The organism is Noviherbaspirillum suwonense (assembly GCF_900182955.1).
Classification (GTDB): domain Bacteria; phylum Pseudomonadota; class Gammaproteobacteria; order Burkholderiales; family Burkholderiaceae_D; genus Noviherbaspirillum_A; species Noviherbaspirillum_A suwonense.
Window position 1 is genome coordinate 56,517 of sequence record NZ_FXUL01000023.1, and the last position, 48,493, is coordinate 105,009.

General features: G+C 66.6%; 41 protein-coding genes and 1 tRNA gene (1 of these 42 running past the window's edge). 25 read left to right on the forward strand and 17 right to left on the reverse strand.

Annotation, left to right across the window (positions count from 1 at the left end; all coding sequences use genetic code 11):
• Positions 1-279, reverse strand: partial view of a hypothetical protein gene (locus tag QOL82_RS23105; RefSeq protein ID WP_283444675.1) — the 5' portion only. It extends 1,059 nt beyond the left edge of the window; only the first 279 of its 1,338 coding nucleotides appear in the window; it begins with the start codon at positions 277-279; its stop codon lies off the left edge, out of view.
• A gap of 102 nt (positions 280-381) precedes the next feature.
• Positions 382-678 (reverse strand): hypothetical protein, encoded by a 297-nt coding sequence (locus QOL82_RS23110; protein WP_283444676.1) that lies wholly within the window; start codon positions 676-678, stop codon positions 382-384.
• A 427-nt stretch (positions 679-1,105) separates the two neighbouring features.
• Here QOL82_RS23110 and QOL82_RS23115 point away from each other — a divergent pair, with 427 nt between their 5' ends.
• The 6 genes from QOL82_RS23115 to QOL82_RS23140 all read left to right on the forward strand — a co-directional run bounded on the left by QOL82_RS23115 (position 1,106) and on the right by QOL82_RS23140 (position 11,755).
• Complete coding sequence (locus QOL82_RS23115) at positions 1,106-1,678, forward strand: hypothetical protein (RefSeq protein ID WP_283444677.1); 573 nt, start codon at positions 1,106-1,108, stop codon at positions 1,676-1,678.
• A gap of 198 nt (positions 1,679-1,876) precedes the next feature.
• Positions 1,877-2,446, forward strand: coding sequence for a dCTP deaminase (gene dcd, locus QOL82_RS23120; RefSeq protein WP_283444678.1), 570 nt, complete (start codon positions 1,877-1,879; stop codon positions 2,444-2,446).
• 17 nt (positions 2,447-2,463) lie between these two features.
• Positions 2,464-4,287, forward strand: coding sequence for a chorismate-binding protein (locus QOL82_RS23125; RefSeq protein WP_283444679.1), 1,824 nt, complete (start codon positions 2,464-2,466; stop codon positions 4,285-4,287).
• A 94-nt stretch (positions 4,288-4,381) separates the two neighbouring features.
• Positions 4,382-6,550 carry a type I secretion system permease/ATPase gene (locus tag QOL82_RS23130; RefSeq protein ID WP_430438529.1) on the forward strand — a complete coding sequence of 723 codons (2,169 nt, stop codon included), beginning with the start codon at positions 4,382-4,384 and terminating at the stop codon, positions 6,548-6,550.
• Positions 6,537-7,928, forward strand: coding sequence for an HlyD family type I secretion periplasmic adaptor subunit (locus QOL82_RS23135; RefSeq protein WP_283444681.1), 1,392 nt, complete (start codon positions 6,537-6,539; stop codon positions 7,926-7,928). Before QOL82_RS23130 ends, QOL82_RS23135 begins: the two co-directional genes overlap by 14 nt.
• A 119-nt stretch (positions 7,929-8,047) precedes the next feature.
• Positions 8,048-11,755 carry a beta strand repeat-containing protein gene (locus QOL82_RS23140; RefSeq protein WP_283444682.1) on the forward strand — a complete coding sequence of 1,236 codons (3,708 nt, stop codon included), beginning with the start codon at positions 8,048-8,050 and terminating at the stop codon, positions 11,753-11,755.
• A gap of 156 nt (positions 11,756-11,911) precedes the next feature.
• Here QOL82_RS23140 and QOL82_RS23145 read toward each other — a convergent pair whose 3' ends face one another.
• The 3 genes from QOL82_RS23145 to QOL82_RS23155 all read right to left on the reverse strand — a co-directional run bounded on the left by QOL82_RS23145 (position 11,912) and on the right by QOL82_RS23155 (position 16,643).
• On the reverse strand, positions 11,912-13,435 hold the full coding sequence (locus tag QOL82_RS23145) for a tyrosinase family protein (protein WP_283444683.1): 1,524 nt from the start codon (positions 13,433-13,435) through the stop codon (positions 11,912-11,914).
• A 149-nt stretch (positions 13,436-13,584) separates the two neighbouring features.
• On the reverse strand, positions 13,585-15,621 hold the full coding sequence (locus QOL82_RS23150; RefSeq protein ID WP_283444684.1) for a sensor histidine kinase: 2,037 nt from the start codon (positions 15,619-15,621) through the stop codon (positions 13,585-13,587).
• A 101-nt stretch (positions 15,622-15,722) separates the two neighbouring features.
• Complete coding sequence (locus QOL82_RS23155) at positions 15,723-16,643, reverse strand: phytanoyl-CoA dioxygenase family protein (protein ID WP_283444685.1); 921 nt, start codon at positions 16,641-16,643, stop codon at positions 15,723-15,725.
• A gap of 231 nt (positions 16,644-16,874) precedes the next feature.
• On the opposite strand from QOL82_RS23155, the gene QOL82_RS23160 reads away from it, so the two are divergent.
• The 7 genes from QOL82_RS23160 (at position 16,875) to ahpF (ending at position 23,953) form a co-directional block, all read left to right on the forward strand.
• Positions 16,875-17,405, forward strand: coding sequence for a hypothetical protein (locus QOL82_RS23160; RefSeq protein ID WP_283444686.1), 531 nt, complete (start codon positions 16,875-16,877; stop codon positions 17,403-17,405).
• Positions 17,402-17,935, forward strand: a complete 534-nt coding sequence (locus QOL82_RS23165; RefSeq protein ID WP_283444687.1) for a hypothetical protein — start codon at positions 17,402-17,404, stop codon at positions 17,933-17,935. Before QOL82_RS23160 ends, QOL82_RS23165 begins: the two co-directional genes overlap by 4 nt.
• A 51-nt stretch (positions 17,936-17,986) precedes the next feature.
• Positions 17,987-19,222 carry an MFS transporter gene (locus QOL82_RS23170; RefSeq protein ID WP_283444688.1) on the forward strand — a complete coding sequence of 412 codons (1,236 nt, stop codon included), beginning with the start codon at positions 17,987-17,989 and terminating at the stop codon, positions 19,220-19,222.
• Positions 19,223-19,335: 113 nt separating this feature from the next.
• Positions 19,336-20,391, forward strand: coding sequence for a hypothetical protein (locus tag QOL82_RS23175; protein WP_283444689.1), 1,056 nt, complete (start codon positions 19,336-19,338; stop codon positions 20,389-20,391).
• Between the two features lie 90 nt (positions 20,392-20,481).
• Positions 20,482-21,354 carry an NAD-dependent protein deacetylase gene (locus tag QOL82_RS23180; RefSeq protein ID WP_283444690.1) on the forward strand — a complete coding sequence of 291 codons (873 nt, stop codon included), beginning with the start codon at positions 20,482-20,484 and terminating at the stop codon, positions 21,352-21,354.
• A 261-nt stretch (positions 21,355-21,615) separates the two neighbouring features.
• Positions 21,616-22,179 (forward strand): alkyl hydroperoxide reductase subunit C, encoded by a 564-nt coding sequence (gene ahpC, locus QOL82_RS23185; RefSeq protein WP_283444691.1) that lies wholly within the window; start codon positions 21,616-21,618, stop codon positions 22,177-22,179.
• Between the two features lie 172 nt (positions 22,180-22,351).
• Complete coding sequence (gene ahpF, locus QOL82_RS23190) at positions 22,352-23,953, forward strand: alkyl hydroperoxide reductase subunit F (protein WP_283444692.1); 1,602 nt, start codon at positions 22,352-22,354, stop codon at positions 23,951-23,953.
• Positions 23,954-23,997: 44 nt separating this feature from the next.
• On the opposite strand, the gene QOL82_RS23195 is transcribed toward ahpF, so the two are convergent.
• From QOL82_RS23195 to QOL82_RS23210, 4 genes are all read right to left on the reverse strand, one after another.
• Positions 23,998-25,095, reverse strand: coding sequence for an ATP-binding protein (locus QOL82_RS23195; RefSeq protein ID WP_283444693.1), 1,098 nt, complete (start codon positions 25,093-25,095; stop codon positions 23,998-24,000).
• A 10-nt stretch (positions 25,096-25,105) separates the two neighbouring features.
• The gene (locus QOL82_RS23200) at positions 25,106-25,825 is read right to left on the reverse strand and encodes a response regulator (RefSeq protein ID WP_283444694.1); all 720 of its coding nucleotides are present in this window, start codon (positions 25,823-25,825) and stop codon (positions 25,106-25,108) included.
• Between the two features lie 129 nt (positions 25,826-25,954).
• On the reverse strand, positions 25,955-26,140 hold the full coding sequence (locus QOL82_RS23205) for a hypothetical protein (protein WP_283444695.1): 186 nt from the start codon (positions 26,138-26,140) through the stop codon (positions 25,955-25,957).
• A gap of 68 nt (positions 26,141-26,208) precedes the next feature.
• Complete coding sequence (locus tag QOL82_RS23210) at positions 26,209-26,520, reverse strand: hypothetical protein (RefSeq protein ID WP_283444696.1); 312 nt, start codon at positions 26,518-26,520, stop codon at positions 26,209-26,211.
• A 189-nt stretch (positions 26,521-26,709) separates the two neighbouring features.
• Between QOL82_RS23210 and QOL82_RS23215 the strand changes: the two genes are divergently transcribed.
• Entirely contained in the window at positions 26,710-28,050 is a 1,341-nt protein-coding gene (locus QOL82_RS23215) for a metal-dependent hydrolase (protein ID WP_283444697.1), read from the forward strand.
• A 44-nt stretch (positions 28,051-28,094) separates the two neighbouring features.
• On the opposite strand, the gene QOL82_RS23220 is transcribed toward QOL82_RS23215, so the two are convergent.
• From QOL82_RS23220 to senB, 3 genes are all read right to left on the reverse strand, one after another.
• Positions 28,095-29,783: a phosphoethanolamine transferase gene (locus QOL82_RS23220; RefSeq protein ID WP_283444698.1), complete on the reverse strand. Its 1,689-nt coding sequence runs from the start codon at positions 29,781-29,783 to the stop codon at positions 28,095-28,097.
• A 120-nt stretch (positions 29,784-29,903) separates the two neighbouring features.
• Entirely contained in the window at positions 29,904-30,962 is a 1,059-nt protein-coding gene (selD, locus tag QOL82_RS23225; RefSeq protein ID WP_283444699.1) for a selenide, water dikinase SelD, read from the reverse strand.
• Positions 30,959-31,933, reverse strand: a complete 975-nt coding sequence (gene senB / locus QOL82_RS23230) for a selenoneine biosynthesis selenosugar synthase SenB (RefSeq protein WP_283444700.1) — start codon at positions 31,931-31,933, stop codon at positions 30,959-30,961. The genes selD and senB overlap by 4 nt, the downstream gene beginning before the upstream one ends.
• A gap of 21 nt (positions 31,934-31,954) precedes the next feature.
• On the opposite strand from senB, the gene senA reads away from it, so the two are divergent.
• A complete protein-coding gene (gene senA, locus QOL82_RS23235) occupies positions 31,955-33,142 on the forward strand; it encodes a selenoneine synthase SenA (RefSeq protein WP_283444701.1) in 1,188 nt (395 codons plus the stop codon).
• A gap of 140 nt (positions 33,143-33,282) precedes the next feature.
• Here the strand turns inward: senA and QOL82_RS23240 are convergent, their stop codons facing one another.
• Positions 33,283-34,680: a DEAD/DEAH box helicase gene (locus QOL82_RS23240; protein WP_283444702.1), complete on the reverse strand. Its 1,398-nt coding sequence runs from the start codon at positions 34,678-34,680 to the stop codon at positions 33,283-33,285.
• A gap of 328 nt (positions 34,681-35,008) precedes the next feature.
• Complete coding sequence (gene fabI, locus QOL82_RS23245; protein ID WP_283444703.1) at positions 35,009-35,791, reverse strand: enoyl-ACP reductase FabI; 783 nt, start codon at positions 35,789-35,791, stop codon at positions 35,009-35,011.
• A gap of 202 nt (positions 35,792-35,993) precedes the next feature.
• Here fabI and QOL82_RS23250 point away from each other — a divergent pair, with 202 nt between their 5' ends.
• From QOL82_RS23250 to QOL82_RS23275, 6 genes are read left to right on the forward strand one after another with little or no spacing between them, the layout of a single operon-like run.
• Positions 35,994-37,793 (forward strand): extracellular solute-binding protein, encoded by a 1,800-nt coding sequence (locus QOL82_RS23250; RefSeq protein WP_283444704.1) that lies wholly within the window; start codon positions 35,994-35,996, stop codon positions 37,791-37,793.
• Between the two features lie 10 nt (positions 37,794-37,803).
• Entirely contained in the window at positions 37,804-38,868 is a 1,065-nt protein-coding gene (locus QOL82_RS23255) for a microcin C ABC transporter permease YejB (protein ID WP_283444705.1), read from the forward strand.
• Positions 38,869-38,882: 14 nt separating this feature from the next.
• Positions 38,883-39,914 carry an ABC transporter permease gene (locus tag QOL82_RS23260; protein WP_430438530.1) on the forward strand — a complete coding sequence of 344 codons (1,032 nt, stop codon included), beginning with the start codon at positions 38,883-38,885 and terminating at the stop codon, positions 39,912-39,914.
• A 25-nt stretch (positions 39,915-39,939) separates the two neighbouring features.
• Positions 39,940-40,206, forward strand: a complete 267-nt coding sequence (locus QOL82_RS23265) for a DUF4160 domain-containing protein (RefSeq protein ID WP_283444707.1) — start codon at positions 39,940-39,942, stop codon at positions 40,204-40,206.
• 8 nt (positions 40,207-40,214) lie between these two features.
• Positions 40,215-40,526: a DUF2442 domain-containing protein gene (locus tag QOL82_RS23270; RefSeq protein WP_283444708.1), complete on the forward strand. Its 312-nt coding sequence runs from the start codon at positions 40,215-40,217 to the stop codon at positions 40,524-40,526.
• A gap of 12 nt (positions 40,527-40,538) precedes the next feature.
• A complete protein-coding gene (locus tag QOL82_RS23275; protein ID WP_283444709.1) occupies positions 40,539-42,143 on the forward strand; it encodes an ABC transporter ATP-binding protein in 1,605 nt (534 codons plus the stop codon).
• Positions 42,144-42,251: 108 nt separating this feature from the next.
• Here QOL82_RS23275 and QOL82_RS23280 read toward each other — a convergent pair whose 3' ends face one another.
• From QOL82_RS23280 to gloB, 3 genes are all read right to left on the reverse strand, one after another.
• A complete protein-coding gene (locus tag QOL82_RS23280; protein ID WP_283444710.1) occupies positions 42,252-43,364 on the reverse strand; it encodes an NADH:flavin oxidoreductase/NADH oxidase in 1,113 nt (370 codons plus the stop codon).
• Positions 43,365-43,528: 164 nt separating this feature from the next.
• Positions 43,529-45,019, reverse strand: a complete 1,491-nt coding sequence (locus QOL82_RS23285; RefSeq protein WP_283444711.1) for a transglycosylase SLT domain-containing protein — start codon at positions 45,017-45,019, stop codon at positions 43,529-43,531.
• A gap of 155 nt (positions 45,020-45,174) precedes the next feature.
• Positions 45,175-45,969 (reverse strand): hydroxyacylglutathione hydrolase, encoded by a 795-nt coding sequence (gene gloB, locus QOL82_RS23290; protein ID WP_283444712.1) that lies wholly within the window; start codon positions 45,967-45,969, stop codon positions 45,175-45,177.
• Between gloB and QOL82_RS23295 the strand changes: the two genes are divergently transcribed.
• The 4 genes from QOL82_RS23295 (at position 45,968) to QOL82_RS23310 (ending at position 48,022) form a co-directional block, all read left to right on the forward strand.
• Positions 45,968-46,744 carry a class I SAM-dependent methyltransferase gene (locus QOL82_RS23295; RefSeq protein ID WP_283444713.1) on the forward strand — a complete coding sequence of 259 codons (777 nt, stop codon included), beginning with the start codon at positions 45,968-45,970 and terminating at the stop codon, positions 46,742-46,744. The genes gloB and QOL82_RS23295 overlap by 2 nt on opposite strands.
• A complete protein-coding gene (rnhA, locus tag QOL82_RS23300) occupies positions 46,737-47,171 on the forward strand; it encodes a ribonuclease HI (RefSeq protein ID WP_283444714.1) in 435 nt (144 codons plus the stop codon). The genes QOL82_RS23295 and rnhA overlap by 8 nt, the downstream gene beginning before the upstream one ends.
• Before the next feature lie 27 nt (positions 47,172-47,198).
• Entirely contained in the window at positions 47,199-47,909 is a 711-nt protein-coding gene (gene dnaQ, locus QOL82_RS23305) for a DNA polymerase III subunit epsilon (protein WP_283444715.1), read from the forward strand.
• Positions 47,910-47,947: 38 nt separating this feature from the next.
• Positions 47,948-48,022, forward strand: a tRNA-Val gene (locus QOL82_RS23310).
• The last annotated feature ends 471 nt before the right edge of the window (positions 48,023-48,493 follow it).

Genomic DNA, 48,493 nt, shown 5'->3' on the forward strand with positions numbered 1-48,493 from the left:
CGTGTGGTCTTTCGGTTCGAAGCTTTCCGAAGAAGTCGTATCCAGGTAATTAAACGATTCTACGGCGCTGTAACCCGCCCCCGACAACGCTTCGTCCACCGAGCCTGAAAGCTTTTCACCCCCAGGTGTCGTATTGCCATAGGCCAGCGCGATCTTGGTGACAATGGCCCGTGCTGCCTGTGCCGGATTAACCATCATCATGCAAAGCAGGACCGCCCCAAGAATAGGCATGCCCGCTGAAAGCGTCCGCGTCTTTCGCGAAAATTTTTTGGAAAACATGTTTATTCCTTCGATGAGTATATGCCTTCGACAAATTTCTCTGTTGAAGAAGGCAATTTTGCGGAAATGAATCTCGACGAAAACGCTGGTATTGCCGGTGCGTCAATTCACCAGCATGACATGCGTGATGATTGCCCGGTCTCCCTGGCAACTGGTGTAATAAAGCCTTACCTGGCGAGAAGCAAGTTTTGCTGCCAGGGCTAGATCAAACACTTCACGAAAATTGGTATTGGATCTTGGTACGTTGTACAAGCTGCCGCCGCATGTCGATGACTTGGTGCCACCGATAATCACGTCATTTGGATCAGCATAAAAATCGGTTACGTTCACCGTTGTATCCGCTGCCATGGCGGCGGACGAGAGAAACAGGGCAAGGATAGGCAGGGTTTTTTTGAACATGATTACTCTCCAATAATTAAATTTAAAATAGCGACTTGGCTTGGTTTTTAATAACGACTTTTGCTAAGCTAAAGTGATCGTTAATCGATCATTCTCATTATATAAATGGCATCACCGTATTGCATCCGGCATTAAGTATTGCCGCCAGCATAAAGTATGCTAGTTATTTAACAAAATATCGCTTATCCATTTATCTATTTAACTCCTATTTCCTGCGTTAAGATAGGATTTGGATAAAATAAATTTGGCGTTCAACGATCTTTTTCCCGTGCCGATTCAAATACCGTCTTATTAATTTACTGATCGCACAAAGTGAAATTGGTGCGTTCGGTTATCACTACGCAATCGATCTAATTGGAGTGATCGAACTTCAAACTGGAAATGGCTAGGGAGTGAAATGAAATGTGTTCGCCTATTGGCTACTGGTATGCTGATTGCCGCAATTTTCGCTTCCGGAAATTACTGGTTCAGCCACTTTTCAAAGCCGGCGTCCTTGCCCTTGGCTGTCATCCCCCGGGAAGCGCAATCATCGCTTGACGTCACTGCTGCCCGGAATCTCTTCGGGAAACGTGTCGAGATGCTGACGCGCCGCGACTACAAGCTGACCGGGGTGATTTTTTCGGGCGCGATTACCGATCGCATGGCCATTATTTCCGTCAATAGGGAGCCTGCGGCTGTGGTGAGACTTGGTGGGCAACTACAAGCGGGTGTCACGCTGAAAGAAGTACATCGATTCAATATCATCCTGTCCATCGAACATGGCGACCTGCGTGTCGACTTCCCGCGAACGGCCCAGGCGCCGGCAGATAATTACGCCCTTGTCGAGAATCCGGAGCCCGTCCAGGTAACGGAAGCAGGACTGGCAGTGAACCAGGCAGAGGAAGCGGGCAGGGCGGAGTCGCCGGCGGCGGCGACACGTCCGGCGCCATGGGGGCTCTCCCGGCCAGATCCCGTTCCGGGCATCCCGGCCGTCATCCGGGCAGCGCCGCCGATGCGTTAGGCCTGCCGCGGATCGGATCCGCGCGGATACCCGCAATGCCATGCCTGCCTGTTAAACACCGTTTGGCCTGGACGATTACCTCCCGCTGCCACCATGCCTGGCGCCAGCGATGAATGCCTGCCAGGAATCGTTGATCCGAAGCCGTCCGCATTCGCGTAAAATTCCGCGCTATTCCTTCACCCACCCGACAGCACGCACATGACCATCAAATCCGACAAGTGGATACGCCGCATGGCCGAACAGACCGGCATGATCGAACCGTTCGAGCCGGGCCAGGTGCGCACCAACGCCAGCGGCCAGAAGATCGTCTCCTACGGCACCTCGTCCTACGGCTACGACATCCGCTGCGCGGACGAATTCAAGATCTTCACCAATATCAACAGCACCATCGTCGACCCGAAGAACTTCGATGAAAACTCCTTCGTCGACATCAAGAGCGACGTCTGCATCATTCCGCCGAACTCGTTCGCGCTGGCCCGCACCATCGAATATTTCCGCATACCGCGCAGCGTGCTGACCATCTGCCTGGGCAAGTCGACCTACGCGCGCTGCGGCATCATCGTCAACGTGACGCCGTTCGAGCCGGAATGGGAAGGCTACGTGACGCTGGAGTTTTCCAATACCACGCCGCTGCCGGCCAAGATCTATGCCGGCGAAGGCTGCGCCCAGGTGCTTTTCTTCGAGAGCGATGAAATCTGCGAAACCTCCTATCGCGACCGCGGCGGCAAGTACCAGGGCCAGACCGGCGTGACCCTGCCCAAGACCTGACGCCAGGCGACGCCACGGTGGACCAGGCATCCCCGCAGCACGACTGCTGCGTCCTGCTCGACGACTGTCATGCCAGCCCGGAGGCGCCGACCTCCCGGCTCTACACCGGGCATGTCCAGACCCTGGTCTCCGCCGATGCGGCTGGCCTGGACGCGCTGCTGCAGCACGCGCAGCAGGCGCTGGCGCGCGGTTTGCACGCGGTGCTGCTGTGCGACTACGAACTCGGGAAAGGCCTGCATCGCATCGCGCCGCGGCCACCGTCCGGGACGGGTGCGCAAGTGCTGCTTTTTTCGGCATGCCGCATGCTGAGCGCCGACCAGGCGGACGCCTGGCTGGCGCAGAGGGCCGGCGACGCGCCGGCCGGCATCGCGGGACTGCGCGCCGGCGAGGACGCGGCACACTTTTCCCGCGCCATCGCGCGCATCCATGCCTGGCTGGAAGCCGGCGACGCCTACCAGATCAATTACACCTGGCGCTATCATTTCGACGCCTGGGGCGAGCCGGCGGCGCTGTACCGCCGGCTGCGCGCGCGCCAGCCGGTGCCCTACGGCGCGCTGGTGCTGCTGCCGGACGGCAGGGCGGTCCTGTCGCTGTCGCCCGAGCTGTTCATGCGGCAGACCGGCCGCAGGCTGACGGCGCAGCCGATGAAGGGCACGGCCGCGGCCAGCGGCGACGCCGCGCGCGACGCGCAGGCCGCGGCGCACATGCAGCAGGACCCCAAGTCCCGCGCCGAGAACCTGATGATCGTCGACCTGCTGCGCAATGACTTCGGCCGGGTCGCCGAAACCGGCTCGGTGGGGGTGCCGGCCCTGTTTCAGGTGCAGCGGTTCGGCGCGGTATTGCAGATGACGTCGACCGTGACGGCGACGCGGCGGGCCGACGTGGACACGGGCCAGGTGCTGGCAGCGCTCTTTCCCTGCGGCTCCGTGACCGGCGCGCCGAAGCGCCGCGCCATGCAGATCATCCGCGAGCTGGAAGACGCGCCGCGCGGCATCTATACCGGCGCCATAGGCTGGCTGGAGGCGTCCGGCGACTTTTGCCTGTCGGTGCCGATCCGCACGCTGGCGCTGGCGCCGCCCCGGGGCGGCCTGCGCAGCGGCGTGCTGGGCGTGGGCGCCGGCATCGTGCACGACAGCCGCGCCGCCGACGAATATGCGGAGTGCCTGCAGAAGGCGCGTTTCCTGACGGGGCTGGCGCAACCGTTCACCCTGTTCGAAACCATGCGCGCAAGCCGCGACGGCGGCTGCGCACATCTGCGGCGCCACCTTGCCCGGCTGGCGGCGTCGGCCCAGTACTTCGGCTTCGGCTATGACGAAGCGGGAGTGCAGGCCGCGCTTGACGCGGCCTGCGCCGCACTGCCCGATGGCGCGCATGCTCTGAAGCTGGTGCTGGCCTTCGACGGCAGCGCCAGCATCGCGGCCAGCCCTCTGGCGCCCTGGCCGCGGCCGGCCACGGTGCTGCTCGCGCCGCAGCCGACCTGCTCCGACGAGTTGTTCCTGAGGCACAAGACCAGCCTGCGCGAACGCTACGACAGCGCCTGGCGCGCGGCCCAGGCCGAAGGTGCATTCGACATGCTGTTCCATAACGAGCGGGGCGAGCTGACCGAGGGCGGGCGCAGCAATGTGTTCCTGCTGCTGGACGGCGCCTGGCTCACGCCGCCGCTGGGCGCGGGCGTGCTTCCCGGCGTGATGCGCAGCGTGCTGCTGGACGATCCGGCATGGGCCGCACGGGAGGCTAGGCTGACGCTGGATGATCTGAAGCGCGCGGAAGGGCTGGTCGTATGCAATGCGCTGCGCGGCCCGATGCCCGTGTCATTGCAGCACGACAAGCAGGCGCAATGAACTGAACAGTGGCGAAGCGCCGAGCTTGTCCGATCTCAAGACTGCCGCAGCGACAGCTATTAGGGTTGAGTTGCTCTGACTCTTCCTTTTTTCCATGTTGCAAGCCGACACCTTGAACCAGGCGACGTCCGGCTGGCCCCTGCCGCCGCGCGCCGAAGAACTGCCCGACCCGCTGCTTGCGTGCCTGCTGGACCTGGCGCGCCTGCATGGCCGGGCAGCCAGCCGCGCCGCGCTGTTAGGCGGGCTGCCGCTCGAAGACGGGCTGTTGACGCCTGAGCTGTTCCTGCGCGCGGCGCGCCGCATCGGCCTGGACAGCGCGCTGTCGCGGCGTGAACTCGACGACATCGGCCAGGCGATGCTGCCGGTGGTGCTGCTGCTGCACGCGCGCAGCGCCTGCGTGCTGGTGGGCAGGGACGACGAGGGCGCGCACCTGCTGATGCCGCAACAGGGCGCCACCGTGATGCCGGTCGAGCAGCTGCGGCTGCGCTACGCCGGGGCCGTGCTGCTGGCCCGGCCCGTGGTCAACTGCGACGAGCGCAGCGCAGCCAGCGCGCCGCCGGCGGCCGCGCACTGGCTGCGCGACGCGCTGCTGCCCTTGTGGCCGCTGTATGGCGAAGTCGTGCTGGCGTCGCTGATGATCAACCTGTTCGCGCTGTGCATGCCGCTGTTCTCGATGAATGTCTATGACCGCGTGGTGCCCAACCATGCGATGGCGACGCTGTGGGCGCTGGCGATCGGCATGGGCGCGGTGACGCTGTTCGACTTCGGCATGCGGATGCTGCGCGGCTACTTCATCGACATCGCCGGCAAGCGCATCGACCTGCAGCTGTCGGCCCAGGTGTTCCAGCGCGTGCTCGACCTGCGAATGGCGGCGCGGCCGGCCTCGGCCGGCGCATTTGCCAGCAATCTGCAGGAGTTCGAAAGCGTGCGCGACTTCGCGACCTCGGCCACGATGGCGGTGCTGGTCGACCTGCCGTTCGTCATCCTGTTCATCGGCGCGATGTTCTGGGTCGGCGGCGGCGTCGCCTGGGTGCCGGTGCTGACGATCCCGGTGATACTCGGCGCCAGCCTGCTGCTGCAGATGCCGCTGTCCCGGCTCGTGGCGCAGACCAGCCGGCTGGGCGCGCAGCGACAGGCCACGCTGGTCGAAAGCCTGGTCGGGCTGGAAGCGGTCAAGGCGGCGGGCGCGCAGCGCATGCTGCAGCGGCGCTGGGAAGAACTGGCAGCGCAGATCGCCCGGCTGGGCATGAATGCGCGGCTGCTGTCGGCCTGCGCGATCAACTTCGCGCAGTTCGCGCAGCAGGCGGCCTACGTGCTGGTCATCGTGGTCGGCGTGCTGGCGATCGCGGAAGACAGGATGACGCTCGGCGCACTGATCGCCTGCACCATCCTGGCCGGGCGGGCGCTGGCGCCGTGGTCGCAGATCGCGTCCCTGCTCGCGCGCTACCACCAGGCGCGCAATGCGCTGCATGTCACCGCGCAGGTGATGCAGCTGCCGGTGGAGCATGCGCCCGGGCAGCGCTTCCTCGACCGCGGCCCGCTGCGCGGCGAGATCGAGTTCCGGGACGTGCGCTTCCGCTACCCGGGACAGCAGGCCGAGGCGCTGCACGGGATCTCGCTCCGCATCGCCGCCGGCGAGCGGGTCGCCATCATTGGCCGCATCGGCTCGGGCAAGACGACCGTGGAAAAGCTGGTGATGTCGCTCTATGCGCCGGATGCCGGCGCGGTGCTGGTCGACGGCACCGACGTGCGGCAGCTCGACCCGTCGCTGCTGCGCCGGCAGATCGGCCATGTGCCGCAGGACGTGACCCTGTTCTACGGCAGCATCCGCGACAATATCGTGCTCGGGGAAAGCGGCATCGACGACGAGGCGATGCTGCGGGCCGCTGCCATCGGCGGCGTCGCCGACTTCGTCGCCGCGTCGGCCGAAGGCTATGACATGCAGGTCGGCGAACGCGGCTGCTGCCTGTCCGGCGGCCAGCGGCAGTCGATCGCGATCGCGCGGGCCGAACTGCTGGCGCCGCCCATCCTGCTGCTCGACGAGCCGAGCAGCGCAATGGACGCGCGTTCGGAACAGCTGTTCAAGGAAAGGCTGGCGGCGCAGATCGAAGGCCGCACGCTGGTGCTGGTGTCCCATCGCGGCTCGCTGCTGTCGCTGGTGGAGCGGGTGCTGGTGCTGGACCAGGGCAGGCTGGTGGCCGACGGCCCGCGCGAGGCCGTGCTGGCCGCGCTGGCCGCGGGCAAGCTCCATGTCGCGCGCTGAATCCCGGATGCGCGCGCCGCCGGCCTGGCAGGCGCCGGGCGCGGCGCTGCCCGAGCCGGTCAACGACGCCGACTACCTTCAGGGCGTCGGCGGCATGCTGCTGCACGGGCCGCGCCGGGCGACCCGTTGGGCGTTCTGGCTGACCCTGCTGTTCTGGCTCGCGGCAGTGGCCTGGGCGGCGCTGGCGCAGGTCGACGAGTACGCGGTGGCCGAGGGCAAGGTGGTGCCGTCGTCGCGGCTGCAGCTGGTGCAGAACCTGGAGGGCGGCATCGTCGCCGAAGTGCTGGTGAAGACCGGCGACCGGGTGGAGAAGGACCAGCCCCTGCTGCGGATGGACCCGGTGCGCTTCGCGTCGGCGTCGCAGGAAGGTCAGGCCAAGGATCGCGCGCTGCTGGCGCGCATCGCCCGGCTGTCCGCCGAAGCGGCCGGACTGCCGTTCACGCCGCCGCCGGCGCTGGCCGGCAGCGCGCCGGCGCTGGTGCAGCAGGAGGCCGCGCTGCATGCCGGACGCCAGCAGGCGCTGCGGGCCAACCTGGCGGTGCTGCGGCAGCAGGCCGACCAGCGCGAACAGGAGCTGGCGGAAAAGCAGGCCAGGCAGGCGCAGCTCCAGCAAAGCCACGCGCTGGTGACCCGCGAGCTGGAGATGGTGCAGCCGATGGCGAACCAGGGCTACATCACCAGGCTGGACGCGGTGCGGCTGGAGCGCCAGGCCAACGACCTGCGCGGCGAACTCGACGCCGCCCGGCTGGCGCTGCCCCGGCTGCAGGCGGCGCTGCGCGAGGCGCGCGAACGGGTCGACGAGGCGACGGCCCGCTTCCGCGCCGACGCTATGAAGGAACTGAGCCTGGCCCGGGCCGAGCAGGCCGCGCTGGCCGCGGCCAACACCGAGCTGGAAGACCGGCTGCGGCGCACCGAAGTGCGGGCGCCGGTGGCGGGCGTGGTCAAGCAGCTCAAGGTCAATACGGTGGGCGGCGTGATACAGCCCGGCATGGAGCTGATGGAAATCGTTCCGCATGAAGACACGCTGCTGGTCGAGGCCAGGGTCAGGCCGGCCGACATCGCCTTCCTGCATGCCGGACAGGACGCGCTGGTCAAGCTCTCCGCCTATGACTTCGCGATCTACGGCGGCTTCCCGGCGACGCTCGAACAGATCGGCGCCGATACGCTGACGCCCGACAGGCCGGGCGAGCGCGCCGAAAGCTACTACCTGGTCCAGGTCCGCACGCGCGGCAGCACGCCGACCGGCGCTGCCCGGCCCCTGTCCATCATGCCGGGCATGGTGGCGACCGTCGACATCCACACCGGGAGGAAGAGCGTGCTGCACTACCTCCTCAAGCCCATCGTCCGCGCAAGGGACGCAATGCTGCGCGAACGCTGAACAGGCCCGCACGGGCATTGATCCAGATTGACCCGGACGGGCGGTGATGGACTAGCCTGCATCATTGCACCTGCCGGCCGGCCCACGCCGCGCCGTTCTCAACCAGCGGAAGACACATCATGGCGACGGTTAATGGCACCAGCTTCGCGGACAACCTGGTCGGCACGTCCGGCGCGGACACGATGAACGGGCGCGCGGGCAATGACGTCATCCGCGGCGGCGGCGGGCGCGACACCATCACGCTGGGCAGCGGCCGCGACACCGCGGTGTATACGGCGACGACCGATTCCCCTTTCGGCGCCAACGGCGACGTGATCACCGACTTTGCCAAGGGCGACGACCGTATCGACCTGACCGCGCTGCTGGGCGCCACCGACCTGACCTGGGGCGGCCTGACCGCCACGGCCAACGGCGTCTGGTACAGCAGGAGCGGCACCACGGTGTCTATCCTGGTCGACACCAATGGCTTGCCGGGCACGCCGGAGATGCGCATCGACCTGCTGAACATCAGCACCACGACGGTGCTGGCGGCAAGCGACTTCACAGGCGTCGTGGTGCGGACCAATGCCGCGCCAATCTTCACATCGCAGGCAAACTGGACCATGCCGGAAAACGGCACGGCGATCGGCACTGTCGCCGCCACCGACGCCGACAGCCCGGCGCTGACGTACAGCGTGGTGGCCGGCGTGGATGCGTCGCGCGTCAGCATCAACCCGACTACCGGCGTCCTCAGCTTCGTGATCGCGCCCAACTTCGAAGTGCCGGCCGACGTCGGGGCCAACAATGTCTACAACTTCACCGTGCAGGCCAGCGACGGCGCGTTGAACACGACGCAGGCGGTGACTGTCACGGTAAGCAATGTCAACGAGGCAGCGCCGGTGTTTGCCTCGCCCGCGACCTTCTCCGTGCCGGAGAATGGCACGGCGGTGGGCACGGTCGCCGCCACCGACAGCGATAACCAGGCACTGACCTACAGCCTGGTCGCTGGCGGGGACGCGTCTGCCTTCACGATCAATGCCGCGACCGGCGCGCTGGCCTTCGCCTCCGCGCCCAACTTCGAAGTACCCACCGATGCGGGCGCGAACAATGTCTATAACCTGACCGTGCAGGCCAGCGACGGCACGCTCAACACAACCCAGGCCGTGGCCGTGACCGTCACCGATGTCAACGAAACGCCTACGGGCGCAGCACCCGTGTTCACATCGCCGGCAGCCTTCAGCATCGCGGAAAACAGCACGGCGGTGGGCGCGGTCGTCGCCACCGACGCCGACAGTCCCACGGTGACCTACAGCCTGGTAGCCGGCGGCGACGCGGGCGCTTTCACGGTCAATGCCGCGACCGGCGCACTGTCCTTCGCCGCCGCGCCGAACTTCGAGGCACCCACCGATGCCGGCGCGAATAACGTCTACAACCTGACCGTGCAGGCCAGCGACGGCACGCTCAACACCACCCAGGCCGTGGCCGTGACGGTCACCGACGTGCTCAATGAAACCCTGACCGGCAACGCGGCGGACAACACGCTGGCCGGCGCGGCGGGCAATGACACCTTCACGGGCAACGGCGGCGCCGACACGCTCACCGGCAATGGCGGCGGCGACACCTTCGTCGTCGCCAGCGCGCAGGATTCGCCGGCCAACACGAACTGGCAGACGCCGCCGGACGGGAGCGTGACCCGGGTATGGGATGTCATCACCGACTTCACGCTCGGCAGCGACAAGATCGACCTGAGCGCGTTGCTGGGCGCAACCGACCTGGCCTGGGCCGGGACTACGCCGACGGGCAACGCGGTCTGGTATGTCAATTCCGGCACGCAGGCTTTCATCTATGCCGACATCGACAACAATCCGCCGCCGGACGTGATGATCGCGCTGCAGAATGCGGGTTCGATGGCACTGACGGCAAGCGACTTCATCGGCGTGGTTGGCGGCTTCACCGGCGGTATCGGCGCGGCGCCTGTCTTCACATCGCCAGCGACTTTTTCGGCGCCGGAGAACGGCGCGGCGGCGGGCACGGTCGCCGCCACCGACGCCGACAGTCCGACGCTGACCTACAGCCTGGCGGGCGGCGCGGATGCGGCACGCTTCGGCATCAATTCGGCCACCGGCGCGCTCAGCTTCGTGGCCGCACCCAACTTCGAGGCGCCGGCCGACGTCGGCGCCAACAATGTCTACAACGTCACCGTGCAGGCCAGCGACGGCACGCTGAACACGACGCAGGCGATTGCGGTGACGGTCACCAATGTCAACGATGTCGCACCGGCCTTCACGTCGCCGGCCACCTTCACGCTGCCGGAGAACGGCACGGCGGTGGGCACGGTCGCCGCGACCGATGCCGACAGCCCCTCGGTCACCTACAGCCTGGTGGCGGGCGGCGATGCGGCCGCATTCACGATCAATGCCGCGACCGGCGCGCTGGCCTTCGCCGCCGCGCCGAACTTCGAGGCGCCGACCGACGCAGGCGCGAACAATGTCTACAACCTCACCGTGCAGACCAGCGACGGCACGCTGAACACGACGCAGGCCGTGGCCGTCACGGTGACCGATGTGGTGACCGAGGCGATCGCCGGCACCGCGGGCAATGACACCCTGGCCGGCACCGTGGGCGACGACCTGATCGATATCGGCGCTGGCGGCAATGACACGGTCGCCGCAGGCAGCGGCACCGACACGATACTGGCCGGCGCGGCATTCAACGCGGCCGACCGCATCGACGGCGGCACCGAGGTCGATGACACCATCGAGCCGGACGTGCTGGTCCTGGACGGCAACTATGCGGCCGGCGTGAGCTTCGCCGCCGCCACGCTGGTGAATGTGGAAGAGATCCTCCTCACCGCGGGGAACAGCTACAGCCTGACCACCAGCGACGGCACCGTCGTCGCCAGCTCGATCAGCATAGACGGCTCCGCGCTCCTGGCCGGCAACACGCTGACCGTCAATGCGGCCGCCGAGACCGAGGCCGGCGCGAGCTACACGATGACCGGCGGCGCCGGCAATGACATCCTGACCGGCGGCGCCGGCCCTGACTATTTCGACATCAGCTTCGGCGGCAACGATGCCGTCAGCGGCGGCGCCGGCCGCGACACCATCTATGCCGGCAGCGCGCTGACCGCGGCCGACCAGGTCAATGGCGGCGCCGGCGTCGACCTGCTTTACCTGAACGGCGATTACGGCGCCGGCCTCGCGCTGGGCGCGGCCACGCTGACCGGCATCGAAGGCATCGCGGTGCAGGCCGGCAGCAACTACAGCCTGACCATGAACAACGCGATGCTGACCGGGATCCAGACCGCATCGGTCGACGGCTTTGCGCTGGGCAGCGGCAACACGCTGGCCGTCAATGCGGCAGCGGAGACCGACAGCGGCGTCGTGTACACGCTGAGCGGCGGCGCCGGCAATGACAGCCTGACCGGCGGCGCCGGCAACGACCTGTTGAACGGGAATGCCGGCAACGACATCCTGGTGGGCGGCGCAGGCAACGACATACTGACCGGCGGCGCGGGCAACGACGCGCTGACAGGCGGCCTCGGCAACGACGTGTTCGACTTCAACGCGATTGCGGACCGCGGAACCGCGGGAGACACGATCGCCGACTTCAGCCGGTCCGGCGCAAACGGGACCGACGTGCTGAACCTGCATGACCTGCTGCTGACCTTCACCGGCTTCAACGGCAGCAATGCGTTCAGCGGCGGCTACCTGCAGTTCGACATGTCGTCCGGCACATCGACGACGGTGCGCGTGGACAGCAACGGCGGCGCGAACGGCTATGTGGCGCTGGCCACGTTGACGGGAACGCTGCTGCAGCAGGCGGACACGGCCAATTACGTGCTTTGACGGCGGGCGCTCCGGCAACTGCCGGAACTGCCAGCGCAGGCAGGGCGGGCCGGCGCATCGAACCGGCTTGCGCCGACCGCTGCTTCCTTCCTCTCCCTCTGCGGCATGGCCGCGCCGGGTCAGCCGCAGACGGCGCTGCCCGCTTCTGCGGAGCGATTACACCGGCGCATCCCTGGACAGTTCCAGCCGCGCCTCGCCAACCTGTATCACCGGGCCACCCGGCGACGTGTCGCCGCTGACGCGCACGAAGGACACGGTCAGGCGGCGCGGGTCCTGCACCAGCAGGTCCGCCAGCTGCAGCGTCACCGGGAACGCCAGGCGCACCGTGCCCGGCTCGCTGCCGCCGGCCTCGATGTTCATGTGCACCCTGTGCATCGCGCCGGCGATCTCGAACGGTCCGATGCTGCCCAGCAGGTAGGCGCCGCTGGCGCTGGCGACGTCGGTGGTCGACGGCAGGTTCAGGTACAGGTAATAGAAATAGCCGCCGGTGCGTCCGGGGTCGCTGATGCTGACGTTGTCCAGTACGACCCGGGCCGAACGATAGGCCGTACCCCGGCCACGGGGAGCGCCGGTCAGCACCCGCTGCAGCAGGTCGGCGGACGCGTCGTCGATGGCCACCTGCGCGCTTACGGAAAATTCATCGAGCGGAATGCGCGACACGCCGCCCAGCGACAGCCGGTCCGGGCCGACGAGCCCGGCGGCGGTCGGGCTGAAGCCGCGCAGCGCCGGCCGGGCCAGCAGCCGCGGCGTGGCGCTGCCGGTGCGCGGCGTCAGCTGCGCGAGCTGCGGGGCGGCGCTGTCGAAGGCCGCGAGCCGGAAGCCATTGTCGCTGTCGCTGTCGATATCGGCGCCGTTTCTGGCCACCGGCAGCGAGGCCGGCATGGTCTCGTTCTGGTAGCTGTACCGCAGCGCGCTGCGCGTGTCGAATGTCCAGTTGCGCTGCATCGTCAAGCGGCTTGCATAGGTGAAGTTGCCGTTCCAGTAGCTGTTGGTGAGGGGCGGCGTCGTGCGTCCGCCGCCGCCTTGCTGCCAGGCCGACCACAGCCGGTCGACATTCGCATGGTGCAGCCAGAAGATCGGATCGGCCGGCGACTGCATGTCGGCCATGACATTGCCGATGATGTTATGCACCGGGTTGTGCGGCATGCCCTCGAACGACGTCTCGAACGCATTCGCCAGGCCGCGCTGCATGTTGATGACGGTGCCGGCGAAGGGGGCCAGCGTCAGCGCATCGATCACGTTGGTATTGACGCGGGCTACGTAGAGCGGATTCAGCGGCGACGGGTTGGTGAATTCGGCCGGCATCTGCGGCGTGGTGTAGTAGTCCCAGTACGGCAGCACCAGCGCCTTGTTGCCCGACACCGCGCGCAGCTGCTGCTCGAAGTAGTACAGGTAGCCGCGATGCCAGGCCAGGAAGTAGGGCACGCCATGCGGGCAGAAATTGACATGCGCATTCACCCAGTAGGTCCAGCTGCGCTTGTCGCCGGGATTGGTGTTCTCCTTCATCGTGGCGATCGCGTTGACCAGCGACGCATAATGCCTGGTCGTCCTGAAGGTGTTCCATTCCAGGCGCTGCACCGCGCCGGTCTGGGCCAGTAGCGGGCGGCTGAACAACGAGGGCGCCATCAGCGCGCTTGCCCCCTTGATGAAGTCGCGCCGGCTATAGCCTTGCCTCGTCATGATGAGCTCCACAGTAGTCTGCTTCGATGGTATGCGGGGTGGGGGTCACTTCATTGACAAAGCTCAACCAGTCCGGCAAGCGCACAGATTCGTCGCGCGGCCTGGCGCAGCGCAAGGTTCAGGCTTGCCATTCGGATGATTCAGGCGATTCAGGCAGTCCGGGCGCGGGCGCGGCGGTCGGTGGCGGAACGGCGGTCGAAGCCGGGCTGCACCATCTGCAGGCCGGGCTTGATCGGGATGACCGCGGTGACGGTGACGCCCTGGTCGGGCGCGGCCGTGACGGTCAGCCGGCCGCCGAGCGAGCCGATGCGCTCGCGCATGCCGCGCAGGCCGAACGCGTCGGGCTTGTCCTGCTGGCCGAGCCGGCCGATGCCGTCGTCCGACACGCGCATGAGCAGGCTTTCGTCGGTCGCATAGAGCTGCACGTCGACATGGCTTGCGCAGGCATGGCGGCTGACGTTGGTCAGCGACTCCTGCAGGGTGCGGAAGAGGGCGGTCGCGCAGGCGTCGGACAGCACGATGTCTTCGCCGTCCGACATCAGCACGCATGAAATGCCGGTCTTGCGCTGGAACTCCCTGGTCTGCCATTCCACTGCCGCATGCAGCCCGAGGTCGAGCACCGCGGGCCGCAGGTCGTTGATGATCGCGCGCATGCTCTGCATCAGGCTGCTCATGCTGCGCAACATGCCTTCGAGCTGCGCCGACGCTTCGGGCACGTGCGACAGCTGGCCCTGCAGGATGGAGACGTCGATCTTCAGCGCCAGCAGCTGCTGCCCGAGTTCGTCGTGGATCTCGCGCGCGATGCGCTTGCGTTCCTCTTCCCGCACCGACTCCTGGTGCTCGGCCAGCTCTCGCATCGACAGCGCCGATTCCCGCAGCGCCGACTCGGTGGCCTTGTGCTGCGTGATGTTTTCATGGACCACCACGATATGGTCGGCCGCGCTTTCGCGCATGCGGCTCACGGTCGCCCGCGACCAGAAGAAATCGTCATTGCCCTGGCAGACGTATTCCATCGAAAACGTCGACGCGTCGCCGCGCATGACCGCGCGGATGCCGGCGGCGATGCGGGCCGCCTCGGGCACGCCGCGTGCGGCGGACGCGTCGCACACGGCCAGGTAGCTGACGCCGCTGCGGTCCACGCCGCTGGACTCGATGGCCGGCTGGTTGATGGCGACGATCACGCCTTCCTGGTCCAGCAGGAAGACCTGCGACGGCTGCACCGGCTCGTAGCTGGCGCCGACGCTGGCGTCGGGCAGCCGCAGCGCCGGCAGCGACTCCGGCGGGGCCGCGATGCCCTGCAGGCCGGCATACTGGCTGGGCAGCGCGCAATCGATGTAGATGGCGAAGGCGCCGGCCACCTTGTGCATCGCGTCCCGCAGCGGCATGGCGGTGACGACCAGGCGCTGGCTGGCGCCGTCCTGGGCGACGATGTCCACCGCCTCGCGTCCGCGGCTGTAGCCCGATTGCAGCGCCTGGTAGAGCGCGCGGTTCTCGGACCGCATTTCGAGGTCGGCCCGGCGCCATTCCCGCACCTGCTCGTGCTGGTCATGCCACAGTTCGCGCGCGGCTGCGTTGACCATCACCGGCTGGCCGCCCCGGTCCACGATCGACATCGGGAACGGCAGGCTTTCGAGCGCCTGCTGCAGCAGGCCGGCATGCAGCGCTTCGCTGCTTGCGCGGCGCCTGCCGCCGTTCCAGGCGGACGCCAATGCGCCCAGCAGCAGGCAGGCGAGCGCGGCGGCGGCCAGGCTGCCATACATCCGGCCGGACAATGCCGCGCGCCGGTCGGCGGCGCGGCGGGCGGCTTCGGCCTGTATCGCCGCGACCAGCACCGAGATGCGCAGGCTGTGCTCGGCGCGCGCGCCGGGACCGGCGCCGCGATAGGCCAGCACCTGGTCCTCGAGTTCATGCACCCGCGCCAGCATCGCGGGTTCGGCGCTGGCGTCGCGTTCGAGGCTGGACAGCGCCGGGTCGGAATGGGTGGGGGCGTCGGCAGGGGTCTGGCCGGCGTTCAGCAGGGTCAGGGTGACGTCGTTCAGGTTGTGCTGGGTGCGCACCTGCAGCAGCGCGGCTTCATGCATCGATGTGACGGAGCGCAGCGCATCCCTGCCCGCAAGCGCCGCTGCCAGGACCAGGGCCACGCAGCCGCAGCCCTTGATCAGTGTCGATACAGTGCGCTTATCCATTTGCTTTCCATGAACGGCGCCAGGCGCCTTGCCCGGCGCGTGAAAATAGCTTTCTGGATGTTACGACAACTGATGCAGGACTGTCATTGTTTGCCGCAGGGTCATATTTTGGACTGGCGGACGAACAGCCGGTTGATATAGGCGTCGAGCTGGCCCTGCGCGGTGCGCCGCGGCGCGTCGTAGCGGTACATGTAGACGGGCAGCAGCGAGTACTGGATCTGCAGCAGCAGCCGGGGCGTCTGCGTGGGCACCATGCCCTTGTGGATGCCGTGCGTGTCCACCGCGAAGCCGGCGCCGGCCTGGCCGGTGATGCTGGCGATGCGGGACGCGCCGTAGCGCCTGCCGATGTCGTCGTCGCTGTAAGGCTGCAGGCGCACGCTGCAATGCTCCTGGTGGCTGCCGCGGACGTAGACATGCGGGCCGGCGGCCTCGTCGACATCGGTCAGGTAGACGAACACCTTGATGAAGCGCCAGTCGTCGCAGTCGCGGTGGAAGCCCTGCAGCCCGCTGCCGGCGCCGCTGCCGTCCTGCGGGTACGACCAGCGCAGGCCGATCGCCGAGATGGTCGGCTTGCAGCCGATGTAGCGCGCGGCCAGCCGCACCAGCGGCGCGCTGTTGGCCAGCGCCAGCAGGTGCGGGCAGCCCAGCGTGTCGGCGAGGCTGTATTCGGCCATGCGCAGTCCCGGCGGCGGCGCCTGTGCCGGGAAGGTCGGCTGCGTGCGGCCATGCGGCGCGAGCAGCCTGTCGGCCAGGTAGGCGCGGATGTCGCCCAGCTGCTGCGGCGACAGCAGGGGGCCGAGCAGCGTATAGCCGTCCGCATGCATGGCCGCCAGCGTCTTCTCGTGCTCCCAGCCGGCGAACGCCTTCTGATCCGGCATGCCGTGCCGCACGCGCAGGTAACCGGCCAGGCCCCGGACCACTGCCCGGCGAAGCGGGCGCGGGGTCATGACGCGCTGGGTGTAATACAGAAGGCTGTGCAATGGCTTGAATGCACGTCCCGGCATCAGTTGCGTGTAGTCCATGCGCTCTCCTGGTGGATTGCCATCTGCGGGATGGCAGGGCTGGCCTGGCTGGCTTGACGACAGCATGATGCTACTACCTTGCCCGGTGTAAAGGTTGTTTTTACAAAACATTTCACAATTGCAAAGCAGCTGGATTTACGGTAATCGTGGTCGGTGACCGGATGGGGGAACGCCGGCAAAGCTGCCCCGTTATAATTTTGTTCGTGATCAACTATGGCGGGACGGCGGCAGATGGATCGATATCAGGCGAAAAGAACGGTCTTCGCGACCATTGCAGGCATGGCGCTGCTGGCGGCTAGCGGCTGCAGCTCCTTCCTGCAGCAGGGCACCGGGGCGGTGGCCGGCGTCGGCGGCGCGGCCGTTGCGTCCAGCGTCACGTCCGACGCGGCGGTCGCGACCGGCATCGGCGTCGGCGTGCAGTCGCTGGCCCAGGCCGGCGTGCAGCGCTGGCAGCGCTCCGTGCATACGGCCGAGCAGGACCAGATCGCCGCGATTGCCGGCACGCTGGGACCGGGGCAGGTGGCGTCCTGGAATGTCGCGCATCAGGTTCCGATCGAGCCATCGAGCCGCGGCGAGGTCACCGTCAGCCGGGTGGTCGGCGCCAAGGCGCTCGATTGCCGGGAAATCGTGTTTTCGGTGGAGCAGCCGCCCAAGGCGCAAAGCCCGAAGGCGTTTTACGTGGCGATGATCTGCCGTGACGGCGCACGCTGGAAATGGGCGTCGGCCGAACCGGCCACCGAACGCTGGGGATCGCTGCAGTGAGCGCGCGCAGCGTCAACCCTGCGCAGCGCCGCATCGGCGCGATGCTGCTGGCCGCCGCGGTCATGCTGCTGGCCGGCTGTTCCACCGTCGGTGGACTGGCCGGCACGGTGGCCGGCATCGCCACCGGTTCGTTTACCAGCAACCCGGCTATCGGCATCGCGGTATCGGTCAGCGTGAAGGCGGCCACCGACGCCGAGGTCAAGAACGTGCTGCGTTCGCTGCAGCAGGACGAGCAGGATGAAATCGCCGCGCTGGCCGGCAGCATGGCGCCCGGCGAGATCCGCCAGTGGCAGGTCCGGCATTTCATTCCGTATGGAAACAACCAGGGCGAAATCCAGGTCACCCGGGTGATCGACACGCCGCTTGCCAGCTGCAAGGAAGTGATGTTCAGCGTGGTCGAGCGCAAGGCGGCGCCCCGGCCCGACGATGCCGCGCGCGGCTGGTTTTCGACCAACGTCTGCCGGCAGGAAAGCCGCTGGAAATGGGCGATCGCCGAACCCGCCGTGGAACGCTGGGGTTCGCTGCATTAAGGTTGCAGGCAGCGGCTCACCGTCGCTGCAATAACAATAAGAGGAAGAGACATGTCCGTCCAATCCGGGGGCGCCAGCCGCGCGCCGTCCTCGCCGCGTCCCGCATGGCTGATGCTGGCCGCGCTATGCAGCGCCTTCATGCTCAGCCACGCCTACCGCACCGCGGCCGCGATGATGGCCGGGCGCATGCAGGCCGAGTTTGCGCTGTCGCCGCAGCAGCTGGGAAGCTATGCCGGCGCCTTCCATTTCGCCTTTGGCGCGATGCAGCTCTTCGTCGGCCTCGCGATCGACCTGCATGGCGTGCGCCGGACCATGCTGGCGACCTTCCCGCTGGCGGTGGCCGGCGCGCTGCTGTCGGCGCTGGCGCACAGCTACAGCATGGTGGTCCTCGGGCAGGTGCTGATCGGCGTCGGCTGCAGCGCGGCGTTCCTGGTCTGCACGGTCTTCATCACCCGTTACTTCGCGCCCGAGCGCTTTGCGTCGGTGTCCGGCATGGTGCTGGGCATCGGCGGGGGCGGCATGCTGCTGACCGCCACGCCGCTGGCCTGGGTGGTGCAGGAAGTATCCTGGCGCGTCGGCTTCCTGGTGCTGGCCGGCCTGTCGGCGCTGGCCTGGCTGCTCATCTTCATCGTGGTGCGCGAATCGCCGCAGCAGCAGCCGCGCCACCGCGAATCGCTGGGCGCCGCGGTGCGCGGCATGGCCGGGCTGATGACGCTGCCGCACACCATAGGCATCATGGCGCTGGGCGCGGTCACCTACGCCGCGTTCATGTCGCTGCGCGGCTTGTGGCTGGGACCGCTGCTGGTCGAGCGCTATGGCTACACGCTGGTGCAAAGCGGCAACGTGGCGCTGCTGGTGTCCGTGGTGTCCATCATGGGACCGCCGCTGTTCGGCCGTTTCGGCCCGCAGGGCAAGGGCCGGCGCCGCTGGATCGTCAGCTGCACGTTCGCGCTGATCGCGCTGTTCATTGCGATGGCGCTGGCGCCGAATGCCGGCGCCGTGCTGGCCTGCTCGCTGCTGGTCGGTTTCCTCTCGGGCTTCATCGTGCTGCAGTATGCGGACGTGCGCGCGTCCTACCCGGTTGCGCTGACCGGGCGGGCGATGTCGCTGCTCAACATGGCGATGTTTCTCGGCGTCGCGCTGGTGCAATGGCTGAGCGGCACGGTGGCGTCGATGGCCAACGCCAGCAGCTGGCATGCCGACACCTATTCGGCGGCGCTGGGCCTGATCGCCGCCACGCTGGCGCTCGGCGTGGTCGCCTTCATCAGCCTGCCGGCGCCCGACTGACGCGCAAGAAAGGGGCTGTGCCGATAAACGACAGCCGCTGATAACCCGCTTTACAGAAGTTGCCGTGTGGATATAATCGATCTCATCAGTGCTGCCAGATCGAGGTGTCCGCCATGTTCCACGCTCATCCAGTCACCATCCGGCCGCGGGTCATCGTGGTCGATATCAGTGCCCAGTGCGCCGATGCCGCGATGCTCGACGCCGCCGGCGGCGCGATCTACGGCGCCTATCATTACGATGCGGCGGCGCCGTTCTTCGACGCCAATGGACAGCTTTCCTACCAGGTCTATCCGCTCGCCGTCACCCCGCTGCGCGAGAACACGGGATTCTGCGCCGAACGCGCGCTGGGCGACCGTCATCCGAAAACCGGCCTGCCGCTGGCGGCCGCCTACCTGGAGCGCATCGCCGAACGCAGCGGGCCGCCGCAAGCGTTCCCGGACGCGGTGCTGGCCGACGCCGGGCAGTATCGCGACGCCTATGCCGCGGTGCTCAACGACTGCCTGCGCGGCGGTTTCGACTGCCTGCCGGGCTGGGTGCTGCAGGCAAGGCGGCACCGGACGCTGCGGGTGCGGCAGAAAGCGACCGCGGCCGGCAGCATGGCCCCGGAAACCTTCCTGGTCGATTACCTGGCCGCCGACGGTTCGCGCGGCTGCTTCGGCATCGACATGCGGCACCATGTCGACCTCTCGCGGCCCAGGCCGGCCTGCGCTTCCGGCTGGAGCACGCCGTCGGAAATCCTGCAGGCGGTGGAAAAGCAGTTTTCCCGCTGCGCCGACATCGACCGCGCGCAGTACGACGCATTCGAAGTGCCGGTCCATGGGCGGCCGCTGCGCGAAGGCTTTTTCTGGGCGTCGACGCCGGCTGAAGACGAAGTGCTGAAGATCGCCCGCGCCGCGCCCGGCTCGGCCCGCTTCATCGTGTCCTACCTGAACCTCGACGGCGAGCCGTGCGAGGTCGGCCTGCGCTTGGCGCTGCATGGGGCCGCGCGCCTGTCCGGCGCCATGGACTGGCTGGACATCGTGGTCGCCGTCGAGGATGCCTGCGCGTCCTATCCGGGTTTCGACCTCCAGCGTTACCGCATCGCCGACGTGTCCGACGGCGTGCGCATCCAGCGCGAGATGTTTTTGCCGCGAACGCAGTCGCTGGTCGCCGAACGCCAGGCAGCCTGAGCCCGATTCGCCTATCCTCTTGCATGGCCGCAGCCAGCAAACGCCAGCCGGCGTTGCCTGGCCCGGCGATTCATCACAGGAGGATTCAACGTGAGCGTCAACACCGACAGCCTGCATGAGATCGCGCGCTTCATCGAGCGCCATCCCGATGCGCTGGTGCTGACCGGCGCCGGCATCAGCACCGCGTCCGGCATACCCGATTACCGCGACGCCGACGGCGTGCGGCGCGGCCGGGAACCGATCCAGGGTCCGGCCTTCCGCACCCAGCCGGCGGTGCGCCAGCGCTACTGGGCGCGCAGCATGGCGGGCTGGCCGGTGATGCGCAATGCGCAGCCCAATGCCGGCCATGCGGCGCTGGCCCGGCTGCAGGCGCATGGGCTGCTCGGCCCCATCGTCACCCAGAACGTGGACGGCCTGCACCAGCGCGCGGGCAGCGCCGGCGTGCTGGAGCTGCACGGCAGCATCCACGCGGTAGTCTGCCTGGCCTGCGGCGAACGGCAGGCGAGGTCGGCGGTGCAGGCGCAGCTCGAAGCGCTGAACCCGCTGCTGGCCGGCGTATTCGCCCAGCCGGCGCCGGACGGCGACGCACATGTCGACCCCGACAGCATCGAGGGCTTCCAGGTGCCGGACTGCCTGCATTGCGGCGGCATGCTGCAGCCCGACGTGGTGTTCTTCGGCGACAGCGTGCCGGGCGAGCGCACCAGCGAAGCGCGCGAACGGGTGGAAAGCGCCAGCGCGCTGCTGGTGGTCGGCTCCTCGGTGATGGTGCATTCGGGCTACCGGCTGTGCGCCCGGGCGGCGGAGGCGGGCAAGCCGCTGGCCGCGCTGAACGCCGGCAAGACGCGGGCCGACCATCTTTTCTGCCTGAAGGCGGGAGAGGCGCTGCAGGAACTGCTGCCCAGGCTCGAAGCCATGCTGCGGGGCGGCATGGCGCTGGACGATGTGCTGCTGCGCGGCGCCTAGCAGGGCCGGTGGCGGAAGGCGCCGGGCGAAAAGCGCGCAAAAACCGTCCGGCGCCCCGGTCCGCGAAGAACTTCCTGGCGCTTACGCCATCTGTCCCTTGTGCTGTCCGAAAGCGTAACCATCTTTTGTCGTTAGGATAATGGCCGCTAGTGCGATAAAGATAAGCTATGGCATTAATTGGAACTATCGATTTCAAATTTCGATAAATCTTCGCTATTATCCTGCCTACCGATTACCATTTTTAACCAAAGGGAAATTTCCATGTCATTGATCAATACCACCGTCAAGCCATTCAACGCTACCGCCTTCCACAACGGCAAGTTCGTTCCGGTTTCCGATGCCGACCTGAAGGGCAAATGGTCCGTGGTCGTGTTCTATCCGGCTGACTTCACCTTTGTTTGCCCGACCGAGCTGGGCGACCTGGCCGACAACTACGACACCTTCAAGTCGCTGGGCGTGGAAATCTACAGCGTGTCGACCGACACCCATTTCACGCACAAGGCATGGCATGACACCTCGGACACGATCCAGAAGATCACCTACCCGATGATCGCCGACCCGACCGGCGCGATTACCCGCAATTTCGACGTGATGATCGAGGAAGAAGGCCTGGCGCTGCGCGGCACCTTCGTCATCAACCCGGAAGGCCAGATCAAGCTGTGCGAAATCCATGACAACGGCATCGGCCGCGACGCCAAGGAACTGCTGCGCAAGGTGCAGGCCGCCCAGTACGTCGCCGCGCATCCGGGCGAAGTCTGCCCAGCCAAGTGGACCCCGGGCGCCGACACCCTCGCGCCGTCGCTCGACCTGGTCGGCAAGATCTAAGTAATCGACCAGCAGCAAGCAATTAATCAGTAAACACACCGCCGGGCCAGAACAGCGGCCCGGCAGCAGCGCCACCCCCCGATCAGCCTTACGAACCGGCAGCCGAGGCTGACCCGGCGGTCGCACTGCGCCCCGCAAGAACCTAGCAACCCTTTTTTTGAAGAGAGCCATCATGCTGGATGCCAACCTGAAAACCCAACTGAAAGCCTACCTCGAAAAGGTCACGCAGCCGATCGAGATCGTCGCCTCGCTCGATGCGACCGACAAGTCGCAGGAAATGCTGGCGCTGCTGAAGGATATCGCCGCGCTGTCGACCCGCATCACGCTGACCGAGCAGCCCGGCGACGGCGAGCGCGCGCCGTCGTTCTCGCTGAACCGCACCGGCAGCGATATCGGCATCCGTTTCGCGGGCATCCCGATGGGCCATGAATTCACCTCGCTGGTGCTGGCGCTGCTGCAGGTCGGCGGCCACCCGCCGAAGGCCGACGCCGCCGTCATCGAGCAGGTGCGCGCGCTTGAAGGCGACTTCCTGTTCGAGACCTATATCTCGCTGTCCTGCCAGAACTGCCCGGAAGTCGTGCAGGCGCTGAACCTGATGGCGGTGCTGAACCCGAACGTGCGCCACGTGATGATCGACGGCGCGCTGTACCAGGACGAAGTGAACCAGCGCCAGATCATGGCGGTGCCGACCATCTTCCTGAACGGCGAGATCTTCGGCCAGGGCCGCATGGGCCTGGAGGAAATCCTGGCCAAGGTGGACACGGGCGCCGCCAAGCGCGACGCCGAGAAGCTGGCGAAGAAGGACGTGTTCGACATGCTGATCGTCGGCGGCGGCCCGGCCGGCGCGTCGGCCGCCATCTATGCCGCCCGCAAGGGCATCAGCACCGGCGTGGTGTCGGAGCGCTTCGGCGGCCAGGTGCTGGACACCATGGGCATCGAAAACTTCATCTCGGTCAAGGAGACCGAGGGTCCGAAGCTGGTCGCCGCGCTCGAGCAGCACGTGAAGAGCTATGACGTCGACATCATGAACCTGCAGCGCGCGGCCGAACTGGTGCCCGGCGACGTGATCGAGGTGAAGCTCGAAAGCGGCGCGAGCCTGAAGGCGAAGACGGTCATCCTGGCGACCGGCGCCCGCTGGCGCGAGATGAACGTGCCCGGCGAGAAGGAATACAAGAACAAGGGCGTGGCCTATTGCCCGCACTGCGACGGCCCGCTGTTCAAGGGCAAGCGCGTGGCGGTGATCGGCGGCGGCAACTCCGGCGTGGAAGCGGCGATCGACCTGGCCGGCATCGTCGCCCATGTGACGCTGATCGAGTTCGACGTCAAGCTGCGCGCCGACGCGGTGCTGCAGCGCAAGCTGATGAGCCTGCCGAACGTGACCGTGATCACCCAGGCGCTGACCAGCGAAGTGCATGGCGACGGCACCCGCGTCAACGGCCTGCAGTACACAGACCGCCAGACCGGCGCGTCGCACCGGATCGACCTCGAAGGCATCTTCGTGCAGATCGGGCTGCTGCCCAACACCGACTGGCTCAAGGGCACGGTCGCGCTGTCCAAGCACGGCGAGATCGAGATCGACGCGCACGGCCGCACCTCGGTGCCCGGCGTGTTCGCCGCCGGCGATGCGACCACGGTGCCGTTCAAGCAGATCGTAATCGCGATGGGCGAAGGCTCGAAGGCGGCGCTGTCGGCCTTCGACCACCTGATCCGCACGTCGGCGCCGGCAGAAGGCACGCCGGCGGTGGCCGAGGACAAGACCGCGGTCGCCGCCTGAGCGTGATCGACGGCCGGCGCGCGGCCCAGGCTTAGCCCTGGCGCCTAGCGGCCGCGCTTGAGCGCCAGGCGCGCCAGCAGGCCGCCGCCCGGCGCATTCTCCAGCGTCAGCGTGCCGCCGCACTGCGTGGCCGCCTCGCGCGCAATCGCAAGGCCCAGGCCGACGCCGCCGGTGCTGCGGTTACGCGAATTCTCCAGCCGGACGAAAGGCTCGAACACGGCCTGCATCTGCTCTTCCGGGATGCCGGGTCCGGCATCTCTTATCTCGATCTGAAGCAGCGCGTCGGTGTCGACGATGTCGATCTTCGCGCTGTGGCCGTAGCGCAGCGCATTCTGCAGCAGGTTGGACAGGCAGCGCCGCAGCGCGACGGGCCGCGTCAGCAGCGGCTGCGCGTGGCCGGACACGGCCACATCCTCGCCCGCGTCCACCGCATCCTCCACCATCGATTCCAGCAGCGCCGTCACGTTCATCATCTGCCATGGCTCGGCCGACGCCTCGTCGCGCAGGTAGTTCAGCGTGGCGTTAAGCATCGCGGCCATTTCGGCGATGTCCTCGCGCAGCTTGTCGCGCGCCGCATCGTCCTGCAGCCGCTCGACCCGCAGCTTCATCCGCGTCAGCGGCGTGCGCAGGTCATGCGACACCGCGGCCAGGAAGCGGCCGCGCTCCTCGACGCTCTGGCGTATGCGCTGCTGCATCTGGTTGAAGACCCGCGCCGCCTGCCGCGCCTCGGCCGTGCCGGTCTCCGCGATCGGCGGGCGGTTGAGGTCGGTGCCGAGTTCGGCGGCCGCATGGCCCAGCCGCTGTATCGGGCGGGCCAGCATGCGCGCGCCGAACAGCGCGGCAAGGGTCAGCGCGAACAGCTGGCTCGCCACGCTGATCCAGAAGCCCGGCGGCGGCGTGCGCACCGCATAGCCTGCGATGATCATGTCGGGCTGGCGCGCGAACGGCCGGGCGCGCGGCGGCGGCGCCGGCTGGCCCGGCGCCGCGACGGAAGGAGGGCGGCGCCCGTCCGGCGGCCGGTTCTGGCGCTCGCCGAAGAAGGCCAGCAGCAGCACGAAGGTCATCGCGTGGCTGATCATGATGGCCATCAGCACTAGCAGGAACAGGCGCGCAAAGATGGTGTCCGGCAGGAAGCGCTTCATGGGCCGCGCCTTACCGGCTGATGCGGGCGTCGAACAGGTAGCCCTCGCCGCGTATGGTCTTCAGCAGCTTCGGGTCGCGCGGGTCGTCGTCGAGTTTTTGCCGGAGCCGCGACACCAGCAGGTCGATGCTGCGGTCGTAGGCGGTGCTGGACTGGCCGCGCGCCGCGTCCATCAGCTGGTCGCGGTTGAGCACGCGGCGGGGCCGCTCGATGAAGGTCCAGAGCAGGCGGAATTCCGCATTCGACAAGGGCACGACCACCTGTCGCGGCGTCGTCAGCTGGCGCGTGCCGACATCCAGCGACCAGCCCTCGAAATTGATGCGCTCGCTCTCGCCGCCGCTGCCCAGGCTGCCGCCGTCGCCGCGCGCGCGGCGCAGCACGGTGTGCACGCGCGCCACCAGCTCGCGCGGGTCGAAGGGCTTGACGACGTAATCGTCGGCGCCCAGCTCCAGGCCCACCACGCGGTCGGCCGGTTCGCCGCGCGCGGTGAGCATGATGACCGGGATATTGCCGTTGGACCGCAACTGGCGGCACAGCGTGAGACCATCCTCGCCGGGCAGCATCAGGTCCAGGATGATGACATCCGGCGTCTGCTCGGCAATGGCGCGGCGCATGGCCGCGCCGTCATGGACGCCGCGCGCCTCGATGCCGAAATCGGCCAGGTAGGAACACAGCAGCGCGCAGATTTCCTTGTCGTCATCGACGATCAGCGCGCGGGTTGGCTTTTGCATTGCAACGGTCCTCGACAGGGCAGGGCATGCATGATCGCATGCCTGCCCATGCTGCGCGCCGGGCTTGTCCGGCGTATGTCGGCATTGCGTCAGGATTGCTACATTGCCGGCACGGCCAGGACTTGGCGGCTACTTGCCGCGCACGAAGTCGGGCGTGCTGCCCGGCGTCTTGCTGCCGGGGTCGGCCGCCTCGTCGGGGCTGATGCCGGGCGGCAGGCCGGTGTCGATCACATGCTTGACGTCGTCGCGCTGCTCGGGGACGGCATCGTCGCGGTCTTTCGCGGGACGCGGGGAATTGGCGGGCTGGTTTTGCATGATTTCTCCAAATAAGGTTGGATGGCCGCGCAGGCCCATCGTTCCTCGGCGGAACATGATCGAATCGGTCACCTGGTCAAAGAACTGCCGCTCTGGCGCAGCCATTGCCGGACCTTGGCGACCACCAGCGACAGCAGCACGACCACGGCGCCGACAACGAACAGCACGCCGGCCATTGCAAACACCAGCGCCAGGATGCCGACGAAGATGACCGTCACGCCGGCAATCTTCCAGCGCCACCACGGGCCCAGCATCGCCCGCATCATCGTCGCGCGGCTGGCCCTCGGCGGCTGCTCCTGCTGCTGGCGCTGCTGCGGCCCGTCCGTGTCGATGACTTCCCACTGGGTCTGTTCGGGCGTTTCGGGTTTCTGATCAGACATCATGTTTCTCCTGGACGGCGGGTCCTGCAACCCGCCTGGTAAAAGCCTTCGCGCATCCGGTGACGGATGCAAGGCACACCGTCATGCTAACGGCTCGTGACTTATATAAAAAGCGAATTATTTCGCATTATTACTTCGTAAAAACAGGATAGCGGAATATCATCCCATGATCCTCTGTACCATTGCGCCATGGACAATCTCAGTCATACCGTTGCTGGACTTCTCGCCGGCGAACTGCTGCATCACAGCCTGCCGGCGGAAGCCGATGCGAGGCGGCAAGGCGTGCGCCGCAGCCTGATGCTGGCGACCTGTGCGCTTGCCAGCAATTTCCCCGACCTCGACCTGGTGCTGACGCCGCTGCTGCCGGCGCCGCTGGGCTACCTGCTGCACCATCGCGGCCATACGCATACGCTGCTCTATGCGATTCCGCAGGCGATGGCGCTGGCGCTGCTGCTCTACCTGCTATGGCCGTCGGCGCGCCGGCTGCTGCGCGAGAGCGCGTCGGCCCGCGCCGGCTTCGGGCTGGCGATCGGCGTGGGCTTCGGCCTGCACCTGCTGATGGATTATCTCAACAGCTATGGCATCCATCCTTTCCATCCGTTCCATTCGGGATGGGTATTTGGCGACATGGTGTTTATCCTGGAGCCGGTGTTCTGGGTCGCGTTCGGCATCCCGATGGTGATGACGCTGCGGCGGCCGACGCTGCGCTGGCTGCTGCTGTCGGCGTCCGCGCTGGCGCTGGGCTTTCTGGCCTGGCGCGGCTACCTGGCCTGGCAATCGCTGGCTGCGCTGCTGGCGGCAGGGGCGGTAATGGCAATGGCCGGCACGCCCGGCCCGCGCCGGCCGGCGCTGGCTTTGCCGCTGGCGGCCGCGATGCTGGGACTGGCTTTCGTCGGCGTCCAGGCGCTGGCGTCCGGCCAGGCGCGCGCGGCGATGGCGCGCGACCTGCATGCGCGCGACCCGAAGGCAGTGCTGCTCGACGCGGCGATGTCGCCGTATCCGGCCAATCCCGCGTGCTGGAATTTCGTCGCGGTGGAAAGCCGCGTGGATACCGGCCAGTACCGGATCAGCCGCGGCGTGCTGAGCCTCGCGCCGCAGGCGATGCCGGTGCCGGCCTGCCCGCAGGCCTTCGCGCAGACGCCACAGCCGTTGCAGCCGTCGCAAGCGTTGCAGCCGTCGCAATCGTTGCAGCCGGACCGGCAGGCGCAGATACAGCCGGCTTCGCTGGCGCTGGTGATGATGTCGCAGCATGACTATTCGCTGGAGCGGCTGCGCCGGCTGGCCGAGGACGACTGCTACCTGCGCGACTGGCTGCGGTTTGGCCGCATGCCGGCGCTCGATGCGGACAGCGTCTCCGACGCCCGTTTTTCCGGCTCGCCCATGGGCAATTTCTCGACGATGACGCTGCCGCAGGCGGGCCGCCGCGCCTGCCTTTCCGGCGTGCCGCAATGGAACATGCCCCGCGCCGACCTGCTGGGCGCTTCGTCACCGGCTGCTCCGGCATCGGCGCCGGCGGCTGCGCGGGACTGATGCGGGACTGATGCTCGATTGATGCGCGGCTGCGCGCCTGGCCGTTAGCGAACCGCGAGGCAGGGCGGCTGCGCGCAGGCCGGCGTGGCGACCTGGTAGGGCCGGTCGCGGATCAGCCGCGGCTGCGGCCGGAACTGCGGGCTGAACACATCGTGTTCCGGCTGGTAATACGTGCTCGTCACCTTCATCAGCCCCAGCATGGTGTGGTCCAGGTAATCGGTCTGGTAGGGCCGCCCCTGCATCGCGCTGCGCAGGCCGGGACTCACGATGGCGCCGACCGGGCTTTCCCACAGCACCATCGGGATTTCATAGCCGCTGTTTTCCACGGGCGACTGGCCGGCGTGATTGCGGAAGTGGCCGACTTCCTGCCCGTGGTCGGACGAGTACAGCAGCGCGGCCGGCTTGCCCGCGGTCGCTGTGCTGGCGCGGCGGATGATTTCCGACAGCACGTAGTCGCCATACAGGATTGCGTTGTCGTATTCGTCGCGCTGCTCGCGTATCCAGAACGAGCGGCCGGCGGCTTTCAGCGCGGCCGCGACGCTGTCTTCCCTGTCGTCGAAGCGGGCGAACTGCTCCGGGTAGCGCATGTCGTAGGTCGGGTGCGCGCCGAGCAGGTGGACCACGATCAGCTTCTTCGGCGCCGGGTCGGCCAGCGCCGCATCCACGTGCGGCAGCAGCGCGCCGTCGAGGTTGTTCTCGCCGCGGCCCTCGCCGTTGTTAATGTAGCGCAGCAGGTCGGCCTGCTCGGCCACCAGCCCCAGCCAGCCGTCGTTGGCGGCCTGGTTCGACAGCCAGAAGGTCTTGTAGCCGGCCGCGCGCGCGAGCTGCAGCACGTCCGGCTTGATCTGCCATCCGTTCGGCTGCTGCAGGCTGGCCGGGGTCAGCATGTTCATCAGCGAGCCCATGGTCGCGGACGCGGACGACACCACGTCGCCCAGCACGGTCAGGTCGCCGCGCATCGCATCGAGCAGCGGCGTGGTCTCGCGGCCGTAGCCGTAGAGCGACATGTTGTTGCGGTTGGTGCTTTCGCCCAGCACCCATATCACCGTGCGCTGGTCCTCGCCGTGGTAGCGCACCGCCCATTCGGCAGGCTGGGAACGCTGCTCGGCAAGCTGCTGCCGCAGCGCCGTCATCTCACGCAGTTCCTGCATGTGCGCCTGGTAGCGCAGCGGCCAGAACAGCACCGGGTTTTCCTTGGCCATCGTCTTGTTGAAATGGATCGCCACCAGCAGCACCAGCATGACGCTGACGCCGATGCGGCTGGCGCGGGACGGCTGCAGCGGCTGCGGGCGGCGCTGCGCGTCCGGGCGCGCCTGGCGCCGTTTTTGCAGCAGCTTCTGCAGCCACAGCGCAGCCGCCATCGACAGCAGCAGGCTTGCCGCGCTGATGCCGATGCTGCGCCATTGCTGGCTGAAAAATTCCATGGTCTCGCCGGGATTCGTATTCAGCACGGCCTGCAGCACCATGCCCGGCCCCGGACGCATGCCGAAGTAGGCGCGCAGGAAGCCGCGCACCGCCGCATCGGCGAAAAACAGCAGCCAGGTCAGCCGGGCAATGCGGCCCAGCCAGGCCGGCGACCTGGTCCAGGTCGCAATGCTGCCGGCCAGGCCGTAAATGAAAAGCGCCATCAGCACCGCAAGCTTGGCGAACTCGTTGGCGCTGATCATGCCGCCGGCCCAGAACGCGGCCAGGCCGCCGGCGCCGATCAGGAAATGCGCGCTGATGGGCATCATGCCGCGGCCCCGGCCGGCAGGCGGCGTGACAGGAAGAACGGTGCGCCGCCGGCGGACGCCGGCGGCAAGCTCGGTGCAAACATAACGCTGGACCTTCAGGAAAAGAGAAAACCGGGCATGCTAGGCGACGCTGACGCCGGCTTTGCCGGGCGCCATCTCGCCGATGACGGCCGCAGACGCGAAGCCTTCCCGCGCAAACAGCGCCAGCACCTCGTCCACCGTATCCGGCGCGCAGGCCACCAGCAGGCCGCCCGAGGTTTGCGGGTCGGTCAGCAGCATCTGCTGCACCGGCGTGATTTGCGCGGCCAGGCTGACGTCATGCCCGTAGCCGGCCCAGTTGCGGCCGGACGCGCCGGTCACGCAGCCCTGTTCGGCCAGTTCCTGCACGCCCGGCAGCAGCGGGATGCTGCCCATGTCCAGCCGCGCCTCCAGCCCGGCGCCGCGGGCCAGTTCCAGCAGGTGGCCAAGCAGGCCGAAGCCGGTGACATCGGTCAGCGCATGGACGCCGGCCAGTTCCGACAGCGCCTTGCCCGGCTTGTTGAGCTTGGTCGTGTTCTCGATCATCGCCGCATAACCGGCATCGTCCAGCTTGCCTTTCTTCAGCGCCGCCGACAGCACGCCCACGCCCAGCGGCTTGCCGAGGATGAGCTTGTCGCCGGCGCGGGCGTCGGCATTGCGCTTGATCTTCGAGGGATGTATCAGTCCCATCACCACCAGGCCGTAAATCGGCTCGACCGAGTCGATGGTATGGCCGCCGGCGATCGGGATGCCGGCTTCCGCGCAGATCGACTCGCCGCCCTGGATGATCTTGCCGATGGTGTCCAGCGGCAGCTTGTCGATCGGCATGCCGACCAGCGCCAGCGCCATGATGGGCGTGCCGCCCATCGCATAGACGTCGGAGATCGCGTTGGTGGCGGCGATGCGGCCGAAGTCGTACGGGTCGTCGACGATGGGCATGAAGAAGTCGGTGGTCGCGATCAGCGCCTGTTCGTCATTGAGCTTGTAGACCGCGGCGTCGTCGGCGGTCTCGATGCCGACCAGCAATTGCGGCGGCACCGGGAAACCGCTGGATTTCTTCAGGATTTCGGCCAGCACGCCGGGCGCGATCTTGCAGCCGCAGCCGCCGCCGTGGGAGAAGGAAGTGAGTTTCAGCGGGATGTTGTCAGTTGGTGCATTCATGGTGTGGTCCTGTGTTGAGTGAGCGCATTATCCATCAAGCGCAGCACCGCCGCTCTTTCCCGTTCCGGCGCGAACAGCGGCAGGCGGGCGGCGCACTGGGCGCGCAGCCGCTGCTCGAAAGCCGGATCGGTCGCCGCGCGCTCGGCCAGGCGGGCCAGCGCGGCGGCGTCGCCGGCCGGGAAGTAGCCGGCATAGTCCGCGCCCAGCATGCCGCGGTTGCCCGATATGTCGCTGGCCAGCACCGGCACGCCGCTGGCCAGCGCCTCGGCGATCACGTTGGCGCCGCCTTCCATCAGCGACGGCACCGCCAGCAGCCGGCTGCCGCGCAGCAGCGCCCGGGCGGCGTCATGCGCCAGCGCGCCCAGCCAGCGGTAGGCGGGGCAGCGGGCCGCGGTGTCCTCCGCCTGCCGGCCCAGGCTGTCGTCGAGCGCGCCGCCGACCTGCGTGAAGCGCAGGCCGGGCGCGCGCGCCTGCATCGCAGCCCGCATGAAGGTCAATGGGTCCTTCTCGGCGCGCAGGTGGCCGACCATCATCACGTCGAACACGCCGTCCCCGGCAGGCAGCGGCGGCAGCGGCGGCGCCGACTGGTAGATCACCACGGTCTTCGGAAGCAGCGCCGCCGGCAGTTCGTCCAGGCCCGCGTCCTGCAGCACGACCAGCGTGTGCGCCAGCTGCAGCGAGCGGCGGGCGTCGTCGTCATGCCGGATGTCGCGGTACAGGTCGGTGCCGGTCAGCACCACCACCAGCGGCCGGCCGGTCTGCGCATAGGCCGCGATCGAGTCGGCCGAGCGGCGCGCATGCAGCGCGATGAGCGCATCCGGCGCCGGACTTGCGCGGTCCCACTGCTTCGTGATCCCGACATGGTATCGTGCGCCAAGGAACTGGCCCCAGCGGTACGCCGTCTGCCAGTTTCCATTGTTGGATGCGCTGGACGCCGGACTGGCGACGAGGATGCGCGGCTTGTTTAACATCGATACGCCCGTGGAAGCCTGATGACTTTTTCTTTTAGAACCGCCACCCCGAGGGAGCTGGCAGGTGCGCTGGAAAATGCACGCGATTATACGCTGGCATTGTTTTCCGCCTTTGCCGCCGCCGGCTATGACGAGCCGGTGCGGGTGCCGCCGCTGCCCACCGTCAACCCGCCGCTGTGGGAGCTCGGGCATATCGCCTGGTTCGCCGAGTGGTACATCCTGCGCGAAGCGAGTTCGAGCGCGCCCGACGCCGCCCACGGCCATTCGCTGCTGACCAAGGGCGACGACTGGTTCGACTCGAACACCATCCCGCATGCGGCGCGCTGGAGCCTGGGCCTGCCGCCGGCGGGGCAGATCAAGACCTATTGCCATGAGGTGCTGGACCGCGTGCTCGACAAGCTGGGCCGCGCCAGCGGCGACGATGCGGCCCTCTACCCGTACCGTCTGGCGCTGGCGCATGAGGACATGCATGGCGAGGCGTTCTTCTACACGCTGCAGACGCTGGGCGTCGAGCTGCCGCCCGGCCTCGATGCGCGTCCGCCGCGGCCCTGGGCCGAGGGCGAGATCCGCTTTCCGGGCGGCACGCTGACCATGGGCAGCGCCGACGGCCCGGGCTTCGTGTTCGACAACGAGCGGCTGGCGCACCCGGTCCATGTGCCGTCGTTCGTCATGGATTCGACGCTGGTCACGAACCAGCAGTATGCCGAGTTCGTCGCCGACGGCGGCTATGAAAAGCCGCAGTTCTGGAGCAGGGCGGGGCGTGAATGGCTGATGCGCCAGGAGCATTCGGCGCCGCGCGACTGGGTGCGCGACGGCCGGCGCTGGCATTGCGTGCGTTTCGGCCGGACCACGTCGCTGGCGCAGCATGAAGCGGTGCGCCATGTCTGCCTGTACGAGGCGCAGGCCTACTGCATGTGGGCAGAGCGCAGGCTGCCGACCGAAGCCGAATGGGAATATGCCGCGATGGCCGGCCATCCGGCATGGCACTGGGGCGACCTGTGGGAATGGACCTGCTCGCCGTTCGAGCCGTATCCCGGCTTCGAGCCGGACGCCTACCGCGAATATTCGGCGCCCTGGTTCGACACCCACCAGGCGGTGCGCGGCGCATCCTTTGCCACCCGCAACCGCCTGCGCTCGCCGCGGTTCCGCAATTTCTACCTGCCCGACCGTAACGACATCCTGGTCGGTTTCAGGACCTGCGCGCTGTAGGCGGGCGCGGCCCTGGCACTCCCGTGGAGCGCCGGTCGGCGCGCCGATGAAAAACGCCCCTGGAGCCGTGACGGCGCCAGGGGCGTTTTTTAATCCTGCGACTGGCGCGGCCTCAACGGGCTGCCGCGCCGCTGCGCCGATTAACGATCGGCAAAGGTGCGGCGTGCGCCGCCTTCTGCGCCACGCGGGCCTTTATTGAAGCTCGAACCCGTGCCGGCGCCGGCATCGCGGCGCGGTGCGCCCGGCTTGGAGAAGCTGCGCTGGCCGGGCTTGGCGCCACGGTTGTCGCCCGGCTTCCAGCCGGCCTTCTGCGGACGCGGCGCTGCGCTGCGCTTCGGCTCGAAACCCTCGATCACATCGACCGGGATGATCTGCTTGGTGAAGCGCTCGATCCGCTTCACGTTCATGCCTTCGGCATGGTTCACCAGCGAGATCGCCAGGCCATTGCGGCCGGCGCGGCCGGTGCGGCCGATACGGTGCACATAGTCTTCCGGAAACTTCGGCAGGTCGTAGTTGAACACGTGCGTGATGGTCGGCACGTCGATGCCGCGGGCAGCGACGTCGGTTGCCACGAGCACGCGGACCTGGCCGCGGCGCACGCTGTCGAGCGTGCGGTTGCGGGCGCCCTGGTGCATGTCGCCATGCAGCGCGGCGGCGGCGAAGCCGGCGATGTTGAGGCGGTCGGCAATGGTGTCGGCGTCGCGCTTGGTGGCGGTGAACACCACGGCCTGGTCCATCGTCTCGTCGCGCAGCAGGTGGTCGAGCAGGCGATTCTTGTGCGACAGGTCGTCGACGAAGTGCACGCGCTGCTGGATGTTTTCATGCTTGCTGGCCGAGCCGGCGATCTGGATCACGGCCGGGTCGCGGGTGATGCGCTTGGCCATGTTGCCGACGACGCCGTCGAGCGTGGCCGAGAACAGCATGGTCTGGCGATTTTCCGGCGTGGCGGCAACGATCTTCTCGATGTCCTCGATGAAACCCATGTCCAGCATGCGGTCGGCTTCGTCCAGCACCAGGATTTCCAGTTGCGAGAAGTCGATCTTGCCGGAGTCCATGTGGTCGATCAGGCGGCCTGGCGTGGCAACCAGGATTTCCGGGTTCTTCGCCAGCAGTTGCATCTGTTTCGGGTAAGGCATGCCGCCGAGGATGGACACGGCGCGGATGCGGCGCATGAACGAGCCATACTTGTCGGTCGCGGTGGTGACTTGCAGCGCGAGTTCGCGGGTCGGGGTCAGCACCAGCATTTTCGGCTGGGCGGCCTTGAAGCGCGGACGCTCGCCACGGGCGCGGGCGGACTGGGAATTCTGGTTGGGCGTGCGGCCTTCTTCAGCGACAGGCTCGGCGGACGCAAATTTGTGCAGCGCCGGCAGCATGAATGCCGCGGTCTTGCCGGAGCCGGTCTGGGACGAGACCAGCAGGTCGCGGCCAGCCAGTGCAGCAGGGATCGCCTGCTCTTGAACGCCTGTCGGCTTGGTATAGCCGGATTCGGTCAACGCTTTTAGTACGGACGCGTGCAGGCCAAGTTCTTCAAAAGTCATTAGTTTCTTTCGTAAATCGTAAATCAGCGCGGCACGCTGGCAACGGGGCCATCACAGTGCTGGGCGCGAAGACGCATCGCCAACCAACGAAACAGCTAAGAAAACTCAGAGAGATTTCGGCACAAAAGCTTTGCGCCGGGACGGTGTCAGTCAGTATCGACACCAGAAGGCGGGAGGGCTTTATCGTTAATGCTAAGGGTTCGCGGTGCTGCGGAAGTGCGTTTTTATTGCATCGCACAAACCACATTGTAACTGCCAGGACAGTGGTTTGTCCACCCTATATCTTCAAACCTTTGCTGGCGGAAGCAGAGGCTTCCGCCAATACCGCTTAATCGGCCATACCGCCAACCACATGCGAGAAACCGCCGTCGACATAGGTGATTTCCCCGGTAATGCCGCCTGCCAGGTCCGACAGCAGGAACGCCGCGGTGTTGCCGACGTCCTCGATGGTCACATTGCGGCGCAGCGGCGCGTGTGCCTTGACGAAGTTGAGGATCTTGCTGAAGTCCTTGATGCCGCTGGCGGCCAGCGTCTTGATCGGGCCGGCGGAAATACCGTTGACCCGCACGCCTTTCTGGCCCAGCGACTCGGCCAAGTAACGCACGCTGGCTTCCAGCGAAGCCTTGGCCAGGCCCATGGTGTTGTAGTTGGGCAGCGCGCGCATCGAGCCGAGATAGGTCAGGGTGAGCAGCGCCGACTGCTGGCTCAGCATGGGCGCGGCGGCCTTGGCCATTGCCGGGAAGCTGTAGGCGGAAATGTCGTGGGCGATGCGGAAGTTTTCGCGGGTCATGCCGTCCAGGAAGTCGCCGGCGATGGCCTCGCGCGGCGCAAAGCCGATTGCGTGGACCAGGCCGTCGATCTGGCTCCAGGACTTGCCGAGGTCGGCGAACAGGGCTTCGATCTGCTCGTCGCTGCCGACGTCGCAATCGAACACCAGGTCGGTGCCGAATTCCTTCGCGAAGTCGGTGATGCGGTCCTTGAAGCGCTCGCCGACATAGGTAAACGCCAGTTCCGCGCCTTCCCGCTTGCAGGCCTGGGCAATGCCGTAGGCGATGGACCGGTTCGACAGCAGGCCGGTGATCAGGATTTTTTTGCCTTGCAGGAAAGCCATGGGAACTCCAGGGAAGGTTGGCGACAGCCGGCGAAGCCGGTTTTGAATCGGCAAGATTGTAGGGGCTTGGGGCGGGGAGGGCAACCGTGGGGCTGCAATGCCGGCAATCGCTCTCGACGGCGCAATTCCTTTGGGTACAATAAGCCCGGCGCCGGCCAGCGATGCGGGCAGGCAAGGTCTAACCTGGAGCAGACAACGAGGCATGGCGAAATTACTGGCAACTCTCCTCCTGGCCACGGCTGCCGCCGCCAGCAACAGCGCGCTGGCCGCGCATGCATTCGCGCTCTACGATACGCCCAAGTACCCGGCCGGCTTCCAGCATTTCGACTATGTCAACCCGGCCGCGCCCAAGGGCGGCGAGCTCTACCTGGCCAATCCCGACCGCCGCACCAGCTTCGACAAGTTCAACCCGTTTTCGCTCAAGGGCGTGGCCGCCGCCGGCGTCTCCAACCTGATGTTCGAGACGTTGGCCGTCAGTTCGTCCGACGAGACCGCGACCATGTACGGCCTGCTGGCCGAGGACATGGAGCTGGCGCCGGACCGGATGGCGATGACCTTCCGCATCAACCCGAAGGCCCGCTTCAACAATGGCGACCCGGTGCTGGCGGCCGACGTCAAGCATTCGTTCGACAGCCTGATGGCCAAGGGCGCGCCGCAGTTCAAGTCGCTGTTCGCCGATGTGAAGCAATGCGTCGTGGTCGACCCGCAGACGGTGCGCTTCGAGTTCAAGGCGCTGAACCGGGAGCTGCCGCTGATCGTCGGCGGCATGCCGGTGTTCTCGCGCAAGTGGGGCGCCAACACCAGCTTCGACAAGATACAGCTGGAGGCGCCGATCGCCAGCGGCCCCTACCTGATCGAGCGCTATGACGTCGGCCGCTCCATCGTCTACAAGCGCAACCCGGCCTATTGGGGCGACGAGGTGCCGGCCAGGCGCGGCATGTTCAACTTCGGCCGCATCTTCTACCGCTTCTACAAGGACGACGTCGCGCGGCTGGAGGCGTTCAAGGCCGGCGAATTCGACGTGGTGGTCGAGTACAGCGCGAAGAACTGGGCGCGCAGCTACAACGGCCCGAAGTTCCGCAGCGGCGAGATCGTCAAGCGCGAGCTGACGCATTCGAACGGCGCCGGCATGCAGGGTTTCGTCATGAACCTGCGGCGCGCGCAGTTCCAGGACATCCGCGTGCGGCAGGCACTGGGCCTGGCGCTGGACTTCGAATGGATGAACCGGCAGCTGTTCTATGGCCAGTACAAGCGCATCCATTCCTTCTTCAACAACAGCGAGCTGGGCGCGCGCGGCATGCCGTCGGACGACGAGCTGAAGCTGCTGGAGCCGCTGCGCGGCAAGCTCGACCCGGCGGTGTTCGGCGAAGCGCCGGTGCCGCCGTCGACCGATGCGCCGTCGTCGCTGCGGGCCAACCTGATGCAGGCGCGCGAGCTGCTGAAGCAGGCCGGGTGGGAGTACCGGGACGGCGCGCTGCGCAATGCGAAGGGCGAGCCGCTGCAGTTCGAGATCATGGACGACCAGTCGGCGCTGTCGCGCGTCATCAGCGTCTACGTGCGCAACCTGCAGAAGCTGGGCGTGCAGGTCAACCAGCGCACCGCCGACTTCGCGCTGCTGCAGAAGCGCATGGAGGAATTCGACTTCGACATGACCACCAACCGCTTCCCGGACGTGACCAGTCCCGGCAACGAGATGTACGACGTGTTCGCATCGAAGGCGGCCGACGAGAAGGGCTCCAGCAATTACTGGGGCCTGAAGGACCCGGCGGTCGACAAGCTGGTCGACGCGCTGGTCGGCGCCAATACCCGGCGCGAGCTGGTGGCGGCGGCGCGCGCGCTGGACCGGGTGCTGATGCACAAGTACATCGTGGTGCCGCACTGGTACTCGGCCACGCACCGGGTGGCTTACCGCAACCGTTTCGGCATCCCGGCCACCGCGCCGCTGTACTACCAGGCCGACCCCTATGTGATCTCAACCTGGTGGCAGCAGAAGCCCCGATGAAAGGACAGCCATGAATCTCTGGGCCTATATCGCCAAGCGGGTGCTGCTGATGCTGCCCACGCTGCTGGGCGTGGTCGCCATCACGTTCGCGGTGGTGCAGTTCGTGCCGGGCGGACCGGTCGAGCAGGCGCTGATGGAGCTGAAGAAGGGCGCGGCAACCGGCGGCAGCGAGGCCAGCGGCGGGGGCGCGTCGCAGTACCGCGGCAGGCAGGGCATCGACGCCGAGCGGGTCAAGGAAATCCAGGCGCTGTACGGCTTCGACAAGCCGCCTCTCGAACGTTTCTGGCAGATGCTGAAAGGCTTTGCCCGCTTCGACCTGGGCCAGAGCTTCTATCATCACAAGGACGTGTGGGAGCTGGTGAAGTCCAAGCTGCCGGTATCGATTTCGCTCGGGCTATGGACCTTTTTCCTGACCTATTTCATCTCGGTGCCGCTGGGCGTGGCCAAGGCGGTGCGCGAAGGCAGCCGCTTCGATGTCGTCACCAGCATGCTGGTGCTGGTCGGCTACTCGATCCCCGGCTTCGTGCTGGGCGTGCTGCTGCTGGTGCTGTTCGGCGGCGGCAGCTTCGTGCAGTGGTTCCCGCTGCGCGGGCTGACCTCGGACAACTGGGAAACCCTGTCGTGGGGCGGCAAGGTGCTCGACTACCTTTGGCATATCGCGATGCCGGTGACAGCCTCGGTGGCCGGCGCGTTCGCGGTGATGACCATGCTGACCAAGAACACCTTCCTCGAAGAGATCCGCAAGCAGTACGTGCTGACCGCGCGCGCCAAGGGCCTGTCCGAGCGCACCGTGCTCTACAAGCACGTGTTCCGCAATGCGCTCATCCCGCTGGTGACGGGCTTCCCGGCGGCCTTCATCGGCGCGTTCTTCGCCGGCAGCCTGCTGATCGAAACCCTGTTCTCGCTCGACGGGCTGGGCCTGCTGTCCTATGAGTCGGTGGTGCGGCGCGACTATCCGGTGGTGATGGGGACGCTCTACCTGTTCACGCTGATCGGGCTGGTGGTGAAGCTGCTGGGCGACCTCTGCTATGTCTGGGCCGACCCGCGGGTCCAGTTTGAAAGCCTGGCGCGATGACGGCCGCGAACATTATGGCCACGCCTTCCGTTTCCCCCGGCCGCCGCATCTGGCTGCGCTTCCGCCAGAACCGGCGCGGCTACTGGAGCCTTGTTATTTTCATCGTCCTGTTCGGGATGAGCCTTGGCGCCGAACTGCTGTCGAACGACAAGCCCCTTGTGGCCCGGTATAACGGCAAGATCCTGTTCCCGATCGCGCAGACCTATTCGGAAAAATCCTTCGGCGGCGACTTCGACTCGCCGGCCGACTTCCTCGACCCGTTCATCCAGGACCAGTTCAGGAAGGATGGCAACTGGGCAGTCTATCCGCCCAACCATTACCGCTACGACACGCTGAATTATTTCGCCAAGGCGCCCAATCCCGCGCCGCCGTCTAGCGAGAACTGGCTGGGCACCGACGACCGCGGCCGCGACGTGGTGGCCCGGCTGCTGTACGGCTTCCGGGTGTCCATCCTGTTCGGCATCGCGCTGACCATCACCGGCGTGCTGCTGGGCATGCTGACCGGCGCGGTGCAGGGTTACTTCGCCGGCCGCACCGACCTGCTGTTCCAGCGCTTCATGGAGATATGGAGCTCGATGCCGGAGCTGTACCTGCTGATCATCTTCGCTTCCATCTTCGACCCCAGCATCCTGTTGCTGCTGTTGCTGCTGTCGCTGTTCGGCTGGATGGGCCTGTCCGACTATGTGCGCGCCGATTTCCTGCGCAACCGCAACCTCGAATACGTGCAGGCGGCACGCGCAATGGGCCTGTCGAACGGGCAGATCATCTGGCGCCATGTGCTGCCCAACAGCCTCACGCCGGTGGTCACCTTCCTGCCGTTCCGCATGAGCGGCGCGATCCTCGCGCTGACCAGCCTGGATTTCCTGGGCCTGGGCGTGCCGCCATCCACGCCCAGCCTCGGCGAACTGCTGGCGCAGGGCAAGAACAACCTCGACGCCTGGTGGATCGCGCTGTCGACCTTCATGGTGCTGACCGTCACGCTGCTGCTGCTGACCAATATCGGCGACGCGCTGCGCAATTCGCTGGATGTGCGGAGGAAGTCTTGAACCCTGGTGGAAACGGAGCCTGATCGTGCCTATCATCTCGATGTTTTACGGGATCATCATTCGTCTCTACCTGCTTGATAACAGGCATCACTCGCTGCCGCATGTCCACGCCAAAAATACGGAATTCGAAGCGTCCGTCCCGATTGCTGACGGTGAAATACTTGCAGGCGACCTGCCGCGCAAGCAGTTGCGCCTGGTGCAGGCCTGGATTGAATTGCGCCGCGACGAGTTGACGGCAGACTGGGACCTGGCTGTCAGCGGCGAGAACCCCTATAAAATTGCTCCTTTGTGAGGCTTGCCATGTATTGGGATGTCAGGGTTGTAAAGCCGCTTTCGGATTACCGCATCTACGTCGAAATCGAGGACGGCCGGAAAGGCGTGTTCGATATGAAGCCCTATCTCGACCATGGCGTTTTCCGCGAACTGCGGAAAACGCATTACTTCAATCAGGTGGGCATCTTGTTCGGCGCCGTCACCTGGCCGAACGAGCAGGATATTGCGCCGGAGACCCTGATCGCCGAAATGCTTCCGCCGGATTCACCGGCAGTGCGCTGTGCAAAGGGGCAGGCGAGCGGCAGTCATTCATCGCCTCCTTCAAATCAAGCGCAATAGCTGAAAAAGCGTATGAGTCTACTCAATATCGAGCACCTGAGCGTGGCCTTCGGCGATGCGACCGTCGTCGACGACGTCAGCTTTTCCATCGCGCCCGGCGAGAAGTTCGCGCTGGTCGGCGAGTCCGGTTCGGGCAAGACCGTGACCGCGCTGTCGGTGCTGCGGCTGAACCAGGACGCCGGCTACCGGGGCCGCATCCTGTTCGATGGCGACGACATCCTGGCGAAGTCCGAGCCGGCGCTGCGCCGGCTGCGCGGCAAGGACGCGGCGATGATCTTCCAGGAGCCAATGACGGCGCTGAACCCGCTGTTCACGGTCGGCAACCAGATCGCCGAGGTGCTGATGCTGCACGAGGGGCTGAGCGGCAAGGCGGCGGCGCTGCGCACCGTGCAGCTGCTGGAAAAGACCGGCATCCCCGAGCCGGCGCGGCGCGCGCTGGCGTACCCGCACCAGTTGTCCGGCGGCCAGCGCCAGCGCGCGATGATCGCGATGGCGCTGGCCTGCAAGCCGCGCCTGCTGATCGCCGACGAGCCGACCACCGCGCTCGACGTGACGATACAGGTGCAGATCCTGGAACTGCTGAACCAGCTGCAGCGCGAGGAAAACATGGCGGTGCTGATGATCAGCCATGACCTCAACCTTGTCCGGCATTTCGCCGACCGCGTCGGCGTGATGGAGAAGGGCCGGCTGATCGAGACCGCTCCGGTGCCCGAACTGTTCGCAAACCCGCGCGAGGCATACACCCGCAAGCTGCTGGCCAGCCACCCGCAGCGCATGGTCAACCTGGTCGACGCCGGCGGCGCGCCGCTGCTGCAGGCGCAGAACGTGCGCTGCACCTTCGACATCAGGGAAGGCTGGTTCAGGAAGCGCAGCTTCGTCGCGGTGGACGACGTGAACCTCGCGCTGCGCCCGGGCGAAACCGTGGGCATCGTCGGCGAGTCGGGTTCCGGCAAGTCCACGCTGGGCATGGCGCTGCTGCGGCTGTCGGTCGCGCGGGTGTCCGGCGCAATCCACTTTCGCGGGCAGCCGATCAGCGAGATGTCCAGCGGCGCGCTGCGGCCCCTGCGGTCGCAGATGCAGGTCGTGTTCCAGGACCCGTTCGCGTCGCTGTCGCCGCGCCGGACCATTGAACAGATCGTCGGCGAAGGGCTGGCGCTGCACCAGCCGCAGCTGACGGCGCAGCAGCTGCGCCAGGCCGTGGCCGCGGGGCTGGAGGAAGTCGGGCTGTCGGGTGCGATGCTGCAGCGCTACCCGCACGAGTTTTCCGGCGGGCAGCGGCAGCGCATCGCCATCGCCAGGGTGCTGGTGCTCAAGCCAGCGCTGGTGCTGCTGGACGAGCCGACCTCGTCGCTCGACGTGTCGGTGCAGATGCAGGTGCTGCAGCTGCTGGCCGAACTGCAGCGCAGGTACGGCATCGCCTACCTGTTCATCAGCCATGATTTGGCCGTCATCCGCGCGATGGCGCACCGGGTGCTGGTGATGAAGGATGGGCGCATGGTGGAGCAGGGCGGCGTGGACGACGTGCTGTCGGCGCCGAAGGAGGCGTATACCCAGCGGCTGCTGGCGGCGTCGACCTACAGCGTGGCCGGGGTCGACATGCAGGCGGCGGCGCAATGAGCCAGCAGGCGCGGGCCGTATCGGCCGCACGGGCCGGAAGGCATTGCGCCGGGGTCTGACCAGGCGCGGCCTGCAAGCTTGAAAAGCCGCAGGCGGCGGCCTGCAGGGTTAACGCTGCCCGGTCGTTGTCGCGCCGAACAGCTGCCTGTACTGCGATGGCTGCGAGCGCCAGTACTGCTGCGGCGCTTCGACCGAGCCGCCCAGCGCGGCGGCCGCATGCCATGCCCAGCGGGGGTCGTACAGGATGCCGCGCGCCAGCGCCACCATGTCGGCCTGGCCGCTGGCGACGATGGACTCGGCCTGCGCAGGGTCGGTGATCATGCCGACCGCGATCGTCGGCAGCCCGGTGTCATGCCGGATGCGGGCGGCGAAGTTCACCTGGTAGCCGGGACCGACCGGAATCTTTTGCAGCGGCGATACGCCGCCGCTGGATACATGGATGAAGTCCGCGCCGCGCGCCTTCAGCGCCTGCGCGAACGCGGTGCTCTGCTCGATTTCCCAGCCGCCCTCGACCCAGTCGGTCGCCGAGATGCGCACGCCGACCGCCATCGACGCCGGCACCGCCGCGCGCACCGCATCGTAGACCTCGAGCGGGAAACGCATCCTGTTTTCCAGCGAGCCGCCGTAACGGTCTTCCCGCAGGTTGGACAGCGGCGACAGGAACTGGTGCAGCAGGTAGCCGTGCGCCGCATGGATCTCGATGCCGTCCAGGCCGAGCCGGTGCGCGCGCCGGGCGCTCTCGGCGAATGCGGCGACGACGCGCTGGAGGCCGGCATCGTCCAGTGCGTCCGGCGTCGGCTCGTCGGGCGCGTGCGGGATCGCCGATGGCGCGACCGTCTGCCAGCCGCCCTGCTCGGGCGCGATCATCTTGCCGCCTTCCCATGGCGCAGCGCTGGACGCCTTGCGGCCCGCGTGGCCGAGCTGTACGACCAGCGGGATCGTCGAATGGCGACGGATCGCGCGGACCACCGCCTGCAGCGCGCCCTCGTTCTGGTCGGACCAGAGTCCCAGGTCGCCCGGCGTGATCCGGCCCACCGGCTCGACGGCGGTCGCCTCGATGAACAGCACGCCGGCGCCGGACAGCGCCAGGTGCCCCAGGTGGATCATGTGCCAGTCGGTGGCGTCGCCGTTTTCGGCGGAGTACTGGCACATCGGCGCAATGGCGATGCGGTTTCTTGCGGTCAGCGGACCGAGGGAATACGGGGTAAACAATTGGCTCATCGTGCGGCTCCGGTGAAAGGCGGGTAGGGGGTCAGGCAGAACATGTCAGTAGACTGGAGCGTTGCGGCAGCGGTTCGGTTCCCGCCGACACGCGGCGCGGCCGGATCGGCGGACGAAAAAACGGCAGGCCTCGGCCTGCCGTCATGGGCTGCGGAACGCGTTTTCTAGCGCAGGCCGCGCTGCGTGCCCGCCATCACGGTCTTGGGCGCGTTGCGGACCACCTTGGTCGACACGACCGGCGTCGTGCGCCGTATGTCATGCCGGCCGCGCGGCGATTCCGCGCGGGTGACGCGGATGTGGGTCGGCACGTGCAGCGCCAGGCTCTGGCCGCGCGACAGCGTCTCGCGCGACAGCTTGTTCCAGGACTTCAGGTCGTCGACCGATACGCCGTTGCGGGCGGCAATGGACGCCAGCGTGTCGTTCCTGCCGACCTTGACCGCGATGCGGCGGGTCGGCGGACGGTCCGGCTCCATCGCCAGCGTTGCGCTTTCGGCCACTTCCTGCGCGATGTCCCTTTCCTGCTCTTCGGGACGCGGCACCAGGATGGTCGAGCCGGCCTTCAGCACCATGCGCGGCGGGATATTGTTGACTTCGCGAATGATTTCCGGCGTCGTGCGGAAGCGTGCGGCAATGGTTTCAATGCGTTCGCGGGCGGTGGTCACCTTGTGCGCGGTCCACGACGACAGCGCCTGCGTCCACTTGCCGAGGTTGGACTTGAATTTCTCGGCATTGCTCTTGGGCAGCAGGATCTGTGTATCCGCGCCGCCGACGATGACCGGCTTGTTGAATTGCGGGTTCAGCGCCTTGAATTCCTCCATCGGCAGTTCCGCCAGTTTGGCCGCGACCTGGACGTCGATGTCGCGGGTCTTGCGGATCGTGACGAAATAGGGCTGGTTCTCGACCTTGGGCAGCACTATGCCGTATTCGGCCGGGGTGGCGATGATGTTTTTCACCGCCTGCAGCTTGGGCACGTAGTTGCGGGTCTCGGCCGGCATGTAGGCCGACAGGCTGTTGAAGTCGGTCGGCTGGCCGGCGGCGTTCGCCTTCGCGATCGCGCGCTGGACCGAGCCTTCGCCCCAGTTGTACGCGGCCAGCGCCAGCTGCCAGTCGCCGAACATGCCGTACAGCTTTTCAAGGTAGTTCAGCGCGGCGTCGGTCGACGCCAGCACATCGCGCCGCTCATCCTGGAACATGTTCTGTTTCAGGTTGAAGTCGCGGCCGGTTGCGGCCATGAACTGCCACATGCCGGCAGCCTTTGCCGTCGACAGCGCCTGCGGGTTGAAGGCCGATTCGATGAAGGGCAGCAGCGCCAGCTCGGTCGGCATGTTGCGCTTCTCCAGTTCCTGGACGACGTGGAACAGGTAGCGCGACGCGCGGGTGGTCGTGCGGTCGATATAGTCGGGGCGGGCGCTGTACCAGGTGGTCTGCGTCGTCACCAGCGGATTGTCGAGGTCGGGGATCGCAAAACCCTTGCGGATGCGGGCCCAGACGTCCACTTCCTCGATGGACATGATCTGCATCAGCGGATCGTTCGGGTCCAGAGGCTGGCTGGCAAGGTAGGAAAAGATGGAAATGTCATTTGCATGTGCTGCAAACGGGGCGCTGAGCGAAAGAAGCGCAGCGCAAACGGCGGTCTTGATCGAAGGTCGATGCATGGGTCACTTTTTCTTGTTAACCAGCCGCCGGGGCTGGAGTCACACTGGATGCCGAAGCATGGTGAAAGCGGCGCTGCTGGCCGCCGGACATCCAGTCGCCGCCATGCAGGGCGAATCGGACATCCTGGAGATACGTGCTCGGCGCTGAAAAATTGCTAGCGGTAAGCGTTTTTCCATTCGCGCAAGGCTGCGAACGCTGGAATCGCTTCCCTTGTTGCCAGACGGCCAACACTTGTCAGCCGGTCCATAATTGCGGGCTCAGTGTAACGCAAAAATGGGTTGGTGGATTTCTCAAGGCCGATGAAAGTTGGCACAGTGGCCTGATTTTGTTCACGTTTTTTTTGCTCGACGCCAATTCTTGTCAATAACGCCATGTTTTCCGGCTCGACTTCGAGCGCGAATTTCAGATTTGACAAGGTATATTCATGCGCGCAATACACGGCGGTATGGTCCGGAAGCGATGTCAGTTTTGCAAGGGATTCCACCATCTGCGCCGGCGTGCCTTCGAACAGCCTGCCGCAGCCGCCGGCGAACAGCGTGTCGCCGCAGAACAGCCAGCCGGCGTCGGCGGCGACATAGGCAATATGGTCCAGCGTGTGGCCGGGAACCTCGAGCACCGACAGCGCCAGCCCGAGTCCCGGCACCGTGAGCCGGTCGCCTTCGCGCAATGGATGCGTGATGCCGCGTATTGCAGGATTATGGGGGCCATATACCGGCACCTCGTATTGCGCCAGCAGGCCGGGCACGCCGCCGACATGGTCAGCATGGTGATGGGTGAGTAGAATGGCTGTCAGCGTCAGCTTCCGTTCGCGCAGCACGTCCAGCACCGGGCCGGCGTCGCCGGGGTCGACGATTGCGGCATTGACACCGTTATGGATCAACCACAGATAGTTGTCCGCAAACGCGGGAATAGCCAATACACTCAGGGGCTTGGATAGCGACATACGCATGAACCGTCCGATAAGCGAAAAACCGATTATAGCGCTCGGGCCGTGGCTGACCAGTCCGGCCGGCAGCTACGTGCGCCGCTGGGAAGAGGCGCAGCTGGGCCTGTTGACGGCGGACATATTCGGCTTCAACGCGGTGCAGATCGGCCTGCCGGAAATCGACGGGCTGGCGGCCAGCCGGATGCCGCACCGCTGGATTGCCCACACCGCGATCCCGCCGGAGGACAAGCTGCAGGCGATCGTCGTGCACGATTTCTGCGAGCTGCCGTTCGCGACCCAGAGCCTGGACCTGGTCGTGCTGCCCCACGTGCTGGAGTTTGCGCACGAGCCGCACCAGATACTGCGCGAGGTCGAGCGGGTGCTGATCCCGGAAGGGCAGATCATCGTCACCGGCTTCAACCCGGCCAGCCTCTGGGGCGCGCGCCAGGCGGCCACGCGGCTGGTCTCGCGCCCCTTCCTGCCGCAGAGCGGCGAACTGATCAGCGTGCCGCGGCTCAAGGACTGGCTCAAGCTGCTCAATATGGAAGTGCATCCTGGCCATTTCGGCTGCTACGCGCCGCCGTGCGATACCGAGCGCTGGCTGCAGCGCTTCGATTTCCTGGAGCAGGCCGGGGTCCGGTGGTGGCCATTTCTGGGCGGCGTCTATATAGTGCAGGCCATCAAGCGGGTCAAGGGCATGCGCCTGATCGGACCCGCATGGAACCGTAAAAAGGCGACGGCGCGCCAGGGCGTGCCAGCCACGAACAAGCATATCAACCAGAAAAACGAACATGGATAAGGTAGAAATCTTTACCGACGGCGCCTGCAAGGGCAATCCCGGCCCCGGCGGCTGGGGCGCCTGGCTCAGGAACGGCGAACACGAGAAGGAAATCTGCGGCGGCGAGCCCAACACCACGAACAACCGGATGGAGCTGATGGCCGTGATCGAGGCGCTGTCGACGCTGACCCGGCCGTGCGACGTGGTGCTGCATACCGACAGCCAGTATGTGCAGAAGGGCATCAGCGAGTGGATACACGGCTGGAAGAAGCGCGGCTGGAAGACCGCCGCGAAGGAACCGGTCAAGAACGCCGACCTGTGGCAGGCGCTGGACGCGGCGCAGGCCCGGCACCAGGTCGAATGGCGCTGGGTCCGCGGCCACAACGGCCACGCCGGCAACGAACGCGCCGACCAGCTCGCCAACCGCGGCTGCGCGTCGGTGATGTGAAACCAATCTTATGAATGAACAAACCTGATGCGCCAGATCGTCCTCGACACTGAAACCACCGGCCTGAACCCGCGCACCGGCGACCGGGTCATCGAAATCGGCTGCGTCGAAATGGTCAACCGGCGGCTGACCGGCAGCAACCTGCATTTCTATATCAACCCGGGGCGCGATTCGGAAGAGGGCGCGCTCGCCGTCCACGGCCTGACCACCGAGTTCCTGAGCGACAAGCCGAAATTCGCCGAGATCTCGGCCGAACTGCTCGACTATATTTTAGACGCGGAAATCATCATCCATAACGCGCCGTTCGACGTCGGCTTCCTCGATGTCGAATTCAACCGGCTCGGCCTGCCGCCTTTCCAGAAACACGTCGCCGGCGTGATCGACACGCTGGTGCAGGCCAAGAGCCTTTACCCCGGCAAGCGCAATTCCCTCGACGCCCTGTGCGACCGTTACGGCATCTCGAATGCGCACCGGGTCCTGCACGGCGCGCTGCTCGACGCCGAACTGCTGGCGGAAGTCTACCTGGCGATGACGCGCGGCCAGAACAGCCTGACGATCGACCTCCACGTCGAGGATCACGCAGACCACGGCGACGACAGCCTGCTCAGGGTCGCGCTCGCGGATGTGATCGTGGTGCGGGCGGGCGCGGACGAGTTGGAAGCGCACGAGCTGGTGCTCAACAGCCTCGATAAGGAAGTGCGCGGCACCTGCGTCTGGCGGGCGCAGCCGGCCGTTTGATTTCGTCAGCGCATCTGTGCGATAATTCGCGCCGACCCGGGAGGTTAGCTCAGGGGTAGAGCGATCGCCTCACACGCGATAGGTCGCTGGTTCGAAACCAGCACTTCCCACCAAGAATGCAAAAGCCGGCTGTCCATATGGACAGCCGGCTTTTTTGTGTCCGGGACGAGCCGGGTAGCGGTTGGCGCCGCGCAGCGACAGTTGCCGTTGCCGTTGCCCGCGCAGCGACCGTTGCGGTTGCGGTTGCGGTTGCTGTTGCCGTTGCCGTTGCCCGCGCAGCGACCGTTGCCGTTGCCGTTGCGGTTGCTGTTGCCGTTGCGGTTGCTGTTGCCCGCGCAGCGACCGTTGCAGTTGCCGTTGCGGTTGCAGTTGCAGTTGCAATAGCAGTTGCCGTTGCAGTTGCCTTTGAAGTGGCCGTTGCCGTTGCAGTGAATCCCCGTTAGATGGCGACGCGTCGCCAGTGCCTGAAACGGATAAAGAAGCGTCCGCTGTCTGAGCGAAGCGAGTTTCGGACGCTTCCCGTTTCAGGTGCTGGCGGCGCGTGCAGTCCGCGCAGCGGACCGCCATCGTAGGGGTCGCCTTTT

What these genes read in the sequence shown, in the direction of transcription:
- QOL82_RS23110 (WP_283444676.1), bottom strand. Translation starts at nt 678, where the DNA reads ATGTTCAAAAAAACCCTGCCTATCCTTGCCCTGTTTCTCTCGTCCGCC.
- QOL82_RS23115 (WP_283444677.1), top strand. Translation starts at nt 1,106, where the DNA reads ATGCTGATTGCCGCAATTTTCGCTTCCGGAAATTACTGGTTCAGCCAC.
- dcd (WP_283444678.1), top strand. Translation starts at nt 1,877, where the DNA reads ATGACCATCAAATCCGACAAGTGGATACGCCGCATGGCCGAACAGACC.
- QOL82_RS23130 (WP_430438529.1), top strand. Translation starts at nt 4,382, where the DNA reads ATGTTGCAAGCCGACACCTTGAACCAGGCGACGTCCGGCTGGCCCCTG.
- QOL82_RS23135 (WP_283444681.1), top strand. Translation starts at nt 6,537, where the DNA reads ATGTCGCGCGCTGAATCCCGGATGCGCGCGCCGCCGGCCTGGCAGGCG.
- QOL82_RS23140 (WP_283444682.1), top strand. Translation starts at nt 8,048, where the DNA reads ATGGCGACGGTTAATGGCACCAGCTTCGCGGACAACCTGGTCGGCACG.
- QOL82_RS23145 (WP_283444683.1), bottom strand. Translation starts at nt 13,435, where the DNA reads ATGACGAGGCAAGGCTATAGCCGGCGCGACTTCATCAAGGGGGCAAGC.
- QOL82_RS23150 (WP_283444684.1), bottom strand. Translation starts at nt 15,621, where the DNA reads ATGGATAAGCGCACTGTATCGACACTGATCAAGGGCTGCGGCTGCGTG.
- QOL82_RS23155 (WP_283444685.1), bottom strand. Translation starts at nt 16,643, where the DNA reads ATGGACTACACGCAACTGATGCCGGGACGTGCATTCAAGCCATTGCAC.
- QOL82_RS23160 (WP_283444686.1), top strand. Translation starts at nt 16,875, where the DNA reads ATGGATCGATATCAGGCGAAAAGAACGGTCTTCGCGACCATTGCAGGC.
- QOL82_RS23170 (WP_283444688.1), top strand. Translation starts at nt 17,987, where the DNA reads ATGTCCGTCCAATCCGGGGGCGCCAGCCGCGCGCCGTCCTCGCCGCGT.
- QOL82_RS23175 (WP_283444689.1), top strand. Translation starts at nt 19,336, where the DNA reads ATGTTCCACGCTCATCCAGTCACCATCCGGCCGCGGGTCATCGTGGTC.
- ahpC (WP_283444691.1), top strand. Translation starts at nt 21,616, where the DNA reads ATGTCATTGATCAATACCACCGTCAAGCCATTCAACGCTACCGCCTTC.
- ahpF (WP_283444692.1), top strand. Translation starts at nt 22,352, where the DNA reads ATGCTGGATGCCAACCTGAAAACCCAACTGAAAGCCTACCTCGAAAAG.
- QOL82_RS23195 (WP_283444693.1), bottom strand. Translation starts at nt 25,095, where the DNA reads ATGAAGCGCTTCCTGCCGGACACCATCTTTGCGCGCCTGTTCCTGCTA.
- QOL82_RS23200 (WP_283444694.1), bottom strand. Translation starts at nt 25,825, where the DNA reads ATGCAAAAGCCAACCCGCGCGCTGATCGTCGATGACGACAAGGAAATC.
- QOL82_RS23205 (WP_283444695.1), bottom strand. Translation starts at nt 26,140, where the DNA reads ATGCAAAACCAGCCCGCCAATTCCCCGCGTCCCGCGAAAGACCGCGAC.
- QOL82_RS23210 (WP_283444696.1), bottom strand. Translation starts at nt 26,520, where the DNA reads ATGTCTGATCAGAAACCCGAAACGCCCGAACAGACCCAGTGGGAAGTC.
- QOL82_RS23215 (WP_283444697.1), top strand. Translation starts at nt 26,710, where the DNA reads ATGGACAATCTCAGTCATACCGTTGCTGGACTTCTCGCCGGCGAACTG.
- QOL82_RS23220 (WP_283444698.1), bottom strand. Translation starts at nt 29,783, where the DNA reads ATGATGCCCATCAGCGCGCATTTCCTGATCGGCGCCGGCGGCCTGGCC.
- selD (WP_283444699.1), bottom strand. Translation starts at nt 30,962, where the DNA reads ATGAATGCACCAACTGACAACATCCCGCTGAAACTCACTTCCTTCTCC.
- senB (WP_283444700.1), bottom strand. Translation starts at nt 31,933, where the DNA reads ATGTTAAACAAGCCGCGCATCCTCGTCGCCAGTCCGGCGTCCAGCGCA.
- senA (WP_283444701.1), top strand. Translation starts at nt 31,955, where the DNA reads ATGACTTTTTCTTTTAGAACCGCCACCCCGAGGGAGCTGGCAGGTGCG.
- QOL82_RS23240 (WP_283444702.1), bottom strand. Translation starts at nt 34,680, where the DNA reads ATGACTTTTGAAGAACTTGGCCTGCACGCGTCCGTACTAAAAGCGTTG.
- fabI (WP_283444703.1), bottom strand. Translation starts at nt 35,791, where the DNA reads ATGGCTTTCCTGCAAGGCAAAAAAATCCTGATCACCGGCCTGCTGTCG.
- QOL82_RS23250 (WP_283444704.1), top strand. Translation starts at nt 35,994, where the DNA reads ATGGCGAAATTACTGGCAACTCTCCTCCTGGCCACGGCTGCCGCCGCC.
- QOL82_RS23255 (WP_283444705.1), top strand. Translation starts at nt 37,804, where the DNA reads ATGAATCTCTGGGCCTATATCGCCAAGCGGGTGCTGCTGATGCTGCCC.
- QOL82_RS23260 (WP_430438530.1), top strand. Translation starts at nt 38,883, where the DNA reads ATGGCCACGCCTTCCGTTTCCCCCGGCCGCCGCATCTGGCTGCGCTTC.
- QOL82_RS23270 (WP_283444708.1), top strand. Translation starts at nt 40,215, where the DNA reads ATGTATTGGGATGTCAGGGTTGTAAAGCCGCTTTCGGATTACCGCATC.
- QOL82_RS23275 (WP_283444709.1), top strand. Translation starts at nt 40,539, where the DNA reads ATGAGTCTACTCAATATCGAGCACCTGAGCGTGGCCTTCGGCGATGCG.
- QOL82_RS23280 (WP_283444710.1), bottom strand. Translation starts at nt 43,364, where the DNA reads ATGAGCCAATTGTTTACCCCGTATTCCCTCGGTCCGCTGACCGCAAGA.
- QOL82_RS23285 (WP_283444711.1), bottom strand. Translation starts at nt 45,019, where the DNA reads ATGCATCGACCTTCGATCAAGACCGCCGTTTGCGCTGCGCTTCTTTCG.
- QOL82_RS23295 (WP_283444713.1), top strand. Translation starts at nt 45,968, where the DNA reads ATGAACCGTCCGATAAGCGAAAAACCGATTATAGCGCTCGGGCCGTGG.
- gloB (WP_283444712.1), bottom strand. Translation starts at nt 45,969, where the DNA reads ATGCGTATGTCGCTATCCAAGCCCCTGAGTGTATTGGCTATTCCCGCG.
- rnhA (WP_283444714.1), top strand. Translation starts at nt 46,737, where the DNA reads ATGGATAAGGTAGAAATCTTTACCGACGGCGCCTGCAAGGGCAATCCC.
- dnaQ (WP_283444715.1), top strand. Translation starts at nt 47,199, where the DNA reads ATGCGCCAGATCGTCCTCGACACTGAAACCACCGGCCTGAACCCGCGC.